This window comes from Stutzerimonas stutzeri, assembly GCF_000935215.1.
Lineage (GTDB): Bacteria > Pseudomonadota > Gammaproteobacteria > Pseudomonadales > Pseudomonadaceae > Stutzerimonas.
Window position 1 is genome coordinate 1 of sequence record NZ_JXXD01000113.1, and the last position, 43,736, is coordinate 43,736.

44 protein-coding genes are annotated in these 43,736 nt (G+C 62.4%); 15 read left to right on the forward strand and 29 right to left on the reverse strand.

All coding sequences use genetic code 11. The features are described 5' to 3' along the window. Positions 1-109: 109 nt before the first annotated feature. The 8 genes from pcaD to LO50_RS12465 form a co-directional block, all read right to left on the reverse strand. The gene (gene pcaD / locus LO50_RS12435; protein ID WP_044315226.1) at positions 110-904 is read right to left on the reverse strand and encodes a 3-oxoadipate enol-lactonase; all 795 of its coding nucleotides are present in this window, start codon (positions 902-904) and stop codon (positions 110-112) included. 231 nt (positions 905-1,135) lie between these two features. Then, entirely contained in the window at positions 1,136-2,341 is a 1,206-nt protein-coding gene (gene pcaF, locus LO50_RS12440; RefSeq protein ID WP_044315201.1) for a 3-oxoadipyl-CoA thiolase, read from the reverse strand. Further along, a complete protein-coding gene (locus LO50_RS12445; protein WP_044315202.1) occupies positions 2,338-3,120 on the reverse strand; it encodes a CoA-transferase subunit beta in 783 nt (260 codons plus the stop codon). The genes pcaF and LO50_RS12445 overlap by 4 nt, the downstream gene beginning before the upstream one ends. Then, entirely contained in the window at positions 3,120-3,974 is an 855-nt protein-coding gene (locus LO50_RS12450; RefSeq protein ID WP_044315203.1) for a CoA transferase subunit A, read from the reverse strand. Before LO50_RS12450 ends, LO50_RS12445 begins: the two co-directional genes overlap by 1 nt. A gap of 202 nt (positions 3,975-4,176) precedes the next feature. After that, positions 4,177-5,019, reverse strand: a complete 843-nt coding sequence (locus LO50_RS12455) for an IclR family transcriptional regulator domain-containing protein (protein ID WP_044315204.1) — start codon at positions 5,017-5,019, stop codon at positions 4,177-4,179. A 207-nt stretch (positions 5,020-5,226) separates the two neighbouring features. Next, positions 5,227-5,592 (reverse strand): hypothetical protein, encoded by a 366-nt coding sequence (locus tag LO50_RS24715; RefSeq protein ID WP_152623976.1) that lies wholly within the window; start codon positions 5,590-5,592, stop codon positions 5,227-5,229. Between the two features lie 68 nt (positions 5,593-5,660). Further along, on the reverse strand, positions 5,661-5,810 hold the full coding sequence (locus LO50_RS25100; RefSeq protein ID WP_162836512.1) for a hypothetical protein: 150 nt from the start codon (positions 5,808-5,810) through the stop codon (positions 5,661-5,663). Next, positions 5,810-5,989 (reverse strand): hypothetical protein, encoded by a 180-nt coding sequence (locus LO50_RS12465; protein ID WP_044315206.1) that lies wholly within the window; start codon positions 5,987-5,989, stop codon positions 5,810-5,812. Before LO50_RS12465 ends, LO50_RS25100 begins: the two co-directional genes overlap by 1 nt. Before the next feature lie 238 nt (positions 5,990-6,227). On the opposite strand from LO50_RS12465, the gene LO50_RS12470 reads away from it, so the two are divergent. Next, entirely contained in the window at positions 6,228-7,043 is an 816-nt protein-coding gene (locus LO50_RS12470) for a DUF1206 domain-containing protein (RefSeq protein ID WP_044315207.1), read from the forward strand. A 125-nt stretch (positions 7,044-7,168) separates the two neighbouring features. On the opposite strand, the gene putP (LO50_RS12475) is transcribed toward LO50_RS12470, so the two are convergent. Both putP (LO50_RS12475) and LO50_RS12480 read right to left on the reverse strand, forming a co-directional pair. Beyond that, entirely contained in the window at positions 7,169-8,653 is a 1,485-nt protein-coding gene (gene putP, locus LO50_RS12475) for a sodium/proline symporter PutP (RefSeq protein WP_003282158.1), read from the reverse strand. 201 nt (positions 8,654-8,854) lie between these two features. Next, positions 8,855-10,876, reverse strand: a complete 2,022-nt coding sequence (locus LO50_RS12480) for a TonB-dependent receptor (protein WP_044315208.1) — start codon at positions 10,874-10,876, stop codon at positions 8,855-8,857. Between the two features lie 227 nt (positions 10,877-11,103). On the opposite strand from LO50_RS12480, the gene LO50_RS12485 reads away from it, so the two are divergent. Then, a complete protein-coding gene (locus LO50_RS12485; protein WP_044315209.1) occupies positions 11,104-11,328 on the forward strand; it encodes a DUF3203 family protein in 225 nt (74 codons plus the stop codon). Between the two features lie 136 nt (positions 11,329-11,464). Here LO50_RS12485 and putP (LO50_RS12490) read toward each other — a convergent pair whose 3' ends face one another. From putP (LO50_RS12490) to LO50_RS12500, 3 genes are all read right to left on the reverse strand, one after another. Further along, entirely contained in the window at positions 11,465-12,949 is a 1,485-nt protein-coding gene (gene putP, locus LO50_RS12490) for a sodium/proline symporter PutP (RefSeq protein ID WP_044315210.1), read from the reverse strand. A gap of 245 nt (positions 12,950-13,194) precedes the next feature. Then, a complete protein-coding gene (putA, locus tag LO50_RS12495; RefSeq protein ID WP_044315211.1) occupies positions 13,195-16,356 on the reverse strand; it encodes a bifunctional proline dehydrogenase/L-glutamate gamma-semialdehyde dehydrogenase PutA in 3,162 nt (1,053 codons plus the stop codon). Between the two features lie 263 nt (positions 16,357-16,619). Then, positions 16,620-17,375, reverse strand: coding sequence for an AraC family transcriptional regulator (locus tag LO50_RS12500; RefSeq protein WP_044315227.1), 756 nt, complete (start codon positions 17,373-17,375; stop codon positions 16,620-16,622). A 125-nt stretch (positions 17,376-17,500) separates the two neighbouring features. Here LO50_RS12500 and lon point away from each other — a divergent pair, with 125 nt between their 5' ends. The 4 genes from lon (at position 17,501) to cmoB (ending at position 22,211) form a co-directional block, all read left to right on the forward strand. Then, positions 17,501-19,888: an endopeptidase La gene (gene lon / locus LO50_RS12505; RefSeq protein ID WP_044315212.1), complete on the forward strand. Its 2,388-nt coding sequence runs from the start codon at positions 17,501-17,503 to the stop codon at positions 19,886-19,888. Positions 19,889-20,033: 145 nt separating this feature from the next. Beyond that, positions 20,034-20,435, forward strand: a complete 402-nt coding sequence (locus tag LO50_RS12510) for a protease inhibitor I42 family protein (RefSeq protein WP_044315213.1) — start codon at positions 20,034-20,036, stop codon at positions 20,433-20,435. A gap of 73 nt (positions 20,436-20,508) precedes the next feature. After that, positions 20,509-21,252: a carboxy-S-adenosyl-L-methionine synthase CmoA gene (cmoA, locus tag LO50_RS12515; RefSeq protein WP_044315214.1), complete on the forward strand. Its 744-nt coding sequence runs from the start codon at positions 20,509-20,511 to the stop codon at positions 21,250-21,252. Then, positions 21,249-22,211 carry a tRNA 5-methoxyuridine(34)/uridine 5-oxyacetic acid(34) synthase CmoB gene (gene cmoB / locus LO50_RS12520; RefSeq protein ID WP_044315215.1) on the forward strand — a complete coding sequence of 321 codons (963 nt, stop codon included), beginning with the start codon at positions 21,249-21,251 and terminating at the stop codon, positions 22,209-22,211. Before cmoA ends, cmoB begins: the two co-directional genes overlap by 4 nt. Positions 22,212-22,226: 15 nt before the next feature. Here the strand turns inward: cmoB and LO50_RS12525 are convergent, their stop codons facing one another. After that, positions 22,227-22,514: a hypothetical protein gene (locus LO50_RS12525; RefSeq protein WP_173425597.1), complete on the reverse strand. Its 288-nt coding sequence runs from the start codon at positions 22,512-22,514 to the stop codon at positions 22,227-22,229. A 133-nt stretch (positions 22,515-22,647) separates the two neighbouring features. Here LO50_RS12525 and LO50_RS12530 point away from each other — a divergent pair, with 133 nt between their 5' ends. Both LO50_RS12530 and LO50_RS12535 read left to right on the forward strand, forming a co-directional pair. Further along, positions 22,648-23,601 carry a LysR substrate-binding domain-containing protein gene (locus LO50_RS12530; RefSeq protein ID WP_044315216.1) on the forward strand — a complete coding sequence of 318 codons (954 nt, stop codon included), beginning with the start codon at positions 22,648-22,650 and terminating at the stop codon, positions 23,599-23,601. Beyond that, positions 23,586-23,792, forward strand: a complete 207-nt coding sequence (locus tag LO50_RS12535; RefSeq protein WP_044315217.1) for a DUF2905 domain-containing protein — start codon at positions 23,586-23,588, stop codon at positions 23,790-23,792. The genes LO50_RS12530 and LO50_RS12535 overlap by 16 nt, the downstream gene beginning before the upstream one ends. A 135-nt stretch (positions 23,793-23,927) precedes the next feature. Here the strand turns inward: LO50_RS12535 and pdxJ are convergent, their stop codons facing one another. The 12 genes from pdxJ to rpoE form a co-directional block, all read right to left on the reverse strand. Then, entirely contained in the window at positions 23,928-24,674 is a 747-nt protein-coding gene (pdxJ, locus tag LO50_RS12540) for a pyridoxine 5'-phosphate synthase (RefSeq protein ID WP_044315218.1), read from the reverse strand. Beyond that, a complete protein-coding gene (recO, locus tag LO50_RS12545; protein ID WP_014819524.1) occupies positions 24,667-25,356 on the reverse strand; it encodes a DNA repair protein RecO in 690 nt (229 codons plus the stop codon). The genes pdxJ and recO overlap by 8 nt, the downstream gene beginning before the upstream one ends. 48 nt (positions 25,357-25,404) lie before the next feature. Further along, positions 25,405-26,316, reverse strand: a complete 912-nt coding sequence (gene era, locus LO50_RS12550; protein WP_044315219.1) for a GTPase Era — start codon at positions 26,314-26,316, stop codon at positions 25,405-25,407. Further along, positions 26,309-26,998 (reverse strand): ribonuclease III, encoded by a 690-nt coding sequence (rnc, locus tag LO50_RS12555; protein ID WP_003302298.1) that lies wholly within the window; start codon positions 26,996-26,998, stop codon positions 26,309-26,311. Before rnc ends, era begins: the two co-directional genes overlap by 8 nt. After that, entirely contained in the window at positions 26,995-27,372 is a 378-nt protein-coding gene (locus LO50_RS12560; protein ID WP_041014721.1) for a DUF4845 domain-containing protein, read from the reverse strand. Before LO50_RS12560 ends, rnc begins: the two co-directional genes overlap by 4 nt. 92 nt (positions 27,373-27,464) lie before the next feature. Then, a complete protein-coding gene (gene lepB, locus LO50_RS12565; RefSeq protein WP_003293584.1) occupies positions 27,465-28,319 on the reverse strand; it encodes a signal peptidase I in 855 nt (284 codons plus the stop codon). A gap of 1 nt (position 28,320) precedes the next feature. Next, positions 28,321-30,120 (reverse strand): translation elongation factor 4, encoded by a 1,800-nt coding sequence (gene lepA / locus LO50_RS12570; protein WP_003293585.1) that lies wholly within the window; start codon positions 30,118-30,120, stop codon positions 28,321-28,323. 189 nt (positions 30,121-30,309) lie between these two features. Beyond that, a complete protein-coding gene (locus tag LO50_RS12575; protein ID WP_023443961.1) occupies positions 30,310-31,725 on the reverse strand; it encodes a DegQ family serine endoprotease in 1,416 nt (471 codons plus the stop codon). Positions 31,726-31,760: 35 nt separating this feature from the next. Then, entirely contained in the window at positions 31,761-32,213 is a 453-nt protein-coding gene (locus LO50_RS12580; protein WP_044315220.1) for a SoxR reducing system RseC family protein, read from the reverse strand. Then, positions 32,210-33,154 carry a MucB/RseB C-terminal domain-containing protein gene (locus LO50_RS12585; RefSeq protein ID WP_044315221.1) on the reverse strand — a complete coding sequence of 315 codons (945 nt, stop codon included), beginning with the start codon at positions 33,152-33,154 and terminating at the stop codon, positions 32,210-32,212. Before LO50_RS12585 ends, LO50_RS12580 begins: the two co-directional genes overlap by 4 nt. An 8-nt stretch (positions 33,155-33,162) precedes the next feature. Further along, complete coding sequence (locus LO50_RS12590; protein ID WP_014819517.1) at positions 33,163-33,750, reverse strand: sigma-E factor negative regulatory protein; 588 nt, start codon at positions 33,748-33,750, stop codon at positions 33,163-33,165. Positions 33,751-33,781: 31 nt separating this feature from the next. After that, entirely contained in the window at positions 33,782-34,363 is a 582-nt protein-coding gene (rpoE, locus tag LO50_RS12595; RefSeq protein ID WP_003282114.1) for an RNA polymerase sigma factor RpoE/AlgU, read from the reverse strand. A gap of 349 nt (positions 34,364-34,712) precedes the next feature. On the opposite strand from rpoE, the gene nadB reads away from it, so the two are divergent. After that, positions 34,713-36,329, forward strand: coding sequence for an L-aspartate oxidase (gene nadB, locus LO50_RS12600; RefSeq protein WP_042926723.1), 1,617 nt, complete (start codon positions 34,713-34,715; stop codon positions 36,327-36,329). On the opposite strand, the gene LO50_RS24160 is transcribed toward nadB, so the two are convergent. Both LO50_RS24160 and LO50_RS12605 read right to left on the reverse strand, forming a co-directional pair. Continuing rightward, complete coding sequence (locus LO50_RS24160) at positions 36,298-36,753, reverse strand: protein YgfX (protein ID WP_080902107.1); 456 nt, start codon at positions 36,751-36,753, stop codon at positions 36,298-36,300. The two genes, nadB and LO50_RS24160, sit on opposite strands and share 32 nt — an antisense overlap. Next, the gene (locus tag LO50_RS12605) at positions 36,737-36,991 is read right to left on the reverse strand and encodes an FAD assembly factor SdhE (RefSeq protein ID WP_014819515.1); all 255 of its coding nucleotides are present in this window, start codon (positions 36,989-36,991) and stop codon (positions 36,737-36,739) included. Before LO50_RS12605 ends, LO50_RS24160 begins: the two co-directional genes overlap by 17 nt. Before the next feature lie 147 nt (positions 36,992-37,138). Between LO50_RS12605 and ygfZ the strand changes: the two genes are divergently transcribed. The 3 genes from ygfZ to LO50_RS12620 all read left to right on the forward strand — a co-directional run bounded on the left by ygfZ (position 37,139) and on the right by LO50_RS12620 (position 39,685). Further along, a complete protein-coding gene (gene ygfZ / locus LO50_RS12610; protein WP_023443965.1) occupies positions 37,139-38,086 on the forward strand; it encodes a CAF17-like 4Fe-4S cluster assembly/insertion protein YgfZ in 948 nt (315 codons plus the stop codon). A 109-nt stretch (positions 38,087-38,195) separates the two neighbouring features. After that, positions 38,196-39,032: an HDOD domain-containing protein gene (locus LO50_RS12615; protein ID WP_014819513.1), complete on the forward strand. Its 837-nt coding sequence runs from the start codon at positions 38,196-38,198 to the stop codon at positions 39,030-39,032. Between the two features lie 137 nt (positions 39,033-39,169). Beyond that, positions 39,170-39,685, forward strand: coding sequence for a DUF4142 domain-containing protein (locus LO50_RS12620; RefSeq protein ID WP_044315222.1), 516 nt, complete (start codon positions 39,170-39,172; stop codon positions 39,683-39,685). A gap of 34 nt (positions 39,686-39,719) precedes the next feature. Here the strand turns inward: LO50_RS12620 and ung are convergent, their stop codons facing one another. Then, the gene (gene ung / locus LO50_RS12625) at positions 39,720-40,415 is read right to left on the reverse strand and encodes a uracil-DNA glycosylase (protein WP_014819511.1); all 696 of its coding nucleotides are present in this window, start codon (positions 40,413-40,415) and stop codon (positions 39,720-39,722) included. Between the two features lie 251 nt (positions 40,416-40,666). Between ung and LO50_RS12630 the strand changes: the two genes are divergently transcribed. From LO50_RS12630 to LO50_RS12640, 3 genes are all read left to right on the forward strand, one after another. Next, positions 40,667-41,911 carry an ABC transporter substrate-binding protein gene (locus LO50_RS12630; RefSeq protein ID WP_044315223.1) on the forward strand — a complete coding sequence of 415 codons (1,245 nt, stop codon included), beginning with the start codon at positions 40,667-40,669 and terminating at the stop codon, positions 41,909-41,911. A gap of 156 nt (positions 41,912-42,067) precedes the next feature. Next, entirely contained in the window at positions 42,068-42,886 is an 819-nt protein-coding gene (locus LO50_RS12635; protein WP_044315224.1) for an enoyl-CoA hydratase, read from the forward strand. 58 nt (positions 42,887-42,944) lie between these two features. Further along, positions 42,945-43,736, forward strand: a 792-nt coding sequence (locus tag LO50_RS12640; RefSeq protein WP_044315225.1) for an enoyl-CoA hydratase/isomerase family protein, incomplete at its 3' end; no start/stop codon positions are given.

A 43,736-nucleotide genomic window follows, 5' to 3' on the forward strand; every position in this document is an offset into this window, starting at 1 on the left:
AAAAGAGCGTGGTGGGCTGAAGCCCACCCTGCCGAAGAGAGCACTAGAGTGGACCACGCTCGATTCGCGGTTGGGTTAGAGGCTTCGGCCAATGTGGCTTTTACACCGGTCACGCTTGGCTACGAAGGAACGCTAGCACGCCGCGGGTGAAGTTTTCGCCTGCCTCGACATTCGACAAATGCGCGACTTCGAACACCACCAATTGCGCGTCAGCGATGCGTTGCTGTATGAACTCACCGTGTTCTATGGTCGTGACCGGGTCCTGACCGCCGCACACCACCAGGGTCGGAGCTTTGATTGTGCCAAGTTCTTCGCGGAAGTCAGCATCGCGCACGGCGGCGCAGTTGGCGGCGTAGCCTTCTGGCGAGGTGGCGACGATCATGTCGGCGATACGGGTGGCGGCTTGCGGCTCACGCTGGCTGAAGGCTGGAGTGAACCAGCGACTGATGGCCGCGTCGCGCATCTCGGCCATGGCCTGTTGCTGGCCCTTTAGGACAGTTTCGATACGCTCGTTCCAGACTTGATCGCTGCCAATCTTCGCCCCAGTGTTACACAGCACCAGCCCCTGCAGCCGGTCGCTGGCATTGATTCCGAGCCACTGGCCAATCAGCCCGCCCATGGACAGGCCGCAGAAGGAGAAGCGCTCGATGCCCAGTGCATCGAGCAGGGCCAGCACATCCCTTCCCAGCCGCTCGATACTGTAGGGCGCCTCGGTGACGCTCGACTCGCCGTGGCCGCGCGTATCGTAGCGTAGCACTCGAAAATGCTCTGAAAATGCGGGAATCTGCTCGTCCCACATGCCCAGACTGGTACCCAGAGAGTTGGACAGCACCAGCACAGGCGCGTTATCCGCGCCGTCAAATCGGTAGTTCAGGCAGGTATCAGCCAGTTTCACGGTTGGCATGGTCATCCTCGTTCGTTGAGGGAATGGCGTCGGCCATGGCGCGCTCGTTTCTGCGGCGCGCATGGCTCAAGTTAAAGGCCGGCACAGCTCAGCGCGACTTTTCGGCTTACAACCAGCGCCTTTTGCAGTTCGAAACGTAGCCGGACCTTGGCAGTTCGCCAGCCGTTTACGCCCGGGCGGTAAGCCAGTGGTGGGTTGAAGCCCATCCTACGGGTCAGTGATGGAACCGAATCAGATCCTTTCCACCACTATTGCCAGGCCCTGCCCTACGCCGACGCACATGGTCGCTAGACCGAGACGGCCGCCGGTTTTCTCCAGCTGGTGAACAGTCGTCAACACCAGTCGAGCGCCGCTCATGCCAAGCGGATGTCCCAAGGCGATGGCGCCGCCGTTGGGATTCACCATAGGACTGTCATCCGGCAGGCCGAGATCGCGGGTCACGGCCAGGCCCTGCGCGGCGAAGGCTTCGTTGAGCTCTACTACGTCGAAATCGCTTACCGCAACATTCAGGCGTTCGCACAGCTTGCGCACCGCCGGCACGGGGCCATACCCCATAATGCGCGGTGCGACGCCGGCGCTGGCCATGCCAAGCACCTTGGCGCGGGGCTTTAGGCCGTACTTCTGCACCGCTTCGGCGCTGGCGAGGATCATCGCCGCCGCGCCGTCGTTGACGCCCGAGGCGTTGCCGGCGGTGACGGTCTTGTCAGGGCCGTTGACCGGCTTGAGCTTGGCCAGCACCTCGGCCGTTGTAGCGGCGCGCGGGTGCTCGTCGGTATCGACTACCGTTTCGCTTTTCTTTCCCTTAATCACCACCGGAACGATTTCTTCGGCAAAGAACCCGCTCTGTTGAGCTACCGCCGCTCGCTGCTGGCTACGCAGCGCGAAAGCATCCTGATCGGAGCGGCTGATCTGCCACTCATCGGCGACGTTGTCGGCGGTCTGCGGCATGGCATCCACGCCATACATTTCCTTCATCTTCGGATTGATGAAGCGCCAGCCAATGGTGGTGTCCTCAATCTTCTGGGTGCGACCGAACGCCGTATCGGCCTTGCCCATCACATAGGGCGCGCGGGACATGGACTCGACGCCGCCGGCAATCGCCAGCTCCATTTCACCGCAGGCGATAGCACGAAACGCGGTGCCCACGGCATCCATACCCGAAGCGCACAGGCGGTTTAGGGTCACGCCCGGTATCGTGTCCGGCAGGCCGGCGAGCAGCGCGGCCATGCGCGCGACATTGCGGTTGTCCTCCCCAGCCTGGTTGGCGCTGCCCATGAACACTTCATCAATAGCCGCAGGATCGAGCTGCGGATTACGTTCCAGCAGCGCCCGCAACGGGATCGCAGCCAGGTCGTCAGCGCGTACGGCTGCCAGCGCACCGCCGAAGCGGCCGATCGGTGTGCGGACGGCGTCGCAGATGTATACGTCGCGAGTCATTCCTCTCCCCCTTGCTGGCCATGAGCGGCAGCGGTTCGGGCCTCCAGCGCGCGCAGCGCTTGCAGCTCATCGACGCGAGGCGCTTCGGTAGTTCCAAGCGTTTCGGCGAAGCGGAGTGCCCAGCCTGTGTTCGCCACCACCTGCTCGCGGGTCACGCCCGGATGCAGCGCGGTGACGATGAATTCGTTGGTGCCTTCTTCCGGTTCCATGATGCACAGATCGGTAATGATCGCCATCGGGCCCTTGCCAGGGAGGCCCAACTGCTTGCGGTGATCGCCGCCCTCACCGAAACCGACCGAGGTGATGAAAGCCAACTTGTCGACGAAGGTGCGATGCGACTGCTTGAGGATGATCAGGACTTGCTTGGCGCTACCGGCGATCTCCGGTGCGCCGCCGGCACCTGGCAGGCGCACCTTGGGCTGGTGGTAGTCACCGATCACCGTGGTGTTGATGTTGCCGTACTTGTCCACCTGCGCGGCGCCGAGAAAGCCGACGTCGATGCGCCCGCCCTGCAGCCAGTAGCGGAAGATTTCGCCAGTCGGCACCACCGTGTCGGCAGTTTCGGCCAGCTCGCCGTCACCGATGGACAGCGGCAGCACCGAAGGCTTGGCGCCGATCGGGCCGGATTCGTAGATCAGCACCACTTCCGGGGCGTGGGTCAGGCGGGCCAGGTTGGCGGCCTTGGACGGCAGGCCGATGCCGACGAAGCAGACACTGCCATTGCCCAGCCGACGGGCCGCGGCGACGGTCATCATTTCGTTTGTGTTGTAGGAACTCATCAATTGGCCTCCTGCTGGGCGAGCTTCGCGCGATAGGCGGCGAAGTCGGCGGTGCCGCGAATGTAGGTGTCGATCCAGGCGCTGAACGCCTCGCGGTCACGGGCGATCGGGTCCCAGGCCTGGTAGAAACGGTTGTCTCGCTCGTAGTAGCCATGCGCGTAGGACGGGTGCGCGCCACCCGGCACCAGGCACACCGCGCTCAGGGCCCAGGTCGGCAGCACGCAGGCGTTCATCGGCGTCTGGAGGTCATCGACGATCTCTTCAACGGTGACGATGCAGCGCTTGGCTGCCAGGGCGGCTTCCTTCTGCACACCAAGAATGCCCTGGATCAGCACGTTGCCCTTGCGATCGGCCTTCTGCGCGTGGATCACGGTGACGTCCGGGCGCACGCTGGGCACGGCCGCCAGCACTTCCCCGGTGAACGGGCAGGTGACCGACTTTATCAGCGGATTGACTTTGGGCAGGTCGGAGCCGCCATAGGCACGCAGCACCGCAAACGGCAGACCAGAGGCGCCGGCGACGTAGGCATTGGCGAGGTCGGCATGGCTGTGCTCCTCGATCTCCAGCGGCTGCGGCCAGCCCTTCTCCACCGCATCACGCAGACGATGCAGCGAGCCGACGCCGGGATTGCCGCCCCAGGAGAAGATCAGCTTCTTCGCGCAACCGGCACCGATCAGCAGGTCGTAGACCAGGTCCGGTGTCATGCGCACCAGGGTCAGGTCCTTGCGCCCCTGGCGCACGATTTCATGGGCGGCTGCGGTGGGAATCAGGTGGGTAAAGCCTTCCAGGGCGACGGTGTCGCCATCCTGGACGAAGCGCTCGACCGCTTCGCGGAGCGAGAGGAATTCAGCCATGAGTCGGATCTCGTGTTGTTTTCTGTACGCCGATTGCGTTGTGAAAACGTTAACGGTCCATCCCCAGCCAAACAATCCGATAATCGACATAACGTTCGATTATCGAACAACTTAAGCACCGTTCCATTGTGATGAACAACGCCGACTCAGCGCGCGAATCCACCTAGAGCACCGTAGTCGCCGATGGTCGCGAGAGCTTCGATCAATGGAACAGCCGCGTGCTCAATTCGCGGCTGGCCTCCAGCAGCACGGGCAGGAATCGGGTCTCCAGCTCCTGACGCGAGACGCGCCCGGCATGGGTGCCGACGTTCAGCGCGGCCAGCACCTGGCCGGCGGAATCCTTGAGTGGAACGGCCAACGAACGCAGGCCCATTTCCAGCTCCTGATCGATGATGACCCAACCCTGCTGGCGAATCTCGGCGATGTTGTCGCGCAGCGCCTCCGGGCTGTGCAAGGTACGGCTGGTCTTTACCTGCAGGTCGGCTCGCCCCAGGTAGTCGTCGAGCGCCGCGTCATCCAGCGCCGCCAGCAAGATGCGGCCCATCGACGTGCAATAGGCAGGCAGCCGACTGCCCACCGACAGATCTACCGAGATGAGCCGCTGAGGGGTGGCCGAACGCGCCACATAGAGCACCTCATCACCCTCCAGCGTCGCCATCGAACAGGCTTCGTGAAGCTGCTCGCTGAGGCGGTCGAGAATCGGCTGCGCGGTAACTGCCAGCGGCGTGGACGACAGATAGGCGTGACCGAGGGTCAGCACCTTGGGCAACAGCGAATAGGTGCGCCCGTCGGTGGTGACGTAGCCAAGTTTCATCAGGGTATGCAGGCAGCGGCGCACCGCGGCGCGGGGGATCTCTGTGCGGTGGCTGATCTGCGCGATGGTCAAGTGGCGCTTCCGCTCCTGGAACGCATGAATCACAGCCAACCCGCGCGCCAGCGAAGTCATGAAGTTGGGATCGCCGGTTAGCGCCTCGATGCGTTTGGCGGGAGACGCGACGATGGGCGGCGCCATCGGTGGCTGAAGAGCTCGTGAATCATCGGTCATGCAGGACACCCCGGACGCTGACATCGGGGCGATTATCGGTGCATCAGCCGATAATCGCCAGCGCTGCACCTGGCCGGCGACGGAGAAGATGCCAGCCCGCCACAAGGGCATTTGGCGGGCGTTTACCTATGCGGCAATGCCACAGCGTAAAGGGGAAGTCAGAGCCGAGTCAGGCCACGGCTCACTCTCGGCGGCAGCGCCGGCCCGCTACCACTGGCGGCGGCGATCGTGATGCTGCTGGGACTTAGCCGGCCGGTAGCTCCTGTGTTGAACCGGGTGGCGCACGGCGTTCTTGTAGTGACGGTCACCGCCCTGACTGTAGTGCCGGGAAGGCTGGTCGTGACGATGACTCCGATGCTGTTCGTAGCGCTCGTGCCGAACCACCGGTGGCGGAGCGTGGCGTGGGTAATCGGAACGGTCGTATCGGTAATGGCGGGCTGGATAGCTGTCGTAGCGATACTCGCGGTATTCGCCGTGGTAATAGGGGCGGTGATAACCGTGGCCGACGTACTCATGCACGGTACAGCCGCTCAGCGTGATCAGCCCGAGAAACAACACGAGAAGACGTGACATAGATGACTCCAGAGACAGGCAAGGCCTAGTCGGCCTTGCCTGAGCGTGAGCAGCCGGCGCCTGGCGCCTCAGCAGTTACCCTTCTTGGCCTGACCTGGTGGGCAATGCGGAGGCCCGCCGCCGCCATCACCGATATCGATGCCGATGCCCGGTAGACGCAGGCTGCATCCGGACATCAGGAGGGCTACCAGTACGACTACAAGAAGACGAGCGCTCATCAGCAGTTTCCTTTCATCCGATGTCCCGGCGGACAGAACCCGCCACCATGACCGTGACCACCGATGTCCAGCCGTACCGCATCGGCATCGCCGACCCGCGCATGTACACCTGGGGCATTGATGCTGCATCCGGCCAAGCCGAGCGCCATGCCGAGCAATACCACCTTCCAGTAATTCATCGAGATAATCCTTGATTCTCCGTAGTCGCAAGACCGTCCCGCCCCAGGACACCCGAACGCTACTGGGCGAGGAATCAGACCTTCGCCGTTTCGTCCCGTTCCTTCGTCGGTATTAATTCTTTTCGCCGCCCAAAGGCAGGTGTACGCGACGAGTTCGAGCGAACCGAACGGGCTGCAATCGCGTCCCAACTATGACGACACTGTCTCGGATGATCTCAATTTCGGAGCGAAAGCGAATATGAACGTGACACGTGGAGTGGTCTGGCTGGCACGCAGCGGCTACGCGGCGCGGGGCGTGGTGTACGTCATCGTCGGCTTTTTTGCGATCATGGCGGCACTCGGTTCCGGCGAAACGGTCGACACTCGCGGCGCAGTTCAGCAACTGCTCGGCCAGCCATTCGGGGCGATACTGCTCTGGCTGGTGGTAATCGGCCTGCTCGCGCACGTGGCGTGGCGGCTGACGCAGGGCATCGGTGATACCGATCGGCACGGCCATGACGCCAAGGGTCTGCTGATCCGCACGGGGTTGGTGAGCAGTGGCGTGGTCAACTTGCTGCTTGCACTGTTCACGCTGAGCATGCTGGTGAGTGGGCTGGACCGCTTCTCCGAAGGCGGCGGCGGTTCCGGAGGCGAAAGCACCGACAGCCTCATGCGTGTTCTTGGCCTGAAGCACTCTCACTGGCTGATCTGGGCGATTGCGCTGATTCCACTTGGAGTTGCCATTGCGCATCTGATCAAGGCATGGCGTGCGCATTTCGAGCGCTACTTCCAGTGCGATGAACGCACCATGCATCTGGTGCGCCCCGTTTCCCGTGTTGGGCTGGCTGCACGTGGCTGTTCCTTTCTGATCATCGCCGGACTGTTGTTCATGGGCGGTAGCCGCTACGAGCCCACCGATCCCCCCGGCCTCAAGGAAGCGCTCGAAGCGCTTCAGGGCATGCCTGCGGGTGGCGCGCTGCTGCTGGCAATCGGGGTCGGCCTGCTGGCCTTCGCTGTGTACAGCTTCGCCGAGGCACGCTGGCGGCGGATCGACTTGTCGGAAGTGACGAATTGAAGCCCGGACAGCATCGACGGAGAGGCCGGGCAGTGGCAAATATCGATATGGGGCGGAACGGTTAGAACCGGGATACCGGATCCAACCGCAGGTCGAGCAGCCATGCTCGACCTGCGCTGTGCAGATCAGCCGGCGTGGTAATCGGCGTCCGCTTCTTCGAAGCGCTTGACGATTGTCGGCGCCGGTTCGGCGCCCATCTTGCTCACTACATAGATGGCAATGCTGGCGAAGATGAAACCGGGGATGATTTCGTACAGGCCCAGGCCGATGAATTCCTTCCACACCACCACGGTGACCGCACCGACCAGCATGCCGACCAGAGCGCCGTTACGGGTCATGCGCTTCCACAGCAGCGAGATCAGCACCACCGGCCCAAACGCGGCACCAAAGCCGGCCCAAGCGTAGGACACCAGGCCCAGGACCTTGCTCTCCGGGTTGGAGGCGATGCCGATGGCGATCAGGGCGATCAACAGCACCATGCCGCGGCCGACCCAGACCAGTTCGGTCTGCGAGGCATTTTTGCGCAGCATCGCCTTGTAGAAGTCCTGGGTCAGCGCGCTGGAGCTGACCAGCAGCTGGGCACTGAGGGTGCTCATCACCGCCGCCAGCACGCCGGAGAGGATGATGCCCGCAACCCAGGGGTTGAACAGGATCTTCACCAGCTCCATGAATACTCGCTCGCCGTTCTGGCTGACCGCACCGGCCTGCTCCGGATGGTCAGCGAAGTAGGCGATGCCGAGGAAGCCCACCGCGACCGCGCCGGCCAGGGTCAGGATCATCCAGGTCATGCCGATGCGGCGGGCATTGGGGATGGTCTTGATCGAGTCGGCCGCCATAAAGCGCACCAGGATATGCGGCTGGCCAAAGTAGCCCAGGCCCCACGCCAGCAGCGAGATGATCGCGACGAAGGACAGCCCGCGGAACATGTCGAAGTTGGCCGGGTTCTGCGCTTCGATAGTGGCCATCGCGGTGCCCATGTCGCCGAGGGCGAGAATGACGAACACCGGGGTGATCAGCAGCGCGAAGATCATCAGCGTGGCCTGTACGGTGTCGGTCCAGCTCACCGCCAGGAAGCCGCCGATGAACACGTAGAGAATGGTCGCCGCTGCACCGACCCACAGCGCGTACTCGTAGGGCATGCCGAAGGTGGACTCGAACAGTCGCGCACCGGCCACCACGCCCGAGGCGCAATAGATGGTGAAGAACACCAGGATCACCAGCGCGGAGAAGATCCGCAGCATGCGGCTCTCGTCCTCGAAGCGGTGCGAGAAGTAATCCGGCAGCGTCAGGGCGTTGTGGTTGTGCTCGGTGTGCACACGCAACCGGCCGGCGACGAACAGCCAGTTGAGCCAGGCGCCCACGATCAGGCCGATGGCAATCCAGCTTTCCGACAGACCGGCGACGAAGATCGCACCGGGCAAGCCCATCAGCAGCCAGCCGCTCATGTCGGAGGCACCGGCCGACAGCGCCGTGACGAAGCTGCCGAGGCTGCGACCGCCGAGGATGTAGTCGGAGAAGTTCTTGGTGGCGCGGTAGGCGATGAAACCGATCAGGATCATCGCCGCGATATAGACCACGAAAGTGATCAGAGTGGGAGTGCTGACGTTCATGGGACTTGTTTTCCTTGTTGGTCCTGACGTTCCATCGCCAGCGCGGACAACGACCGGCACCCGCAACGGAACAATCGAGGGGCGCAAGGATAGCGCGTCATCCGCGTACTTGCGCGTGACCGCGAGCCTTTGCCTGCCGGAATGAACGAGGGCCGGCAGTAGCTGCCGGCCCTCGTCAGTGTTGCAAGGCAACTGTCCGCCTCAGAACGCCAGGCGCACGCCTACCGTCAGATTGCGCCCAGGCAGCAGCACCTCATCCTTGATAAAGGAGGTGTGCTGACGGGCCTTTTCGTCCAGCAGGTTGTTGGCCTTGAGGTAGAGCAGGTAATCGGTCTGGTTCAGCGAGCCGCTATAACCGAGGCTGGCGCCCAGCATGTTGTAGCCACCGGTTTCACTTTCGTAGTCGGCCAGCTCGTCCTGGCGCTGCACCCGATAGAACTCCAGCTGGCCGTTGAGTGCCGGGGTGAAGCTCTGGTCCACCCGCACACCGAGGCGATCAGCGGGGATACGCGGCAGGTCGCCGCCGCCGTCGCGCAGCTTGCCACGCACGTGGTCGCCGAAGAGGGTGAAGGCGACGGCGTCGGTGACCTGGAAGCGCACCTCCCCTTCCGCCCCGGCGAGCACAGCGTCCTGCTGGCGGTACTCGATCTCGCGGTAGCCGCCACCGATATCGTTACCGGTGTCGGCGGCATAGATGAAGTCATCCACCTCGTTGCGGAAAACGCTGAGGCTGAAGGTCGTGCGGCCGGCAAACTTGCGCAGGGTGATTTCGGCGTTGTGCGAGGTTTCTTCTTCCAGATCGACATTGCCAAGCTCAACGGTGCGGGTCGCCGCATGTGGGCCGCTGGCGTAGAGCTCCTCAGCACTGGGCAGGCGCTGCGAGCGCGTCAGCGAGAAGCCCAGCGAGTACTGCGGCGCGAAGGTCCAGACCGCACCGGCGGACATCGACGTGCCGCTGTGATCGGTATCCGGACGGCCATCGGCGTCGATGTCCTGCCATTCGTGGCGCAGGCCGAGTTCGTAGCGCCAGGCGCCGGCGGTGTATTCCTCGAGCAGGAACAGACCGTGGTTACGGGTCAGCGTCTGCGGCACGTAGGCCTCCTCGCCGAGGGCTTCGAAGTCGCGACGCAGCGTCTGCGCGCCGACCACACCGCGCCAGCCGAACAGTGGCTGATGGGTCAGCTCCAGGCGTGCGTCGGTGGCATCGTTGTTGATGCGGGTGCCCACTTCCCCGCCTTCGATTTCCTTGTGCTGATAGTCGCTGTGGCCGATGCGCAGCCGCGCAAGCTCGAATCCCTGCAGCGGATCGCTCAGCTCGCCACGCAGATCCCAGCGCTTCTGGCGCATGTCGACATAAGGCACGCTTCCATGTTCGTCATGATCATGGTCGTCGTCATCGTCGTGATCATCATGGCCGCCGCAATGCCAGTCGCTGCCGTGGGTGTGGCAATCGGCGTGCTCATGGGCCAGCAGCCCGTAGCGGCTGTTCTGCTCACCGTAGGCGGCGCCGATGTAACCGCGCTCGCCAATGAAGCTGGCGCCGAGATTGAAGCTGTCGGTGTCGTTGTAGGAACCTTCCTGCTTGTCCGGCGAACCAGGGATTTCATAAGGGTCGGCCTGGCGCTTGGTGCCTTCGGCGCGCACGGCGAAGTTGCCGCTGCCAGCGGTGATGCCGAACACCCCTGACCCTTCGTTGGCGACGCTGTTGGTGCGCAGCTCCAGCTCGCCTTCGTAGCCCTTCTCCGGCACGCGGGTGGGGATCTTCTTGTCGATCACGTTGACCACGCCGCCGATTGCGCCGCCGCCGTAGAGCAGGGTTGCCGGACCCTTGAGGACCTCGATGCGCTCGGCCAGTAGCGGCTCGCTGGTCACCGCGTGGTCGGGGCTGATGGTCGAGGCATCGAGCAGCTCCACTCCATCGCTCAGCACCTTGACCCGTGCGCCATCCAGCCCGCGAATCACCGGGCGCGCCGCACCGGCGCCAAAGCTGCTGGAGCGTACGCCAGGCAGGCTTTCCAGCGTTTCACCCAGCGTTGCCTCGCGACGCAGCACCAGTTCATCTCCCTCCATCACGGCAGCCGGCGTGGTCATCTCATGGCTCTGCTTGGCCAGGCCGCTGGCGCTGACCACGACGGATTGCAGTTCGACCGGCTCGGCGGCCCAGGCAGCCGGAACCAGGGCCAGGCTGATCGCCCAGGCCAGGGGATGACGCTTCAGTTTCATGTGACTCTCCAGACAGTGGCGGTTGCCTTCCGAGGCAACCGAAGACGGCTGTGCGCCGGCATCCGGTAGCGGAGCCAGCTTCGCGGGGCGAGAATCTAACATGTTATATCATAACGTTTAAGTCTGTTTTTCCAGTAACAGGCACAACGGATGCACCCTGTTCGTGGTCGACATGGAAACGCCGGGCGAACCGCGCGCGGCTTTTGCACCGCTTCGGGAGATAGATCATGACCGTAGACATCGACACCACCACAGGGACCTGCTGCGTGGTCATCAACGGCAATACGCACCGCAGCGCCCTGATGGACGTACGCATCACCACCGATCCACAGGCGCGGATGTCGGTGATGAACATCGACGGCGCAAGCATCCATGTGCCGGAAGACGAAGCCGAACATCTGATCGCCGCGGGCGCGGTGGATGACCGGTCCAATCTGGTCGCGGACGACTGAAACTGCGGCAGAAACGCAAAACCCCGGCTAGCCGGGGTTTTTTGTAGGTGCTCGCAGCAGAATCCTCTGCAGCCTGTGGAAATGCGCCCCGCTACGACTTCAGCTTTCGAGCCGGGGCATCACTCCGACACTGGGCTTAGCCGGCGTGGTAATCCGCGTCCGCTTCCTCGAAGCGCTTGACGATGCTCGGGGCCGGCTCGGCGCCCATCTTGCTCACCACATAGATGGCAATGCTGGCGAGGATGAAGCCGGGGATGATTTCGTACAGACCCAGGCCGATGAACTCTTTCCACACCACCACGGTGACGGCGCCGACCAGCATGCCGGCCAGCGCGCCGTTGCGGGTCATGCGCTTCCACAGCAGCGAGATCAGCACCACCGGACCGAACGCCGCGCCGAAACCGGCCCAGGCGTAGGACACCAGACCCAGCACCTTGCTGTCGGGGTTGGAGGCGATGCCGATGGCGACCAGCGCGATCAGCAGCACCATCGCCCGGCCGACCCAGACCAGTTCGGTCTGCGAGGCGCTCTTGCGCAGCATGGCCTTGTAGAAGTCCTGGGTCAGGGCGCTGGAGCTGACCAGCAGCTGCGCACTGAGGGTACTCATCACCGCCGCAAGGACGCCGGAGAGGATGATGCCAGCGACCCACGGGTTGAACAGGATCTTCACCAACTCGAGGAAAACACGCTCACCATTCTGGCTAACCGGCCCGGCCAGTTCCGGGTGCCCGGCGAAGTAGGCGATACCGAAGAAGCCCACCGCCACGGCACCGGCCAGCGTCAGGATCATCCAGGCCATGCCGATGCGGCGGGCGTTGGGGATGGTCTTGATCGAGTCGGCCGCCATGAAGCGCACCAGGATATGCGGCTGGCCAAAGTAGCCCAGGCCCCAGGCCAGCAACGAGATGATCGCGACGAAGGAGAGTCCGCTGAACATGTCGAAGGCCGCCGGATTCTGGGTGGCGATGGTGTCCATCGCAGCGCCCATGTCGCCGAGGGCGAGAATGACGAACACCGGAGTGATCAGTAGCGCGAAGATCATCAGCGTCGCCTGCACGGTATCGGTCCAGCTCACCGCGAGGAAGCCACCGATAAACACATAGAGGATGGTCGCCGCGGCGCCGATCCACAGTGCGTATTCGTACGGAACGCCGAAGCTGCTCTCGAACAGTCGCGCGCCGGCGACCACGCCCGAGGCGCAATAGATGGTGAAGAACACCAGAATCACCAGCGCGGAGAAGATCCGCAGCATGCGACTCTCGTCCTCGAAGCGATGGGAGAAGTAATCCGGCAGCGTCAGCGCGTTGTGGTTGTGCTCGGTATGCACACGCAACCGTCCGGCGACGAACAGCCAGTTCAGCCAGGCGCCGACAATCAGGCCGATGGCGATCCAGCTTTCCGACAGACCGGCGACGAAGATCGCACCGGGCAGGCCCATCAGCAGCCAGCCGCTCATGTCCGAGGCACCGGCCGACAGCGCAGTGACGAAGCTGCCGAGGCTGCGACCGCCGAGGATGTAGTCGTCGAAGTTCTTGGTGGCGCGGTAAGCGACGAAACCGATCAGGATCATCGCCGCGATGTAGATCAGAAAGGTGATCAGCGTGGGTGTACTGATGCTCATGTGTGTCCCTCGTTAGTTGTTGTTCGGCGCATCGCGAGCGGACCCACGCTGCACCTTGGCAGAGGGCGATAGCGAAAAGGCCATCACCTGTGACAGACCCAACCCGGGCCCGTCAGTGGCGGAAGAGCGTCCGCCAACTGTCCAATTGTTGTTGTGTTCCGGCCGCCTGAGCGGCCGGGAGGTTTAGCGTGATGCGCCAGGTGAATGACCAAGGCCATTCACTCGGTGGTACAGCGTGAATGCGTTCAGTCGTCTCCGAGCGACAGCAGCGAGGCGTTGCCGCCCACCGCTGTGGTGTTGGTGGAGGTGGTCCGCTCGTTGGCGAAGCGCAGCACATAGCTGGGGCCGCCCGCCTTCGGACCGGTGCCGGACAGGCCACAGCCGCCGAACGGCTGCACGCCGACCACGGCACCAATCTGGTTGCGATTGACGTAGAGGTTGCCGACCCGCGCCAGTTGCTCGATGCGTTCGGCGGTTTCCTCGTTGCGGCTGTGTACGCCGAGGGTCAGGCCGTAGCCGGTGCCGTTGATCGCCGCGACGACCTTTTCCAGGTCCGCCGCGTCGTAGCGAACCACGTGCAGCACCGGGCCGAACTGCTCTTTCTTGAGCTGGTGAATGCCGTCGATCTCGAAGGCCACCGGTGCCACGAAATGACCGTTCAGACCAGCCGGCAATGTCGCCTCGGCGATCAGACGCCCTTCGCTCTTGAGCTGCTGGATATGCGCCAGCAGGCCTTCGCGCGCCTCCTGATCGATCACCGGGCCGATGTCGTTCTCGCGCAGATGGGTCGGGCCGACGTTCAGCTCGGCCATCGCGCCCTTGAGCAGCTCAATCACCCGGTCAGCGATATCACGCTGCACGTAGAGCACACGCAACGCCGAGCAACGCTGGCCGGCACTGGTGAAAGCGGAGCCGACGGCGTCCTTGATCACCTGCTCGGGCAGCGCTGTGGAATCGACGATCATCGCGTTTTGCCCACCGGTCTCGGCGATCAGCGTGGCGATCGGGCCTTCCTTCTCGGCCAGCTGGCGATTGATGATGCGCGCCGTGTCGGTGGAACCGGTGAAGCACACGCCGACCACCCGCGGATCTCGACAGAACACGCCACCCAGGGTGGCACCGTCGCCCGGAAGGAAGGCGATCGCCTCTTTCGGCAGGCCGGCTTCGAACATCAGTTCAAGCGCACGCGCAGCGATCAGGCTGGTCTGCTCGGCCGGCTTGGCCAGCACGGTGTTGCCGGCCACCAGTGCCGCGGTGATCTGGCCGAGGTAGATCGCCAACGGGAAGTTCCACGGGCTGACGCAGACGAACACGCCGCGGCCTTCATGGAACAGCTCGTTACGCTCACCGGTCGGGCCTTTCAACTCTTCGCGACCGAGCTTCTGCCGCGCCTGCTGAGCGTAGTAACGGCAGAAATCCACCGCCTCGCGTACTTCGTCGATGCCATCCTGCAGCGACTTGCCGGCTTCCACGGTACACAGGGCCATCAGCTCGGCGCGGTGCTGTTCCAGCAGATCGCCCAGGCGCTCCAGCACGGCGGCACGGGCCTCCACCGGCGTGGCATTCCAGGTCGGCCAGTAAGCCGCCAGGCGATCGACGGCCTGGCGCGCCTGCTCGGCGCTGGCGAACTGGGCCTGGCCGACAACCTTGTTCAGGTCATAGGGGCAACGCACCTCGGACGGCGTACCGGCGAGCCTCTGCCCGCTGATGACCGGCGCAGCCTGCCACTGGCGCTCGAGGAAAGGTTGGTAGGCGCTGGCCAGGTCGTTCCATTGGTTCTGGATATTCATGTTGATCCCTTGGGAGTTCTTGCGATTGCCGAACAGCGCCGGCGGCAGCGGAATGCGGGGGTTGCCCGGTGCGGCGAATCTGCGCAGCTGGCTCACCGGGTGATCGATCAACGATTCGACCGGCACGCGCGGGTCGACCAGCTGGTGGACGAACGACGAGTTGGCACCGTTCTCCAGCAGGCGGCGCACCAGATAGGGCAGCAGGTCCTTGTGCGCACCGACCGGGGCGTAGATCCGGACATTGCGGGCGTACTTCTCGATCACCGTGTCGTACAGGGCATCGCCCATGCCGTGCAGGCGCTGGAACTCGAACTCGCGCGGCTGTGAGATTTCCTCGGCCATGGCCAGGATGCAACTGACGGTGTGCGCGTTGTGGCTGGCGAACTGCGGGTAGATCACCCCACGGGTGTGCTCGGACAACAGGTAGCGCGCGCAGGCGAGGTAGGAGGTGTCGGTGCCTTCCTTGCGCGTGTAGACCGGGTAGCCGTCCAGGCCCTGGACCTGGCACTGCTTGATCTCACTGTCCCAGTAGGCGCCCTTTACCAGCCGCAGCGGAATGCGTTCGCCAAGCTCACGACCGAGCAGCGTCAGCCAGACCAGCACCGGTAGGCAGCGTTTGGAATAAGCCTGGATGACCAGGCCGAACTCACCCCAGCCGGCGATGGCCGGGTCGCGCAGGAGCTTTTCGTACAGTTCCAGCGATAGCTCGAGGCGGTCGGCCTCCTCGGCATCGATGGTGATCCCGACATTGCGCTGACGCGCCAGCACGGCCAGTTCGCGCACACTGGCTAACAGCTCGGTGAGCACGCGTTCGCGCTGGGCGACTTCGTAACGTGGATGCAGCGCCGACAACTTGATCGACACCGACGGACGCGGGCCCTTGCCGACCTGCGGCTCGGCACCGACGGTCTCCACGGCCTGACGGTAGTCGGCCATGTACTTGGCGGCGTCCTCGGCAGTCAGCGCCGCTTCACCGAGCATGTCGAAGGAATAGGTGTAGCCCTTCTCGCGCTCGGGACGGCCGTTCTTCAGCGCTTCGGCGATGGTCCGGCCAAGCACGAACTGCTTGCCCATCAGCTTCATCGCCTGGTTCATCGCGCTGCGGATCACCGGCTCGCCGGAGCGCTTGAGCAGACGACCGATGACGTTCTTCGGGCGGCCATCGGCGGTTTCCGGATCGACCACCTTACCGGTCATCACCAGCCCCCAGGCGGCGAAGTTGACCAGCACGTTGTCGCTCTGGCCGAGGTGGCGTTCCCACTCGGCGGCGTTGAGCTTGTCGCGGATCAGCGCGTCAGCCGTGGCGGCATCCGGCACCCGCAGCAGCGCTTCGGCCAGGCACATCAGCATCAGCCCTTCCTGGGTGTCCAGGCTGTACTGGCGCAGCAGCGCATCGAGGGTATCGACGGCATTGTCACGCCCACGCACCGCCTCGATCAGGCTGCGCGCGCGCTCGCGAATGGCGGCAATGCCCGCCTCGCCGGGATCGGCAAGCTGCAGCAGTTCGGTGAGATATTGCGCCTCGTCAACGGCGTAGTTGGCGCTGATGGCGGGAAAGAATTCCGCGGCTTTCTGGTTGGCGAAGGCGCCTTCCAGCACGTGACCGGCCTTGAACATGCGCCGCTCCTCTTGTGATTGTGTCTGCTTATAGGTCTAGTCCACGGCCAGGCTGATGGTGCAGCACAAGACGAAGAGCCAGGTCGGGAGACGGAATGTAGGGTCTGCAAGACGAGCCGTTCTTGCGCAAAACTACGGAAGTTTTACGAAAAACTACGAAAGCCGGACGCGGAAACGCGACCGTAATGAAAGCGCACCAGGATGGCGCAGGAATATACCCTTGGTAGCTGAAGAGCCCGAAAACAGGGCAATCAGGAGAAAGCTCAGGAGTCCGACTTGCGCAATCCGCGAGGTGTCAGACTAAGGTAGCGGCGGGTCGCCGTGGTCAATGCGCTCTGGCTGGAGAAACCGCACTCCTCGGCAATCCGCACCAGTGGCAGCGGCGTTTCGCGCAGCAGGCGGGCGGCACGATCGAGGCGGGTCTTGAGTAGGTACTGGTGCGGCGTGAGGCCGACGCAATCCTTGAACTGGGCGTGGAAGTGGCTGGGGCTGAGGCAGACCACCTGGGCCAACTCGGCGACCGTGATGCGTCGCGCCAGGTTGTCCTGAATATGGCTGTCCAGCCGCTGCAGATCGAGCGGTCCGGCCGGGCGCTGAACTGACTCGCCGAACAGTCGCAGGTGCAGTGCCCGCAACAGCACGCCGCCCAGCGCCCGGGCCAGCAGCGGATCGCTGCCGTAGCGCGCCAGCTCGGCACCGGCGTAGGCCAGCAGGTTCTGGAAATCGGCGTCCAGCGCCGGATAGCGTGGCGCCTCGAACAGGCGGGCCAGCAGCTCGGGGTCCTCGGTGACGACATCCTGCTCGTCGAGATCGATGATCAGCATGCGGTTGTCGCCCATGCCGGCGAAGCCGTGGTCGGCATCGCCCGGCACCAGACAGGCGCGCATCCGGCAGACTTCGCCACCGGAGCCATTGACCTCGAATTCCGCGCGCCCAGAGAGCGACATCACCAGTTGGTGATAGTCGTGGGCGTGCTGGTGAGTCTGGTCATCCAGGCGAAGCAGACGGGCGTTGAGCATGATGGGCACCTGTGCGTGCAAACACTGTACCGAAGCCTGCATGAAGTGCCCACCCCCATGCGACGGGATTGAAATCATCCGGGCCACCACCCATCTAAGGTGCACGTATTCGCAACGGGTGCCGCATGAACGACGACGTCAATCAGGATCATATCGAGCAGGAAATCATCTCCTCCAACGGTCTCGTACTGCCCGATCAACAGCAGCCGGACAAGCTCTACATCATCCCGGTGCACAACCGACCTTTCTTCCCGGCGCAGGTGTTGCCGGTGATCGTCAACGAAGATCCCTGGGCCGAGACCCTGGATCGCGTGGCGAAGACGCCGCACCAGCGCGTGGCACTGTTCTTCGTCGACCCGCCGGTGCTGGACATGGCCACCTTCGACCCGGACAGCCTGCCGGAGCACGGCACCATGGTCCGCGTGCATCACGCCTCGCAGGAGGGCGGCAAGCTGCAGTTCGTCGCCCAGGGCCTGGCGCGGGTGCGCATCCGCGGCTGGCTGCGGCGCAAACCACCGTATCTGGTGGAAGTCGATTACCCGAAAAGCGATGACGACCCGCGCGACGAGGTGAAGGCCTACGGCATGGCACTGATCAACGCGATCAAGGAGCTCTTGCCGCTTAACCCGCTGTATAGCGAGGAGTTGAAGAACTACCTGAACCGCTTCAGCCCCAACGACCCGTCGCCGCTGTCGGACTTCGCCGCCGCGCTGACCACCGCGCCTGGCGTGGAGCTGCAGGAAGTGCTGGATACCGTGCCGGTCTTGAAGCGCATGGAGAAGGTGTTGCCGCTGCTGCGCAAGGAAGTGGAAGTCGCCAGGCTGCAGAAGGAACTGACCGGGGAGGTCAACCGCAAGATCGGCGAGCGCCAGCGTGAGTTCTTCCTCAAGGAGCAATTGAAGATCATCCAGCGCGAGCTGGGCATCACCAAGGACGACAAGAGCGCCGACGCCGACGAGTTCCGCGCCCGTCTTGAGGGCAAGGTGGTGCCACCTGCTGCGCAGAAGCGCATCGACGAAGAGCTGAACAAGCTGTCGATACTCGAAACCGGCTCGCCGGAATATGCCGTCACCCGCAACTATCTCGACTGGGCCACCGCCCTGCCCTGGGGCGTATTCGGCCAGGACAAGCTCGACCTCAAGCGTGCGCGCAAGGTGCTGGACAAGCACCACGCTGGCCTCGATGACATCAAGAACCGCATCCTCGAATTTCTTGCCGTCGGCGCCTTCAAGGGCGAGATCGCCGGCTCCATCGTGCTGCTGGTCGGCCCGCCCGGCGTGGGCAAGACCAGCATCGGCAAGTCCATCGCCGAGTCTCTTGGGCGGCCCTTCTATCGCTTTAGCGTCGGCGGCATGCGCGATGAGGCGGAGATCAAGGGCCACCGCCGCACCTACATCGGCGCCCTGCCCGGCAAGCTGGTGCAGGCGCTCAAGGATGTCGAGGTGATGAACCCGGTGATCATGCTCGACGAGATCGACAAGCTCAGCACCAGCTATCAGGGCGATCCGGCTTCAGCGCTGCTGGAAACGCTCGACCCGGAGCAGAACGTCGAATTCCTCGATCATTACCTGGACCTGCGCCTGGACCTGTCCAAGGTGCTGTTCGTCTGCACGGCAAACACCCTGGACTCGATTCCCGGCCCGCTGCTCGACCGCATGGAGGTAATCCGCCTGTCCGGCTACATCGCCGAGGAGAAGCTGGCCATCGCCAAACGTCACCTGTGGCCCAAGCTGCTGGACAAGACCGGCGTGCCCAAGCAGCGCCTCGCCATCAGCGACAGCGCCATGAAAGCGGTGATCGAAGGCTATGCCCGTGAAGCTGGTGTGCGTCAGCTGGAGAAGCAACTGGGCAAGCTGGTCCGCAAGGCAGTGGTGCAGTTGCTGGAAGACCCCCAAGCGGTACTGAAGATCACGCCGAAGGATCTGGAAAGCTACCTCGGCAAACCGGTGTTTCGCAGCGAACAGGTGCTCTCCGGCGTCGGCGTGATCACAGGCCTCGCCTGGACCAGCATGGGCGGCGCCACCCTGCCGATCGAGGCCACGCGCATCCACACGCTGAACCGCGGCTTCAAGCTCACCGGCAAGCTCGGTGACGTGATGAAGGAATCGGCGGAGATCGCCTACAGCTACGTCAGCTCGAACCTGAAAACCTTCAAGGGCGATCCGGAGTTCTTCGACCAGGCCTTCGTGCACCTGCACGTGCCGGAAGGCGCGACGCCGAAGGACGGCCCCAGCGCCGGCATCACCATGGCCAGCGCGCTGCTCTCCCTTGCGCGCAACCAGCCGCCGAAGAAAGGCGTGGCCATGACCGGAGAGCTGACGCTGACCGGTCACGTATTGCCGATCGGCGGAGTGCGCGAGAAGGTGATCGCGGCGCGGCGACAGAAGATATTCGAGCTGATCCTGCCGGAAGCCAATCGCGGCGACTTCGAAGAGTTGCCTGACTACCTCAAGGAAGGTCTGACCGTGCATTTCGCCAAGCGCTTCGCTGATGTGGCCAAGGTGCTGTTCTGACGCGGGACGAGCTGCAGACCAGCTGAAGTCGAAGGGTGGAAGTCGCGCTGCACTTCCACCTCCGGACCGGCGCAGACGGAGTACCCGCCTGCGACCAGGCTCTTTTGGGCTATCCTTCCCAACTCAATTCCGACCGGTGCCGATCATGCCTTTCGACATCCCCCGTCTGTTACTGCCCGCCAGCGTCGCCCTGCTCGCTGCCTGCGCAAGCAACGACAAGACGCCCTCCAGCGTCGTGCTCAGCGACGACAACCGCTGCCCGCAAACACTGCAGAGCGGCCAGCAACTCATCGTCAGCCTGCCGAGCAACCCTGCGACGGGCTATCGCTGGATTCTGCACGAAGCCGCCGCGGAGCAATTGCACAGCCTCGGCCCCGAAGTGTTCAGCAATCCGAAAGGCGACATGATCGGTGGGGATGGCCTGTCCACCTGGCGCTTCGAGGCACAGGAGCCAGGCAGCGGCAGGCTGTACCTCACCTATCAACGCCCGTGGGAGGTCGACGCCGAGCCTGCGGGCATGTTCGATTGCCGGATCGAGGTGCGCTGAGTCGGGCAGAGCCCGCGGCGAGCGTGGTTTCGGCTACAATGCCGCCCCGTTTTCACACACGCCGCCCGACACCGTGAGCCACGATCTCGACCGTCTGTTCGCCCAGCCCCTGCCCCGCATTCAGGACTTCGTCTTCAACGAGGACGTGGTGCGGGTGTTTCCCGACATGATCAAGCGCTCTGTGCCCGGTTACCCGACCATCGTCGAGAACATCGGCGTGATCGCCGCTCAGTTCGCACAGCCGCATACTCATCTGTATGACCTAGGCTGCTCGCTGGGCGCGGTGACCCAGGCCCTGCGTCGTCACGTGACTGCCGACAACTGCCAGGTCGTCGCCGTTGATAACTCCGCGGCAATGGTCGAGCGCTGCCGCGAATACCTCCACGGGCAGGACTCGATGTTTCAGGAACTGCTGCCGGTCGACGTCATCGAGGGCGACATCCTGGCTCTGCAGTTCCAGCCCAGCTCGCTGGTGGCGCTGAACTTCACCCTGCAGTTCATCGCACCGGAACAGCGCCCGGCCCTGCTCAGCCGCATTCGCCAGGCGCTGGTGCCCGGTGGCGCGCTGATCCTGTCGGAAAAGCTGCGCTTCGAGGATGAAGACGAGCAACAATTGCTGACCGACCTGCACATCGCCTTCAAGCGCGCCAATGGCTACAGCGAACTGGAAATCGCCCAGAAGCGCAGCGCCATCGAGAACGTGATGAAGCCCGACAGCCTGGAAACCCATCGCCAACGGCTACTGGATGCCGGCTTTTCCAAGGTCGTGCCCTGGTTCCAGTGCCTGAACTTCGCCTCGCTGATCGCCCTGCCATGAACCTCGACCTGACTCCCCTCGCCTGGCGCCTGGCCGGCACCCCGCTCGCCGCCTGGGCCAACGGCGTTCAGCAGCAGCTGGACGCCAAACTCGCGGTTGGTCACGGTGATCTGCCGCGCTGGCGGCGTGCCGTCGATGCGCTGCCTGCGCTGGCGCCAGTGCAGGTCGAACTGCGTGACGGCTTCCGCCTCGACGCGACATGTGACGACGCCGCGCGCCAGGCCACCCACGATGCGCTGATGGGGCTCTCGCCATGGCGCAAGGGTCCGTTCGACGTGTTCGGCGTGCATGTCGATACCGAGTGGCGCTCGGACTGGAAGTGGGACCGGGTCGCGCCGCACCTGAATCTGGCCGGCAAACGCATCCTCGACGTCGGTTGCGGCAACGGCTACTACATGTGGCGCATGCTCGGTGCCGGCGCCGACAGCGTGATCGGGGTCGACCCGAACTGGCTGTTCTTCTGCCAGTTCCATGCGATGAAGCGCTACCTGCAGGAGCTGCCGGTCTGGCATCTGCCGTTCGCACTGGAAGAACTGCCGGCCAGGCTCGAAGGCTTCGAGACGGTGTTCTCCATGGGCGTGCTCTACCATCGCCGCTCGCCGGTCGACCATCTGCTCGACCTCAAGGACTGCCTGGTACGCGGCGGCGAACTGGTGCTAGAGACCCTGGTGGTGGAAGGCGACGAAAATACCGCACTGGTGCCGGAAGACCGCTATGCGCAGATGCGCAACGTCTGGTTCTTGCCCTCGGTGAAGGCGCTGGAATGCTGGTTGCGCCGCGCCGGCTTTGTCGACGTGCGCTGCGTGGATGTCAGCGTGACCAGCATTGAGGAACAGCGCAGCACCGAGTGGATGCGCTACCAGTCGTTGCCCGACTTCCTCGACCCGCAAGACCACGGCAAAACGGTCGAAGGCTTGCCGGCCCCCATGCGCGCCGTGCTCCTCGCCCGCAAGCCCTGACAGTAGGTTGGCCGCTCAACGAGCGGCCCGGGCAGCGCTGGGGCGCTTGCGTCGCTGCGCTACCAATTGACGCAACGGTGTATTAGCCATCTCCCCGAGACAGCGCCGATCCAGATCGCGCGACGCCAGCTGCCGATCATCCAGCTTCAACAACTGCCGATACAGGCGTCGCTGCCGCCAGGCGCGAAACCAGTCATGCAGGCTGCGCTGCAGATCCAGCGGCCACATGGCCGGCATGTAGAAGTCCGGTAGCTGCGGATCGGACTGTTGTCGTACATGGGTATCGCGTCGTTCACCAGACATGCTCACCTCCGCTTGGCTCTCGGTGGCCACGGGCTTGTGGCGCCACCGGTTGCCAACAGGATGAGCGGGCATCAGTCGTTCAAACAAACGACTAATATGAAAGCCTGTGTTCAGAAAAACTGAAGCCTTTCCTATGCCCGAGCCGCTTGAGCAATCCACTATCCCTTCGACGCCCCTACTGGAAAGCGATGTCCTGCGCACCTTTGTCGCCATTGCCGAGAGCGGCAGCTTCACCCGCGCCGCCGGACAGATCTATCGCAGCACCTCGGCGGTCAGCATGCAGATCAAGCGGCTGGAAGAAACCCTCGGGCGCTCCCTGTTTGTCCGCGAGGCGCGGCAGGTGCGCCTGACACCGGCCGGTGAGACGCTGCTCGGCTATGCCCGACGCCTGCTCAAGCTCAACGAAGAAGCCATTGCGCACTTCCTCCAGCCAGCGCTGCAGGGTCGCGTGCGCTTCGGAACGCCGGCGGATGTCGGGACGCGCATTCTGCCCGGCCTGCTGGCGTTGTTCGCCCGCAGCCATCCCGGCGTCGAAGTGGATGTGTCGGTCGCGCGCAGCATCGATATGATTGAGCGCATTGACGCAGGCGAACTGGACCTCGCCCTGGTCACCGTCGGCAATCTTGGCCAGGACGATTCGCGAGGCGAGCCGATTCATAGCGAACCGCTGGTCTGGGCCGGTCGCACCGGTGGTGTCGCCGCGCTGCGCACGCCGCTGCCGCTGGCGCTGGCCAGCCCTGATTGCGCCTGGCGGCGACAGGCACTGGATGCACTCGACCGCATCGGCCGCAGCTACCGAGTGGCCTACTCCAGCGAACAGACTTCGGGACAGGAGGCCGCGATGATTGCCGATCTCGCCATCGCGCCCTATCCATCAAGCCTGATTCGCCCGCCCCTGCAGCGTCTCGACGGGCAGTATGGGTTGCCACAACTGGGCGAGTATCAGATCAAGCTGCTCCGTGGCAGCAATCGCAGCGAAGCCGTTGAGGTGCTGGCCGCACAGGTGATCGCCGCCTTTGTCGAATACCGCACACGACCGGCGAAGCGAATGGAGCGAAACGAGGAGATCAAATGGCACGCTGGTTGATCGTGGCGGGCGCTGCGCTGCTACTGCTCGGCATCGCTTGGCACTACTTCCCATGGCTGCTGAACTGGTTCGGTCGATTGCCCGGCGACATCCGCATCGAGTCCGAACGCAGCCAGGTGTTCATCCCGATCACCTCGATGGTGATCCTCAGCGTGGTGTTGACCGTACTGATCAACCTGCTGCGCCGCTGAGGGCTCTGCAGGTGGAGTACGGCGCCCCCCGCACTAGCGTGGGAGCGGGCTTGCCAGCAGATGACACCCGGCGCTACCTCACCAATCGGAGTCTGCCCGCCGCGTGTCATCGCGGCTGAAACACTCCCGATTCTTTCAGCCCCGCGCCGCCGCACTCAGGATCAGATGCTTCATTTCCTTGACCGCCTGCTTGAAGCCGACGAACAGCGCATGGGCAACGATGGCATGGCCGATATTCAGCTCGTTGACGCCTCGGATCGCCGCGATGGCTTCGGCGTTGTGGTAATGCAGGCCATGGCCGGCGTTGACGATCAGGCCGTGGCTCAGACCGGCCTCGACACCGTCGCGAATGCGCGCGAGCTCGCAGGCCCGCTCGGCAACGCCGTCGGCGTCGGCGTAGCGCCCGGTGTGCAACTCGATAGCCGGTGCGCCGACACGTGCGGCCGCCTCGATCTGCCGCGGGTCGGCATCGATGAACAGCGAGACTTCCGCACCGCAGCCACGTAGACGCTCGACGGCCTCACGAATGCGTGCTTCCTGCCCGAGCACGTCCAGCCCACCCTCGGTAGTCAGCTCCTGACGCGTTTCCGGGACCAGGCACACGTGCTCCGGACACAGCTGCTCGGCGAATGCGAGCATCGCCTCGGTGACCCCCATCTCGAAGTTCATCCTCGTCTGCAGCGCGTCCTTCATCATCAGCACATCGCGTTCCTGGATATGCCGGCGATCCTCGCGCAGGTGCACGGTGATGCCATCGGCGCCGGCCTCTTCCGCATCCAGAGCAGCCTTGACCGGGTCCGGATAGCGGGTGCCGCGGGCCTGACGCAGTGTGGCGACGTGGTCGACGTTGACGCCGAGCAGAATTCGATTGGCTTCAGTCACGCGGGGCCTCCTTCAGATTCATGAACAATTCGCGGCTGACCAGCGGTCGACCGCCCAGATGGGGAGCCAGGGCCTGGCGCATCAGCCGCTTGGCCGCGGCCAGCGCCCCCGGAACCTGCCAATCGGCCTCGGCCATGGCCAATAGTTCCGCGCCGTTGAACAGCCCCGGCTGAAATCCCGCGACCGGCTCCAGGCCGGCGTCGGGCAGTAGGTGATAGAGCCGCTGCGGGTCAATCGGCTGGCCGGCGATGTCCACATCGAGGGCAAAACCATAGCCCAACTCGCTGAGCAGCCGCCATTCGAAGGCACGCAGCAGCGGCTCCAGCGGCCGATGTGCGGCCAGGGCCGGCAGTGTCGCGACGTAATGATCGAATAGCGCGGGGTGCGCGTCTTCGGCAGGCAGCAGGCGAATCAGCAATTCGTTGAGGTACATGCCGCTGAACAGCGCCTGGCCATCGAGCCAGTGCGCAGGGCCGGCGCTTTCGAGACGGGCAACGGTCTTCAGCTCGGACTTGCCGCGCAGCTCGACCTCCAGCGATACGAAGGGGCGGATCAGACTGCCGGCCTTACCACGCGCGGCACGCATGACAGCACGCAGCCGGCCCTGCGGGGTGAACAGGTCGACCAGCGCGCTGCTTTCCTTGTACGGGCGACTGTGCAGAACGAACGCAGGTTGGTGCATGGCAGCCCAGAAGGTGCGCGATGCGCACCATTGATTGCGGGTCGGCGCTTACTGGTAGCCCAGCGAATGCAGCGCACGCTCATCGTCGGACCAGCCACCCTTCACCTTGACCCACAGGTGCAGCATGACCTTGGAATCGAACAGCACTTCCATATCCTTGCGCGCTTCCTGGCCGATACGTTTGATGCGCTCGCCCTTGTCGCCGATGATGATCTTCTTCTGCCCGTCACGCTCGACCAGAATCAGCGCATGGATGTGCAACACGCGGCCTTCCTGCTTGAAATCCTCGATCTCCACGGTGATCTGGTAAGGCACCTCGGCGCCAAGCTGTCGCATGATCTTCTCGCGCACCAGCTCGGCGGCGAGGAAACGACTGCTGCGATCGGTGATCTGGTCCTCCGGGAAGAAGTGCTCACTCTCGGGCAGACGATCGGCGACCAGTTTTTCCAGCGTTTCCAGGTTCTGTCCGTGCTGCGCCGAAATCGGCACGATCTCCGCGTTCGGCAGCTGCTCGACCAGCCAGCGCAGGTGCGGCAACAGCTCGGCCTTGTCCTCGACACGGTCGGTCTTGTTGACCGCAACGATCAACGGTCCGGTAACGTACTGCACACGCTCGAGCACGGCCTGGTCTTCGTCGGTCCAGCGGGTGCGGTCGACGACGAAGATCACCACGTCGACATCCTTCAATGCCGAGGCAGCAGTGCGGTTCATGTAGCGGTTGAGCGCCGTCTCGCCATTCTTGTGCAGCCCCGGCGTGTCCACATAGACGGCCTGAACGCTGCCCTCGGTCTTGATGCCGAGCATGTTATGCCGCGTCGTCTGCGGCTTGCGCGAGGTGATCGCCAGCTTCTGGCCAAGGATGTGGTTGAGCAGCGTCGACTTGCCGACGTTCGGCCGGCCGACGATCGCCACGTAACCGCAACGGCTGACGTCTTCGGATTGCAGCTGTTCGTCAGTCATGTCCGTTCTCCACGCCCAAGGCGATCAATGCGGCTGCCGCGGCAACCTGTTCGGCAATTCGGCGGCTAGCGCCCTGCCCGTGGGTTTTCTCGTTCAGCAAAGCGACCTGACATTCGACGAAGAAGGTGCGGCAATGCGGTTCGCCTTGAATATCCACCACCTCGTAACGCGGCAGTTCACAGGCACGCGATTGCAGAAATTCCTGCAGCCGGGTCTTCGGGTCCTTGTTGGTATCGACCAGTGTCAGGCCTTGCAGCTCGTTAGCCAACCAGGCGACGACCCGCTCGCGAGCAACGTCCATGCCCGCGTCCAGATAAATGGCACCGATCAGCGCTTCGAGGGTGTCGGCCAGGATAGATTCGCGGCGGTAACCGCCGCTCTTGAGCTCACCGGAGCCCAGGCGCAAATATTCGCCGAGCTCGAATCCACGCGCCAGCACCGCCAGCGTCTCGCCCTTGACCAGACGCGCGCGCAGACGCGACAGCTGCCCCTCACGAGCTTGCGGAAAATGATTGAACAGCGCCTCACCGGCAACGAAATTGAGAATGGCGTCGCCGAGAAACTCCAGACGCTCGTTGTTGCGTCCGGCATAGCTACGATGGGTCAGGGCCAGGAGCATCAGCTCCTGATCCTTGAATTGATAACCGAGCCTGCGCTCGAGACGGGCTAACGAAGTGCTCACGGCATCCTTAGGCGATATTCTTTATCGAAGTTCGCCACCAGATCGAGATTGCGGATCAGCGGCTCGCGTTTTTCGTATTTCAGGTGCGCCCTGAATTCGTTGTTCTGGATCTCGACCTTCAGCGCTTCCTTCAGGTCGATGTTCTGGATGCCGTTTACCTGCATCCCCTTGCTGACATGACTATAGAACTCCCCGACGCTCTGAATCTCAAGCGCTTCGTCGGTTTCCACGGACTGGATGATCTTGTCCATGGACATGTAATCGAAGTAATGCGGGAACATTTTAAATCCCGTGCTGGCCACAAACGCCACGATTGCCAGGACCATGATCCAACTCAGCATGGACAGCCCTTTTTGCGAACGCGCAAAACTCATGTCGACCTCTATGTCGTTACGATACCCACCGATCGGGGCAGGACAAATATAGCGAGCCCGGTTCGCTCAGCGACGGCCGCAATTCACAGCTTTCAGTGAATCAGGCCCACGCGGGAGAAATTCGGCAGATTGCTGAGCTTCGGATCAGGCCAGCTCATCCAGACGGCGAACGCCTTGCCGACGATGTTACGGTCCGGGACCATGCCAGCCAGCTCCGCGGGAATCGACTCGTCCTGCCAATAGCGGCTGTCATTCGAGTTATCGCGATTATCGCCCATCATGAAATAGTGCTCAGCCGGCACGGTCCACTGGCGGCTCGGCTCGATGCGATAGCGGCCCATTTCCTTGCGAATCAGGTGCTCCATCTCGCCCAGCTTTTCCCGATACAGCACGGCGCTGCCCAAGCTGCCCGGCTCCTCGCCGACCAGTGTCTCGGCAACCGGCTGATCGTTGATGAACAGCCGACGATCGCTGCTGTAGCGCACGGTGTCGCCAGGCAGGCCGACGACCCGTTTGATGTAGTTGATGCTCGGTTGATTCGGATAGCGGAACACCATGACGTCGCCACGCTTCGGGTCGCTGACTTCGATCACCTTGGTATCCACTACCGGCAGGCGGATGCCATAGGCGAACTTGTTCACCAGAATGAAATCGCCAACTTCCAACGTGGGGATCATCGAGCCGGAGGGAATCTGGAACGGCTCGACCAGGAACGAGCGCAGCACCAGCACGATGGCCAGCACCGGGAAGAACGACTTGCCGTACTCGATCAGCACCGGCTCCTTGTTCAACGCCTCAAGGGTCGATGGATCGATTTCCCCGGTGCGCCCTTCGTAGTTGGCGATCGCAGCCCGGCGGCGGGGGGCGAAGAACAACAGGTCGCTCAGCGCCAACAGGCCGCAGACAGCCACGGCGATAACCAGCAACAACGGGAAATTGATCGACATATCAGCTGTCCACCTTCAGCACGGCGAGGAACGCCTCCTGCGGGATTTCGACGTTGCCTACCTGCTTCATGCGCTTCTTACCGGCTTTCTGCTTTTCCAGCAGCTTGCGCTTACGGCTCACATCGCCGCCGTAGCATTTGGCCAGAACGTTCTTGCGCAACGCCTTGACCGTACTGCGGGCAACGATCTGGCCGCCGATGGCCGCCTGAATCGCCACATCGAACATCTGACGCGGGATAAGCTCCTTCATCTTCTCGACTAGGATGCGGCCCTTGTAGTGGGCATTGTCGCGGTGGACGATCAGTGCCAACGCGTCGACCTTGTCGCCGTTGATGAGGATGTCCAGGCGCGTCAGGTTGGCCGACTGGAAACATTCGAAGCTGTAGTCCAGCGAGGCGTAACCGCGGCTGCACGATTTCAAGCGATCGAAGAAGTCCAGCACCACCTCGCTCATCGGCAGGTCGTAACGCACCTGCACCTGACTGCCGAGGAACTGCAGGTCGCGCTGCACGCCGCGCTTCTCGATACACAGCGTGATGACGTTGCCCAAGTGCTCCTGGGGCACAAGGATGTTGGCGCGCACGATCGGCTCGCGCATGTCCTCGACGGAGGACATGTCGGGCAGCTTCGAAGGGCTGTCGACGTAGATGGTGTCGCCGTTCTTCAACAGCAACTCGTAAACAACCGTCGGTGCGGTGGTGATCAGATCCAGGTCGTACTCGCGCTCGAGGCGTTCCTGAATGATCTCCATATGCAGCATGCCGAGGAAGCCGATACGGAAGCCGAAGCCCAACGCGTCGGAGCTTTCCGGTTCGTATTGCAACGCGGCATCGTTGAGGGTCAGCTTCTGCAGCGCTTCGCGAAAATCCTCGAAGTCGTCCGAACTGACCGGGAACAGACCAGCATAGACCTGCGGTTTGACGCGTTTGAAACCGGGCAGCATCTCCACGTCCGGCGTGCTCGACAGTGTCAGCGTGTCGCCCACCGGAGCGCCGAGAATGTCCTTGATGCCGGCGATGATGAAGCCCACCTCGCCAGCCTTGAGGTCTGCCGTGGCGGTGTGCTTGGGGTTGAACACGCCGACACTGTCCACCTGGTGGACCTTGCCGGTGGATTTCACCAGCACCTTGTCGCCCTTCTTGATACGACCGTGGCGAACCCGTACCAGCGATACGACGCCCAGATAGTTGTCGAACCATGAGTCGATGATCAACGCCTGCAACGGCGCCTCGACATCGCCGGTCGGCGGCGGGATCACCGCGACCAGGCGCTCGAGCACCTCGTCCACGCCCATGCCGCTCTTGGCGCTGCAGGCCACCGCGTCGGTCGCATCAATGCCGATGATGTGCTCGATCTCTTCCTTGACCTTGTCCGGATCGGCCTGTGGCAGGTCCATCTTGTTCAGCACCGGCATCACTTCCAGGCCCTGTTCGATCGCCGTGTAGCAGTTGGCTACCGATTGCGCCTCGACGCCCTGGCCAGCATCGACTACCAGCAGCGCACCCTCGCACGCGGCCAGCGAGCGACTGACTTCATAGGTGAAGTCGACGTGGCCGGGCGTATCGATGAAATTCAACTGGTAGGTCTTGCCGTCGCGCGCGGTGTAATAAAGCGTGACGCTGTGGGCTTTGATGGTGATGCCGCGCTCGCGCTCGAGATCCATCGAATCCAGCACCTGGGCTTCCATTTCACGCTCGGTCAGACCACCACACATCTGGATAAAACGGTCTGCCAGGGTCGACTTGCCGTGATCGATATGGGCGATGATGGAAAAATTGCGGATATGACTCAGGTCACTCACAGCTCAACACTCGGAATAGTCGCGGGCCGATTGCCCGCCGAAAATAGCCGCGAAGTGTAACTGATCAACCCTTGCAGTGCCACGCACAAGCCATCCGCAGCTGATGAGCAACGCAACGGACGTACTGTTACGTCTTGAAAATGAAAAAGGGCGGTAATAACCGCCCTTCCAGATTCACCAGCCAGCGTCTTATTCAGCGAGCTTGAAAGTAATGAAACTCGCACGCCCCTGGCGCAGAACTCGCATCGAAACAGATCGATTCTTCGGCAACTGCTCAGCCACTCGAGCAAATGTTGCCGCCGAATTGATCGCCTGATTATTCAGATGGGTGATGACATCGCCCGGGCGCAGCCCAATCATCGCAGCCGGCCCGTTGAGAATCTCAGTGATCACCACGCCGCCCGGTAAATCCAGGCTCTTCTTCTGCTCATCGGTCAGCTCAGTGACTTTTACACCCAGGCGGTTATCGCTGCGTTCCTGGCCGCCACCAGAGGCTGCCACGGATTCGCCCTCTTCCGGCATGGCGCCGATCTTGACGTCGAGCATCTTGCGATCACCGTCGCGAACCACTTCCATTCGTGCGGAGCTGCCAGGCTTGAGTGCTCCGACCAAATGAGGCAGATCAGCAGACATGACAATCGGCTTGTCGTTGAGGCTCAGAATCACATCACCGACACGCAGGCCACCGCGCGCTGCCGGACCGCCATCCATAACCTGAGCCACCAGGGCACCCGCTGGACGCTCAAGACCAAAAGACTCAGCCAGGTCCTTGTTGACTTCCTGGATGACCACGCCAAGCCAGCCCCGACTCACCTTGCCTTCGGTTCGCAGCTGATTGGCAACATCCATTGCCACATCGATCGGAATGGCGAAGGACAGCCCCATGAAGCCACCGGAGCGCGTGAATATCTGCGAGTTGATGCCAATCACCTCACCGTCGAGGTTAAACAGCGGACCACCGGAATTACCCGGGTTGATTGCCACGTCGGTCTGAATGAACGGCACGTAGCTCTCATTGGGCAAGCTGCGGCCAGTCGCACTGACAATGCCGGCGGTCACCGTATGATCGAAACCAAACGGCGAGCCAATGGCGAGCACCCACTCCCCTGCTTTCAGCTCATCAGAACGGCCAATCTTGACGGTCGGCAGTCCCTTGCCCTCGACCTTCAGCACCGCCACGTCGGAGCGCGGATCGGCACCGATAAGCTTGGCTTCCAGCTCGCTTCGATCCGGCAGACGAACGATGATTTCGTCGGCATCGGCAACCACGTGATTGTTGGTCAGGACATAACCGTCTTCGGAAATGATGAAACCCGAACCGAGCGACTGCGCTTCACGCTGCTGGCCGCGACCCGGGGCGCCCGGCATCTGTGGGATGCTGTGTTCGAAGAACTCGCGAAAAATCGGCGGCAGCCCTTCGAGTTCCGGCATCTGCGCAGTCGCACCGCGGCTCTGCACCTTCTGCTTGGTGCTGATATTGACTACCGCTGGCGAGGCACTTTCGACCAGCGGCGTGAAATCAGGCAATTCCGCCTGGGCAACGACAGCGTGGCCCAGCAATGCCAGGCCCGCCACGAAGGCGAAGCAGCTGTTTCGATTGAACATGACTACAAGTCTCCCCACTGACAAAACAAGGAAGCTCAGGGACTCGCAGGCCCCGCGAGCATGGCGCGCAAAACCACCGGCTGCAGATTCGGGTCAGCTGCGCTACGGCGGCTTCGCATACGCACGAATAGCCAGGAAATGAAGAAGCCCCCGAGACCTGCCAGAATAACGATCGGCTCACGCGTCGACAGCTGAGCGGCCAGCGAAGCGGCCGCCATCAGCACGATAAGAGGGAGAAGATAGACAAGGACGGCACCACGCAGCAACACGTCCTCGCGGATGCCCACAACGACACCGTCACCGACCTGCAGGTGGAGATCGCAGAGCGCTCTGATGAGGCCGCGCTGTTCGCGAACACCGAGGGTATCCATCAAGCCTTGGCCACAGCCACTCTTCGCGGAACAGCCAGAGCAGGTAGTCTTGCGCCGAGTCTCGACCCATACAGCGCCGACATCCAGCGCGACTACCCGCCCAGGCTCTTCGATCATCGTTGTGCCTGTTCCGAACTGGCTCGCATGGACAGGGCAACCCGCTCAGCCGTACCAAGTGGAATCTCGCCCACCACGGTCACCATGACATCGCCATCCGCAGTACTGATGCGCTTAGAGACCGCGACGGTAGGCCCCATCTGGCTTCGCGCGTCCTCAACCAAGGCGCCGCGCAGCGGCTCCAGAAACACGGAAAACTTCGCTAGACCATCACCGTAGGACAACCAGGAAACAGTTTCGGAAGAGGCGGGACTAGGTCGTTCGTTGGCATCCAGTAGCGTGAAGCCGGAAGGCAACCAGTCGGAGCGCCAGGGCGATGTAGGATTCGCCTCGCGCCGGTTCACGGTCACTGGATTGCAATCGGCGCCGGGCTTCAGTTGCTCGGCAGATACACTGCCAGCCGTGAACTGGGTGAATTGGAAACGCTCGAGCAGCTGCCCTTTCTCGTTCAGCATCAGCGACTTGAGGGGCAATGCGGTATCTTGGTCGAGATGCAGTTCGAAGCCGTAACGGTGCTGATCCTTCGGCACGACAGCCAGCGCCACGGCAGGGCGGCCAGCAACTCTTGAATCCCCGATCTCACGGAATTCGTACCACTCGGAGAGTGCTTTCGGATCGAGACGCTGCCCGTGCCAGGCTTGCGCTTCACGCACTTGCGCCGCGAGGTCATCGGTAGCGCATTGCATCTGACCATTTACCAGCAGAACTTCAGCCGGAGCTCCGTCAAGCTGAAGCAATCGCTCCTGCACTTGACCTTCTTCGACCTGCTGCCACACGGCATGACTGGAAAAGCTACCATTGCGTTCGTAGACGAACGTACCGGTATAACTCTGTTTCTGCTCTGCCGCCGCAAGTCGCTCCATCCAGGACTCGGCATCAGCAGCAAGGGCCGGCATCGATAGCCAGCCCCCCATCACCACATACAGCGGTAATACGCGCATGTTTCTCCCTAACGTTCTTCCATGCTGGCCGCGCGAGCGTAAGGCAGCGCGCTCTCCGATCCATTACCAAAGGCAGCTTGCTGGGCATGCTGACGAACATATGAAGGCAGACGCTCTTCGTGCCAGCGCTCTACCGGAGCGCCATCTGCCGCTGCCTGTGCAGGCGCTTCGGTTTGCTCACTGTAACCAGCCAGAACCGCCGGCCCTTGACTGGTCTGCGGAACCGAAATACTTGGTTGCGGAGCCTGCTGCGCTAGCTGCGGACCAGCAACCTCATTCTGATTGTACAGACGTACACCGGCCAGAACAGCGACTGTAACCGAAGCAGCCACTGCCAGCCGGCCGAGGCCTTTCCATCCGTTACGTTGCGCCTTGACCGGCGCGGCTTCATCAGCCAACGCAGCCGATACCGCAGAAGCGATATCCAGGCGCGGCTCGATCAACTCCTTGTGCATGGCGGCACGGGCAAGTTGATAACGCGACCAGGTAGCACGTAGCTCCGGGTTGTCGCCTGCGAGCATGCGACGTAATTCCAACTCGTCCGCTTCGTTATCCATCACCGCGGACAGCGATTCATGCAGGGCTTCACGACTCATGGCGGTTCCTCTCTTGGCTGTCGCCGCTGTCTCAGGATTCATGCAACAAGGGTTGCAATGCTTTATCTATGGCTTCACGTGCCCGGAAGATCCGGGAACGCACTGTGCCCACCGGACACTGCATGACGCTCGCAATGTCTTCATAACTAAGACCATCAAATTCACGCAGTGTTAGAGCCGTACGCAAATCTTCTGGCAAAAGTTGAATGGTTCGATGAACGGTATCTTCAATCTCATCCCTGAGCAGCGAGCGTTCCGGTGACTCGATGTCCTTGAGAGCGTGATCGCCCTCATAAAACTCGGCGTCCTCGGAACTCACATCACTATCCGGCGGGCGTCTGCCGCGCGCCACCAGATGATTCTTCGCCGTATTGATGGCGATGCGGTACAGCCAGGTGTAGAAAGCGCTGTCACCGCGAAAATTGGCGAGTGCGCGGTAGGCTTTGATAAAAGCCTCTTGGGCAACATCCTGAGCTTCATGAGAGTCATGCACGAACCGCACGATCAACCCAAGGATCTTGTGCTGGTATTTCATTACCAGCAGATCAAACGCCCGCTTGTCACCACGCTGCACTCGTTCAACCAGCTGCTGGTCCTGCTCCTGAGTCAACATGAACGCTCCTCCTCGGTAGCGGAGTAGCGTCGCTCACACCAGCGAACCGACCTGCCAGAATAGACCCGGGCTTTACGCAAAAGTTCTCCCCCCTCCTAGCAAGCTATCCTGCAATACCTGACGGCGATTGCACCACAGCGTTGCGCCATTGCTGACGACGCCGTCCTGGTGTCCATAGCAAACTCGCACCGCCCATTCACGATGGCCAGCTGGTTTGCATTCATAACTGCCTATTGAGCCACTCCGCGAAGGAAAAGTTCCCTTCGTTAGAAGACAAACACACAGTCGCCTATTTTGGCGCTACATCCCGTCTATATACTAGGGCTCGTTTTTCCCGCCGGAATTGGACATGAACCAGGTTCTACGATACGACGTGCTGGTCATCGGCAGCGGTGCCGCCGGCTTGACCTTGGCACTCAACCTGCCGACCGATCTTCGCATCGCCGTTCTCAGCAAGGGCGATCTCTCCAACGGCTCCACCTACTGGGCCCAAGGTGGCGTCGCCGCAGTACTGGATACGACCGACACCGTAGAGTCACATGTCGCCGACACCCTCATCGCCGGAGGAGGCCTGTGCCGCGAAGACGCCGTCCGTTTCACGGTCGAGCACAGCAACGAGGCCATCCAGTGGCTGATCGAGCAAGGGGTGCCCTTCACGCGGGACAATGCCCCGGATCGCGAAGACGGCAGTTTCGAATTTCACCTGACTCGCGAGGGCGGCCATAGCCATCGGCGCATCATTCACGCAGCCGACGCCACTGGCGCAGCCATTTTCAACACGCTGCTTGGCCAGGCCAGAAAGCAGAGCAATATCGAGCTTCTACAGCAGCGCGTTGCAGTCGACCTGATCACCGAACACAAACTCGGGCTGCCGGGCAGACGCTGCCTGGGCGCCTATGTGCTCAATCGCAGCACCGGCGAGGTCGAAACCTTCCAGTCACGATTCGTCGTACTGGCTACCGGCGGCGCGGCCAAGGTTTACCTGTACACCAGCAACCCGGACAGCGCGTGCGGCGACGGCATTGCCATGGCCTGGCGAGCGGGCTGCCGCGTCGGCAATCTGGAATTCAACCAGTTCCACCCTACCTGCCTCTATCACCCGCAAGCGAAGAGCTTTCTGGTGACCGAAGCCCTGCGCGGGGAAGGTGCCTTGCTCAAGCTGCCTAACGGCGAGCGTTTCATGCCGCGTTTCGATGCCAGGGAGGAACTCGCCCCGCGCGATATCGTCGCACGCGCAATCGACCACGAAATGAAGCGACTGGGCATCGACTGCGTCTACCTCGATATCAGCCACAAGCCTGCCGAGTTCATCAAAAGCCACTTCCCCACCGTCTACGAGCGCTGTCTGGAATACGGCATCGACATCACCAGCCAGCCGATTCCGGTGGTGCCCGCAGCGCACTACACCTGCGGCGGCGTAGTCGTGGACCAGGCTGGACGCACCGATATCCCGGGCCTCTACGCCATCGGCGAGACCAGTTTCACGGGCCTGCACGGCGCGAACCGCATGGCCAGCAACTCGCTGCTCGAATGCTTCGTCTACGGCCGGGCAGCCGCTCAGGATATCCTGCGCGAACTGCCCCAAGTCACCAACGCAGCAACGTTACCTGCATGGGACGCCAGCCAGGTGACCGACTCCGACGAAGACGTGATCATCGCGCACAACTGGGACGAGCTGCGGCGCTTCATGTGGGACTACGTCGGCATCGTCCGCACCAACAAACGGCTGATGCGCGCGCAGCACCGAGTGCGCCTGCTGCTGAGCGAGATCGACGAGTTCTACAGCAACTACAAGGTCAGTCGTGACTTGCTCGAACTACGCAATCTGGCGCTGGTTGCAGACCTGATGATTCGCTCGGCTATGCTGCGCAAGGAGAGCCGAGGACTGCACTACACCCTCGACTACCCGGAGCTGCTGCCGCAAGCGGTCGACACTATTCTGGCGCCGCCCACCTACGTCGACTGAACTTGAGCCGCACCCGCAGTCGACGATGCTGCTCTCGCGGTAGTGCGTCGCGGGGCACGCAGATGCTGCCAGCTAACCGCCGGCCCGGCACGCGAAAACGCAGCACGACTATCAGTGGCAGCGCCAGGCTGTCAGGCAGCAACTGAACTGCCTGCCATCCTTGCCGCTCGCTCCACAGGTGCCAGCCCGCAGCATCGTGGCGCAGGCCAGACCAGGCATCCCGACTGGACAGTAGAATCCCGCGCGGCAACACCCACAGCGCGTGGGTCAGACAAAACAGAAGCGCTATCAGCTGCAACCATAGCGGCGCAGCCGACAGCACGATGGCGGCCAGGCCGAGCGCCTGAACCCCGAGATAGAGTGTCAACAACCAGCTGGACGGCTGCCAGCGACACTCGAATGATTGATTACTTAGGCTGGACACGATCGAGGATCATGCGAACCATGCGCCGCAGGTCCTCATCCTCGGGCTCGCCGCGCTGCATGAACCAGCCGAACATGTCCTGATCCTCGCAACTCAGCAGCTTGCGATAGCGGTGCTGATCTTCCTCATCGAGACCTGGATAGACCTCCTTGACGAAAGGCACCAGCAACACATCCAGCTCCAACATGCCGCGACGGCTTTGCCAAAACAGACGATTGAGTTCGGATTGCTCAGCCATACATCGGCTCCTTTTGAGAAGGCGCGCATTATAGCGGCTGCACCGAACTCATCAGTCGCTTTTTTCGTCGAGCTGCAAACCCGTCATCACGCAACCGTTTCCGTCGGGCTGCTATGATGCCCACCCGGATTCTGACGACGACCAATCATGACCGACACTGCTTATTTTTGCGTTCTGTCGCATGAAGGCGTCCTTGCCGTACGCGGCCCGGATGCCAGCAAGTTCCTCCAGGGTCAGCTGACCTGCAACCTCAGCTACCTCACCGCCGAGACATCCAGTCTGGGCGCACGCTGCACGCCCAAGGGGCGCATGCAGTCGAGTTTCCGCATCGTGCTGGATGGCGACGGTTACCTGCTGGCGATGGCCAGTGAGCTGCTGCAACTGCAACAAGCCGATCTGAACAAGTACGCCGTATTTTCCAAGTCCCGCCTGAACGACGAGAGCGCCGACTGGTGCCGATTCGGTCTTGCGGGCGGAGACGGCTCGCTGGTCAGCCTGGGCCTGGATCTGCCGCTGACCGCCGACAGTGTGGTGCGGAGCCACGGCATGATCGCGATCCGTCTGCAGGATGGCCGCGTTGAGCTCTGGACCCCAGGCGCCGACGCCGAGCAGGTTCGCACGCGCCTGGCCGCGCAGCTTCAGGAAGCGCCGGTCAATCGCTGGCTGCTGGACCAGGTTCGCGCCGGCATCGGCCAGGTATTCGGCAGCACTCGCGAGCTGTTCATCCCGCAGATGATCAATTTGCAGGCGCTGGGCGGCGTGAGTTTCAAAAAGGGCTGCTATACCGGCCAGGAAATCGTCGCGCGCATGCAGTATCTGGGCAAACTCAAGCGCCGCCTGCAGCGGCTGTTGATCGAAGGCAGACAGGACGAGCTGCCCGCTCCGGGCGTTGAGATTTTCTCGCCGGTGCATGGCTCCAGCGTCGGTGAGGTCGTGCTAGCCGCCAGTGACACCGACCGAATCGAGCTGCTGGCCGTACTGCAGGAGGACGCCGCCGCTGACGGCCGCCTGTATCTGGGCTCCCCGGACGGATTGCCGATGAGCCTGCTCGAGCTTCCCTACAGCCTGAATGCGGACCTGGAAATTCAGCGCTAGTGCGAACCGGAGCCAGAAAGCAAATACCTGAGAGGCGCACCATGGACCACGGGAAAGCACCCTGACCTGAAGCGCCCTAGCGACACTGACCGACACATAAAGGAATGACATGAGCACCCTTGCCGAGAAAGTCCAGCGCGATCTGACGCTCGCGATCGAGAACGATGAATTGGTTCTACCTACCCTGCCGGAGGTGGCATTGCGCGTCCGCGAGGCGGCCGAGGACCCGGACATCAGCATTCCGGCACTGAGCAAGGTGATAGGCGCCGACGCAGCCCTCGCCGCACGCATCATCAAGGTGGTCAACAGCCCGCTGCTGCGTACCAGTCGCGAGATCGACGATCTGCAGATGGCGGTCAGCCGTCTCGGCATCAATTACACCTGCAACCTGGCCACAGGCCTGGCGATGGAGCAGATGTTCCAGGCGACCACCGATGTCGTCGATCGCAAGATGCGCGAGGTCTGGAACAAGAGCACCGAGGTCGCCGCCATCAGTCATGTGCTCTGCCGTCACTACACACGATTGATGCCTGATCAAGCGACCCTCGCCGGACTGGTCCATCAGATCGGCATATTGCCGATCCTGACCTACGCAGAAGAGCACAGCGCCCTGCTATCGGACTCGTTCAGCCTCAATCACGTCATCGACAAGATTCACCCGATGGTGGGTGAGAAAATCCTGCGCACCTGGGATTTCCCGGAGGCAATCGTGTCGGTGGCTGGTCAGTACACCGATTTCCAGCGCAATTCGGCCGCAGTCGATTATGTAGACGTGGTGCAAGTCGCCACCCTGCAGAGCTATATGGGCACCCAGCACCCTTACGCGCAGCTGGACTGGAGCGAGGTTCCCGCCTTCGCCAAGCTGGGGCTCGATCCGAGCGAACTGATGCAGGAGGACGAGGACCTGTCTGCCGCCATGGACGCAGCCATGAGCATGCTTCAGTAAGCACCGAACACCGTTCGCCCGAAAGCGAGGAACCGTCCCTATGGCACCTAGTCACAAAAAGGGACGGCAATCTCGCCGCATCGCGCCTTGTGTCTGCCTCCCGGCCAACACAAGTCAGGTGAAGAAAGGAGAACGCAATGACCAGAGCAACCAAAACAATTTTCTCGGGCGCATTCGCCTTGCTGTTCGGAGTAGCGGCTAACCTGGCGCTTGCCGCCGAAGGCGAAAACTTCGTCGATGAGGCTTCGGCCAAAGGTATTGCAGAAATCGAAACGGCGAAGATGGCCCTGAACAAGGGTACGTCGGAGGATGTGAAGCAATTCGCCCAGATGATGATCGACGACCACACCAAGGCCAATCAGGAGCTTGCGCAACTGGCGCAGGCCAAAGACCTGGAAATGTCCGACGAGGCCACGCTGATGGACAAGGCCAAAGCCATGATCCTGAAGCTGCGTGATGGCGAGAATTTCGACGAAGCCTACGCCAACAATCAGGTCGTCGCTCACGAGCAGACCATCGAGATGTATCAGGACTACGTGGAGGGTGGCGAGAACGCCGACCTGAAGCAGTTCGCTCAAAAAACGCTGCCGAAGCTGGAAGAGCATCTCAAGCAGGCCAAGGATCTTCAGGCCAAGCACGGCGCCAAAGACTGACCAAAACCTAGCCCGATACCGCCTGGGTGTCGGGCTAAACCTCAGCCGGAAGTTGCCAGTCGATCACCTGCATCCCCTGCTGCCTGAGAAACTGGTTGGCGCGACTGAAGTGACCGTTACCGATGAATCCGCGGTGCGCCGAGAGGGGCGAAGGATGCACCGACTTCAGCATCAGATGCCGCGTGGCGTCTATCAGTTTCGATTTGGATTGCGCATGGGCGCCCCAAAGCATGAATACCAGGTGCGGACGCCGCTCGCTGACCACCTCAATGATTCGATCGGTGAATAGCTGCCACCCCGCTTTGGCATGCGAACCGGCGACACCCTGTTCCACGGTGAGCGAAGTATTGAGCAATAGCACGCCCTGTTCTGCCCAGTGCTGCAGATAGCCATGCCGAGGGATATCAAGATTCAAGTCGCGCTTGAGTTCCTTGAAGATGTTCTGCAGTGACGGCGGTGGTGCCACGCCCGGCTGTACCGAAAAGCAAAGCCCATGGGCCTGACCGGCACCGTGGTAGGGGTCCTGCCCAAGGATCACTACCTTGACCTGATCGAGCGGCGTGGAATTGAGCGCGTTGAAGATCATCGGCCCCGGCGGAAATATCACCTTGCCCGCAGCCTTCTCTCGCCGAAGGAAAGCGCCAAGCTCAAGCATGTATGGCTTGTCGAACTCCTCGCGCAGCGCTTCTTTCCAGCCAGCCTCCAGCCTGATGCGATCGTCTTGAGTCATGAGCTGTTTCCGGATGGCGTAGCCGCCGAACCCTAAAAAACGCCATCATGGTTGTCAACCGCAAACCGGCGAAATCACGGCGTCACCGCAAGATCCACCCTCCCTCCTTTAGTCATAATCGCACCTGGCTCACGTACTGACGCCGGCGCTGCCTTCGAGCAGCACATAAAGAGTGACGCACGCACCGGCGGCAGGGTAAAAAAGCTAACTGCCAATAAACCAATAACAAAAGCTATAACAAGGAACATGCTATGAACCGGATCACCCTTCTGGCGCTAGGGCTGGGGTTCTGTCTTACGGCTCAGGCTGCTGACCCCATCACGCTCGGCCTCAATTACCCCCGTACCGGCAGCTACAAGGAAGAAGGCCTTGCACAAATGCGCGGAGCCTTGTTGGCAATCGACGAGATCAACGAGGCGGGCGGCGTTCTGGGCCGCCCGCTACGCCTGATCAGCCGCAATACCGCATCCCGCCCCGAAAAGGCCGTTGCCAACGTCGACAAGATGGCGGATGAAGGCGTCGCCATGCTGTTCGGCGGCGTATCCAGCGCGGTGGCCATTGCCGCGAGCAAGCGCGCCAAGGAGCGGGGGCTGCTCTACTTCGGCACCCTGACCTACTCCAACGACACAACTGGCAAGGATGGCCACCGTTACATGTTCCGCGAGTGCAATAACGCATGGATGAGCGCGCGGGTGCTGGGGCAGTATCTGAACGACAAAATGCCCGGCAAGACCTACTTCTACATCACCTCCGACTATACCTGGGGCCACACCAGCGAGAGCTCGCTGCGCCAGGCGACCGGCACCGTCGACCAGAACAAGCACCAGGGGGTCAAGACGGCCTTCCCCGGCGCGCGCCTGTCCGACTACCGCGCGGCGCTGGAAAAGGCGGCCAACAGCGGTGCCGAGGTCCTGGTATTGGTCCTGTTTGGCGAAGACATGGTGCGAGCCATGCGTATCGCCGACGAACTCGACTTGAACAAGAAGATGCAGATTGCGGTTCCCAACCTGACGCAGTCCATGGTCGAACTCGCCGGCCCGGACATCATGCGCGGCGTGCTCGGCACCGAGCCCTGGACCTGGCGCGTACCCGAGCTCGAAGGTTCCGAACGCGGCAAGGCATTCGTGCGCGACTTCGGTGAGCGTTACCAGACGCACCCATCGAGCTCTGCCGCCTCGGCCTACAGCATCGTCTATCAGTGGGCAGATGCCGCCACTCGCGCCAAGAGCATCGGCAGTGAGCAAGTCATCACGGCCCTGGAAAACCACAGCTACAGCCTGCTCAAGGATCAGCAGCAGTGGCGCGAGTTCGACCACCAGAACGTGCAGACCGTCTACGCCATTCAGGTAAAACCACGCGAAGAAGTGCTCAAGGATCGCTTCAAGCAGGACTATTTCGAGATCGTCCACCGTTTATCCGGCGAGCAGGCTGCGCCGTCGCTGGCCGAATGGCAGGAAGAGCGTCGCGCGGGCGGGCAGCCGGCTAGGCTACAGTGACAGAACGATGGAGCAACTGGGACAGTAGCCGGGCGCTCCATCGGGTCGTCTGACCGACCGGAACGCTGCAACCTCGCTGCATTGAAGGACTCTCAAGAGGAGCGACGTTACCGGTCGCTCGTCAGCGGAGCCCTGAAACGCACGAGGATTTCGACCATGAGCACTGCAGTAGAGCCCTACCAAGCCGGTGTCTTCGACCTGACCCACAAGCTGACCGTGGAAAAGCATGGTCACACCGCCCTCATCACGATCAACCATCCGCCTGCCAACACCTGGGACCGCGAGTCACTCATCGGGCTCAAGCAGATCATCGACCATCTGAACCACGATGACGAAATCTACGCACTGGTGATCTGCGGTCAGGGCGAGAAGTTCTTCAGCGCGGGTGCGGACCTGAAACTTTTCGCTGACGGCGATCGCATCCGAGCCCGGGAAATGGCCCGCCGCTTTGGCGAAGCCTTTGAGGCGCTGCGCGATTTCCGCGGTGTCTCCATCGCTGCAGTCAACGGATTCGCCCTTGGCGGGGGCTTGGAATGCGCACTGGCCTGCGACCTGCGCATCGCCGAGCAGCAGGCGCAAATGGGCTTGCCGGAGGCATCGGTGGGCCTGCTGCCCTGTGCGGGCGGCACCCAGGCACTGGCCTGGCTGGTGGGCGAAGGCTGGGCCAAACGCATGATCCTCTGTGGCGAGCGCATCACGGCAGAAACTGCGCTGCGCATCGGACTGGTGGAGCAGGTGGTCGAGCCCGGCCAGTCGCGTGGCCACGCATTGATGCTCGCATCCCGGGTCGCGCGGCAAAGCCCTGTTGCGGTGCGTGCCATCAAGCCGCTGATCGATGCGGCCCGTAAACGTGTGCCCAATACGCTTGCCGCCGCCGAGCGCGAGGCCTTCGTCGAGCTGTTCGAGGCCGACGACACCCTGGAGGGTGTCAATGCGTTCCTCGAGAAGCGCGACCCTCGCTGGCGCAACCGATGACCGCCGTACCAAACGCAGCCTTACAGGACCTGCCCACCGATCCGGCGCCGAGGATTACATGCACGTCACCTTCGAAGAACGCCCCGCCCTGCATGGCATGCGAATAGCCATTGTCACCCTGAACACCGCGCAGCAACTCAACGCCTTGAGCCTGCCGATGATCGACGCACTGCTTGACCAGCTTGGCCGCTGGGCCAACGAGCCGGCAGTCGCCTGCGTGCTGTTACGCGGGAACGGTGCCAAGGCGTTCTGCGCCGGTGGCGACGTACGCCGCCTTGCAGAGGCCTGCCGAGGCGAGCCCGGAACGGTGCCGGCCTTGGCCGAGCGTTTCTTTGCCGACGAGTACCGCCTCGTCCACCTGCTGCACCATTACCCGAAGCCGCTGATCTGCTGGGGCCATGGCTACGTGATGGGCGGCGGTATGGGGCTCCTGCAGAGCGCGACGATCCGCATCGTTACACCGGATAGTTGGCTGGCGATGCCGGAAGTCGCCATCGGCCTACATACGGATGTCGGCGCGAGCTGGTTCCTTCCTCGCCTGGCTGGCAAGCTGGGTCTGTTTCTGGGCCTCACCGGCACGCGGGTGAATGCCCGCGATGCACTGGACATCGGTCTTGCCGACCGCTGCCTGATGGACGAGCAACAGCCCGAACTCATCGAGGGGCTGGTCCAGATCAACTGGCAGGACCAGGCGCACAGCCAGCTGCACAGTCTGTTGCGGGCCTTGTCCAGGCACGCCACTGCACAGCTGCCCGCACCCAGGTTGCTGCCACGACGAGAGCGGATCGATGAACTGCTGGACGTGGCTGAGCTCGCGCATGCATGGCAGGCCTTGGCCGCGTTGCAGGAT

Bases quoted from the DNA above. Each gene is read 5' to 3' on its own strand.
- nadB (WP_042926723.1), top strand. From the start codon at position 34,713: ATGAACCAGGTTCTACGATACGACGTGCTGGTCATCGGCAGCGGTGCC.
- recO (WP_014819524.1), bottom strand. From the start codon at position 25,356: ATGCACCAACCTGCGTTCGTTCTGCACAGTCGCCCGTACAAGGAAAGC.
- LO50_RS12445 (WP_044315202.1), bottom strand. From the start codon at position 3,120: ATGAGTTCCTACAACACAAACGAAATGATGACCGTCGCCGCGGCCCGT.
- LO50_RS12465 (WP_044315206.1), bottom strand. From the start codon at position 5,989: ATGAATTACTGGAAGGTGGTATTGCTCGGCATGGCGCTCGGCTTGGCC.
- LO50_RS12470 (WP_044315207.1), top strand. From the start codon at position 6,228: ATGAACGTGACACGTGGAGTGGTCTGGCTGGCACGCAGCGGCTACGCG.
- LO50_RS12575 (WP_023443961.1), bottom strand. From the start codon at position 31,725: ATGTTCAATCGAAACAGCTGCTTCGCCTTCGTGGCGGGCCTGGCATTG.
- LO50_RS12530 (WP_044315216.1), top strand. From the start codon at position 22,648: ATGCCCGAGCCGCTTGAGCAATCCACTATCCCTTCGACGCCCCTACTG.
- LO50_RS12605 (WP_014819515.1), bottom strand. From the start codon at position 36,991: ATGGCTGAGCAATCCGAACTCAATCGTCTGTTTTGGCAAAGCCGTCGC.
- ung (WP_014819511.1), bottom strand. From the start codon at position 40,415: ATGACTCAAGACGATCGCATCAGGCTGGAGGCTGGCTGGAAAGAAGCG.
- pcaF (WP_044315201.1), bottom strand. From the start codon at position 2,341: ATGACTCGCGACGTATACATCTGCGACGCCGTCCGCACACCGATCGGC.
- ygfZ (WP_023443965.1), top strand. From the start codon at position 37,139: ATGACCGACACTGCTTATTTTTGCGTTCTGTCGCATGAAGGCGTCCTT.
- LO50_RS12585 (WP_044315221.1), bottom strand. From the start codon at position 33,154: ATGCGCGTATTACCGCTGTATGTGGTGATGGGGGGCTGGCTATCGATG.
- putP (WP_003282158.1), bottom strand. From the start codon at position 8,653: ATGAACGTCAGCACTCCCACTCTGATCACTTTCGTGGTCTATATCGCG.
- lon (WP_044315212.1), top strand. From the start codon at position 17,501: ATGAACGACGACGTCAATCAGGATCATATCGAGCAGGAAATCATCTCC.
- LO50_RS12450 (WP_044315203.1), bottom strand. From the start codon at position 3,974: ATGGCTGAATTCCTCTCGCTCCGCGAAGCGGTCGAGCGCTTCGTCCAG.
- LO50_RS12635 (WP_044315224.1), top strand. From the start codon at position 42,068: ATGAGCACTGCAGTAGAGCCCTACCAAGCCGGTGTCTTCGACCTGACC.
- LO50_RS12630 (WP_044315223.1), top strand. From the start codon at position 40,667: ATGAACCGGATCACCCTTCTGGCGCTAGGGCTGGGGTTCTGTCTTACG.
- LO50_RS12455 (WP_044315204.1), bottom strand. From the start codon at position 5,019: ATGACCGATGATTCACGAGCTCTTCAGCCACCGATGGCGCCGCCCATC.
- LO50_RS12580 (WP_044315220.1), bottom strand. From the start codon at position 32,213: ATGATCGAAGAGCCTGGGCGGGTAGTCGCGCTGGATGTCGGCGCTGTA.
- LO50_RS12535 (WP_044315217.1), top strand. From the start codon at position 23,586: ATGGCACGCTGGTTGATCGTGGCGGGCGCTGCGCTGCTACTGCTCGGC.
- LO50_RS12485 (WP_044315209.1), top strand. From the start codon at position 11,104: ATGACCGTAGACATCGACACCACCACAGGGACCTGCTGCGTGGTCATC.
- LO50_RS12500 (WP_044315227.1), bottom strand. From the start codon at position 17,375: ATGCTCAACGCCCGTCTGCTTCGCCTGGATGACCAGACTCACCAGCAC.
- LO50_RS12510 (WP_044315213.1), top strand. From the start codon at position 20,034: ATGCCTTTCGACATCCCCCGTCTGTTACTGCCCGCCAGCGTCGCCCTG.
- cmoB (WP_044315215.1), top strand. From the start codon at position 21,249: ATGAACCTCGACCTGACTCCCCTCGCCTGGCGCCTGGCCGGCACCCCG.
- putA (WP_044315211.1), bottom strand. From the start codon at position 16,356: ATGTTCAAGGCCGGTCACGTGCTGGAAGGCGCCTTCGCCAACCAGAAA.
- rpoE (WP_003282114.1), bottom strand. From the start codon at position 34,363: ATGTTGACTCAGGAGCAGGACCAGCAGCTGGTTGAACGAGTGCAGCGT.
- putP (WP_044315210.1), bottom strand. From the start codon at position 12,949: ATGAGCATCAGTACACCCACGCTGATCACCTTTCTGATCTACATCGCG.
- LO50_RS12480 (WP_044315208.1), bottom strand. From the start codon at position 10,876: ATGAAACTGAAGCGTCATCCCCTGGCCTGGGCGATCAGCCTGGCCCTG.
- lepB (WP_003293584.1), bottom strand. From the start codon at position 28,319: ATGTCGATCAATTTCCCGTTGTTGCTGGTTATCGCCGTGGCTGTCTGC.
- LO50_RS25100 (WP_162836512.1), bottom strand. From the start codon at position 5,810: ATGAGCGCTCGTCTTCTTGTAGTCGTACTGGTAGCCCTCCTGATGTCC.
- LO50_RS12590 (WP_014819517.1), bottom strand. From the start codon at position 33,750: ATGAGTCGTGAAGCCCTGCATGAATCGCTGTCCGCGGTGATGGATAAC.
- pcaD (WP_044315226.1), bottom strand. From the start codon at position 904: ATGCCAACCGTGAAACTGGCTGATACCTGCCTGAACTACCGATTTGAC.
- LO50_RS24715 (WP_152623976.1), bottom strand. From the start codon at position 5,592: ATGTCACGTCTTCTCGTGTTGTTTCTCGGGCTGATCACGCTGAGCGGC.
- LO50_RS12560 (WP_041014721.1), bottom strand. From the start codon at position 27,372: ATGAGTTTTGCGCGTTCGCAAAAAGGGCTGTCCATGCTGAGTTGGATC.
- LO50_RS12620 (WP_044315222.1), top strand. From the start codon at position 39,170: ATGACCAGAGCAACCAAAACAATTTTCTCGGGCGCATTCGCCTTGCTG.
- LO50_RS12525 (WP_173425597.1), bottom strand. From the start codon at position 22,514: ATGTCTGGTGAACGACGCGATACCCATGTACGACAACAGTCCGATCCG.
- era (WP_044315219.1), bottom strand. From the start codon at position 26,316: ATGACTGACGAACAGCTGCAATCCGAAGACGTCAGCCGTTGCGGTTAC.
- LO50_RS12615 (WP_014819513.1), top strand. From the start codon at position 38,196: ATGAGCACCCTTGCCGAGAAAGTCCAGCGCGATCTGACGCTCGCGATC.